General features: G+C 67.1%; 49 protein-coding genes, 1 tRNA gene and 2 pseudogenes (2 of these 52 cut by a window edge). 30 read left to right on the forward strand and 22 right to left on the reverse strand.

The features are described 5' to 3' along the window. From NFU08_RS13295 to NFU08_RS13320, 6 genes and pseudogenes are all read left to right on the forward strand, one after another. A protein-coding gene (locus NFU08_RS13295; RefSeq protein WP_251424024.1) for a heme-degrading domain-containing protein crosses the window boundary here: on the forward strand, positions 1–526 show its 3' portion. It extends 17 nt beyond the left edge of the window; 526 of the gene's 543 nt are visible here — the last part of the coding sequence; its start codon lies beyond the left edge, outside the window; the stop codon is at positions 524–526. A 127-nt stretch (positions 527–653) separates the two neighbouring features. Next, positions 654–863: a hypothetical protein gene (locus NFU08_RS13300; RefSeq protein WP_174176154.1), complete on the forward strand. Its 210-nt coding sequence runs from the start codon at positions 654–656 to the stop codon at positions 861–863. Positions 864–976: 113 nt separating this feature from the next. Beyond that, positions 977–1,480 (forward strand): DUF4383 domain-containing protein, encoded by a 504-nt coding sequence (locus tag NFU08_RS13305; RefSeq protein WP_174176152.1) that lies wholly within the window; start codon positions 977–979, stop codon positions 1,478–1,480. A 67-nt stretch (positions 1,481–1,547) separates the two neighbouring features. Beyond that, positions 1,548–2,602: pseudogene (locus NFU08_RS13310) on the forward strand (iron-containing redox enzyme family protein). A 102-nt stretch (positions 2,603–2,704) separates the two neighbouring features. Then, the gene (locus NFU08_RS13315; protein ID WP_174176148.1) at positions 2,705–2,920 is read left to right on the forward strand and encodes a CDGSH iron-sulfur domain-containing protein; all 216 of its coding nucleotides are present in this window, start codon (positions 2,705–2,707) and stop codon (positions 2,918–2,920) included. 89 nt (positions 2,921–3,009) lie between these two features. Then, complete coding sequence (locus tag NFU08_RS13320) at positions 3,010–3,273, forward strand: DUF4235 domain-containing protein (RefSeq protein ID WP_066279890.1); 264 nt, start codon at positions 3,010–3,012, stop codon at positions 3,271–3,273. A gap of 72 nt (positions 3,274–3,345) precedes the next feature. On the opposite strand, the gene mnhG is transcribed toward NFU08_RS13320, so the two are convergent. Genes mnhG through NFU08_RS13350 form a run of 6 tightly spaced genes read right to left on the reverse strand, consistent with a single transcriptional unit; the run spans position 3,346 to position 9,852 of the window. Then, a complete protein-coding gene (gene mnhG, locus NFU08_RS13325; RefSeq protein WP_104188514.1) occupies positions 3,346–3,747 on the reverse strand; it encodes a monovalent cation/H(+) antiporter subunit G in 402 nt (133 codons plus the stop codon). After that, positions 3,737–4,015 (reverse strand): monovalent cation/H+ antiporter complex subunit F, encoded by a 279-nt coding sequence (locus NFU08_RS13330; RefSeq protein WP_066279895.1) that lies wholly within the window; start codon positions 4,013–4,015, stop codon positions 3,737–3,739. Before NFU08_RS13330 ends, mnhG begins: the two co-directional genes overlap by 11 nt. Then, positions 4,012–4,557, reverse strand: coding sequence for a Na+/H+ antiporter subunit E (locus NFU08_RS13335; protein ID WP_174176146.1), 546 nt, complete (start codon positions 4,555–4,557; stop codon positions 4,012–4,014). Before NFU08_RS13335 ends, NFU08_RS13330 begins: the two co-directional genes overlap by 4 nt. Then, the gene (locus NFU08_RS13340) at positions 4,554–6,158 is read right to left on the reverse strand and encodes a Na+/H+ antiporter subunit D (protein WP_174176144.1); all 1,605 of its coding nucleotides are present in this window, start codon (positions 6,156–6,158) and stop codon (positions 4,554–4,556) included. Before NFU08_RS13340 ends, NFU08_RS13335 begins: the two co-directional genes overlap by 4 nt. Next, entirely contained in the window at positions 6,155–6,784 is a 630-nt protein-coding gene (locus tag NFU08_RS13345) for a Na(+)/H(+) antiporter subunit C (protein WP_251424027.1), read from the reverse strand. The genes NFU08_RS13340 and NFU08_RS13345 overlap by 4 nt, the downstream gene beginning before the upstream one ends. Then, positions 6,781–9,852: a Na+/H+ antiporter subunit A gene (locus tag NFU08_RS13350; protein ID WP_251424030.1), complete on the reverse strand. Its 3,072-nt coding sequence runs from the start codon at positions 9,850–9,852 to the stop codon at positions 6,781–6,783. Before NFU08_RS13350 ends, NFU08_RS13345 begins: the two co-directional genes overlap by 4 nt. 194 nt (positions 9,853–10,046) lie before the next feature. Here NFU08_RS13350 and NFU08_RS13355 point away from each other — a divergent pair, with 194 nt between their 5' ends. The 7 genes from NFU08_RS13355 to NFU08_RS13385 all read left to right on the forward strand — a co-directional run bounded on the left by NFU08_RS13355 (position 10,047) and on the right by NFU08_RS13385 (position 17,118). Continuing rightward, a complete protein-coding gene (locus NFU08_RS13355; protein WP_251424033.1) occupies positions 10,047–11,450 on the forward strand; it encodes an MFS transporter in 1,404 nt (467 codons plus the stop codon). 106 nt (positions 11,451–11,556) lie between these two features. After that, positions 11,557–12,657 (forward strand): Gfo/Idh/MocA family protein, encoded by a 1,101-nt coding sequence (locus tag NFU08_RS13360; RefSeq protein WP_251424034.1) that lies wholly within the window; start codon positions 11,557–11,559, stop codon positions 12,655–12,657. After that, on the forward strand, positions 12,654–13,625 hold the full coding sequence (locus NFU08_RS13365) for a PmoA family protein (protein WP_251424036.1): 972 nt from the start codon (positions 12,654–12,656) through the stop codon (positions 13,623–13,625). The genes NFU08_RS13360 and NFU08_RS13365 overlap by 4 nt, the downstream gene beginning before the upstream one ends. Positions 13,626–13,651: 26 nt before the next feature. Then, a complete protein-coding gene (locus tag NFU08_RS13370) occupies positions 13,652–14,398 on the forward strand; it encodes a cupin domain-containing protein (protein WP_251424039.1) in 747 nt (248 codons plus the stop codon). Next, positions 14,395–15,441, forward strand: a complete 1,047-nt coding sequence (locus NFU08_RS13375) for a LacI family DNA-binding transcriptional regulator (RefSeq protein ID WP_174176130.1) — start codon at positions 14,395–14,397, stop codon at positions 15,439–15,441. Before NFU08_RS13370 ends, NFU08_RS13375 begins: the two co-directional genes overlap by 4 nt. 9 nt (positions 15,442–15,450) lie before the next feature. Then, positions 15,451–15,933, forward strand: coding sequence for a cation:proton antiporter regulatory subunit (locus NFU08_RS13380; RefSeq protein WP_174176128.1), 483 nt, complete (start codon positions 15,451–15,453; stop codon positions 15,931–15,933). A gap of 6 nt (positions 15,934–15,939) precedes the next feature. After that, positions 15,940–17,118 carry a cation:proton antiporter gene (locus NFU08_RS13385; RefSeq protein WP_174176126.1) on the forward strand — a complete coding sequence of 393 codons (1,179 nt, stop codon included), beginning with the start codon at positions 15,940–15,942 and terminating at the stop codon, positions 17,116–17,118. Between the two features lie 36 nt (positions 17,119–17,154). Here the strand turns inward: NFU08_RS13385 and dcd are convergent, their stop codons facing one another. Beyond that, positions 17,155–17,730 carry a dCTP deaminase gene (gene dcd / locus NFU08_RS13390; protein WP_104188486.1) on the reverse strand — a complete coding sequence of 192 codons (576 nt, stop codon included), beginning with the start codon at positions 17,728–17,730 and terminating at the stop codon, positions 17,155–17,157. 248 nt (positions 17,731–17,978) lie between these two features. On the opposite strand from dcd, the gene NFU08_RS13395 reads away from it, so the two are divergent. Beyond that, positions 17,979–19,631 (forward strand): CAP domain-containing protein, encoded by a 1,653-nt coding sequence (locus NFU08_RS13395; RefSeq protein ID WP_309296840.1) that lies wholly within the window; start codon positions 17,979–17,981, stop codon positions 19,629–19,631. An 80-nt stretch (positions 19,632–19,711) separates the two neighbouring features. Here NFU08_RS13395 and NFU08_RS13400 read toward each other — a convergent pair whose 3' ends face one another. Then, positions 19,712–20,191, reverse strand: coding sequence for an SRPBCC family protein (locus NFU08_RS13400; RefSeq protein ID WP_174176122.1), 480 nt, complete (start codon positions 20,189–20,191; stop codon positions 19,712–19,714). Between the two features lie 241 nt (positions 20,192–20,432). Here NFU08_RS13400 and NFU08_RS13405 point away from each other — a divergent pair. The 3 genes from NFU08_RS13405 to NFU08_RS13415 all read left to right on the forward strand — a co-directional run bounded on the left by NFU08_RS13405 (position 20,433) and on the right by NFU08_RS13415 (position 21,901). Next, positions 20,433–20,506 (forward strand) — tRNA-Gly (locus NFU08_RS13405). A 103-nt stretch (positions 20,507–20,609) separates the two neighbouring features. Then, positions 20,610–20,750, forward strand: coding sequence for a hypothetical protein (locus NFU08_RS13410; protein WP_172801468.1), 141 nt, complete (start codon positions 20,610–20,612; stop codon positions 20,748–20,750). Beyond that, positions 20,747–21,901, forward strand: coding sequence for a N(5)-(carboxyethyl)ornithine synthase (locus NFU08_RS13415; protein WP_251424043.1), 1,155 nt, complete (start codon positions 20,747–20,749; stop codon positions 21,899–21,901). Before NFU08_RS13410 ends, NFU08_RS13415 begins: the two co-directional genes overlap by 4 nt. A 6-nt stretch (positions 21,902–21,907) precedes the next feature. Here the strand turns inward: NFU08_RS13415 and NFU08_RS13420 are convergent, their stop codons facing one another. Then, positions 21,908–23,287 (reverse strand): MFS transporter, encoded by a 1,380-nt coding sequence (locus NFU08_RS13420; RefSeq protein ID WP_174176118.1) that lies wholly within the window; start codon positions 23,285–23,287, stop codon positions 21,908–21,910. 142 nt (positions 23,288–23,429) lie between these two features. On the opposite strand from NFU08_RS13420, the gene NFU08_RS13425 reads away from it, so the two are divergent. Both NFU08_RS13425 and NFU08_RS13430 read left to right on the forward strand, forming a co-directional pair. Further along, positions 23,430–24,284, forward strand: a complete 855-nt coding sequence (locus tag NFU08_RS13425; RefSeq protein WP_066279926.1) for a LysR family transcriptional regulator — start codon at positions 23,430–23,432, stop codon at positions 24,282–24,284. A gap of 157 nt (positions 24,285–24,441) precedes the next feature. Then, the gene (locus NFU08_RS13430) at positions 24,442–24,759 is read left to right on the forward strand and encodes a hypothetical protein (protein WP_174176116.1); all 318 of its coding nucleotides are present in this window, start codon (positions 24,442–24,444) and stop codon (positions 24,757–24,759) included. Between the two features lie 120 nt (positions 24,760–24,879). On the opposite strand, the gene NFU08_RS13435 is transcribed toward NFU08_RS13430, so the two are convergent. Both NFU08_RS13435 and NFU08_RS13440 read right to left on the reverse strand, forming a co-directional pair. Continuing rightward, the gene (locus NFU08_RS13435; RefSeq protein ID WP_251424045.1) at positions 24,880–28,386 is read right to left on the reverse strand and encodes a bifunctional proline dehydrogenase/L-glutamate gamma-semialdehyde dehydrogenase; all 3,507 of its coding nucleotides are present in this window, start codon (positions 28,384–28,386) and stop codon (positions 24,880–24,882) included. Positions 28,387–28,677: 291 nt separating this feature from the next. After that, complete coding sequence (locus NFU08_RS13440; protein ID WP_251424047.1) at positions 28,678–30,141, reverse strand: amino acid permease; 1,464 nt, start codon at positions 30,139–30,141, stop codon at positions 28,678–28,680. 153 nt (positions 30,142–30,294) lie between these two features. On the opposite strand from NFU08_RS13440, the gene NFU08_RS13445 reads away from it, so the two are divergent. From NFU08_RS13445 to NFU08_RS13460, 4 genes are all read left to right on the forward strand, one after another. Continuing rightward, complete coding sequence (locus NFU08_RS13445) at positions 30,295–31,209, forward strand: LysR substrate-binding domain-containing protein (RefSeq protein WP_174176111.1); 915 nt, start codon at positions 30,295–30,297, stop codon at positions 31,207–31,209. 147 nt (positions 31,210–31,356) lie between these two features. Further along, positions 31,357–31,782, forward strand: coding sequence for an aspartate 1-decarboxylase (gene panD / locus NFU08_RS13450; protein ID WP_172801470.1), 426 nt, complete (start codon positions 31,357–31,359; stop codon positions 31,780–31,782). Positions 31,783–31,833: 51 nt separating this feature from the next. Further along, entirely contained in the window at positions 31,834–32,760 is a 927-nt protein-coding gene (locus tag NFU08_RS13455) for an AEC family transporter (protein WP_174176109.1), read from the forward strand. A 13-nt stretch (positions 32,761–32,773) separates the two neighbouring features. Beyond that, a complete protein-coding gene (locus NFU08_RS13460; RefSeq protein WP_174176107.1) occupies positions 32,774–33,910 on the forward strand; it encodes an FAD-dependent oxidoreductase in 1,137 nt (378 codons plus the stop codon). 70 nt (positions 33,911–33,980) lie between these two features. Here the strand turns inward: NFU08_RS13460 and NFU08_RS13465 are convergent. The 3 genes and pseudogenes from NFU08_RS13465 to NFU08_RS13475 form a co-directional block, all read right to left on the reverse strand. After that, positions 33,981–35,412, reverse strand: a pseudogene (locus NFU08_RS13465) (MFS transporter). A gap of 62 nt (positions 35,413–35,474) precedes the next feature. Beyond that, positions 35,475–38,105 carry a trehalase-like domain-containing protein gene (locus tag NFU08_RS13470; RefSeq protein ID WP_174176103.1) on the reverse strand — a complete coding sequence of 877 codons (2,631 nt, stop codon included), beginning with the start codon at positions 38,103–38,105 and terminating at the stop codon, positions 35,475–35,477. Positions 38,106–38,320: 215 nt separating this feature from the next. Beyond that, positions 38,321–39,310 carry an LLM class flavin-dependent oxidoreductase gene (locus tag NFU08_RS13475; protein WP_174176101.1) on the reverse strand — a complete coding sequence of 330 codons (990 nt, stop codon included), beginning with the start codon at positions 39,308–39,310 and terminating at the stop codon, positions 38,321–38,323. 142 nt (positions 39,311–39,452) lie between these two features. Here NFU08_RS13475 and NFU08_RS13480 point away from each other — a divergent pair, with 142 nt between their 5' ends. Then, the gene (locus NFU08_RS13480; RefSeq protein ID WP_251424050.1) at positions 39,453–40,325 is read left to right on the forward strand and encodes an aldo/keto reductase; all 873 of its coding nucleotides are present in this window, start codon (positions 39,453–39,455) and stop codon (positions 40,323–40,325) included. Between the two features lie 58 nt (positions 40,326–40,383). Beyond that, positions 40,384–41,082, forward strand: a complete 699-nt coding sequence (locus tag NFU08_RS13485) for a type 1 glutamine amidotransferase domain-containing protein (protein ID WP_251424052.1) — start codon at positions 40,384–40,386, stop codon at positions 41,080–41,082. 68 nt (positions 41,083–41,150) lie between these two features. Here NFU08_RS13485 and NFU08_RS13490 read toward each other — a convergent pair whose 3' ends face one another. Further along, positions 41,151–43,475, reverse strand: a complete 2,325-nt coding sequence (locus tag NFU08_RS13490; protein WP_251424054.1) for a chromosome segregation ATPase — start codon at positions 43,473–43,475, stop codon at positions 41,151–41,153. A 357-nt stretch (positions 43,476–43,832) separates the two neighbouring features. Here NFU08_RS13490 and NFU08_RS13495 point away from each other — a divergent pair, with 357 nt between their 5' ends. The 5 genes from NFU08_RS13495 (at position 43,833) to NFU08_RS13515 (ending at position 50,672) form a co-directional block, all read left to right on the forward strand. Next, positions 43,833–44,783: an ABC transporter substrate-binding protein gene (locus tag NFU08_RS13495; RefSeq protein ID WP_251424079.1), complete on the forward strand. Its 951-nt coding sequence runs from the start codon at positions 43,833–43,835 to the stop codon at positions 44,781–44,783. A 98-nt stretch (positions 44,784–44,881) separates the two neighbouring features. Continuing rightward, positions 44,882–45,478, forward strand: coding sequence for a TetR/AcrR family transcriptional regulator (locus NFU08_RS13500; RefSeq protein WP_174176093.1), 597 nt, complete (start codon positions 44,882–44,884; stop codon positions 45,476–45,478). 362 nt (positions 45,479–45,840) lie between these two features. Next, the gene (locus tag NFU08_RS13505; RefSeq protein WP_251424055.1) at positions 45,841–47,337 is read left to right on the forward strand and encodes an aldehyde dehydrogenase family protein; all 1,497 of its coding nucleotides are present in this window, start codon (positions 45,841–45,843) and stop codon (positions 47,335–47,337) included. Next, positions 47,338–48,993 (forward strand): GMC family oxidoreductase, encoded by a 1,656-nt coding sequence (locus NFU08_RS13510; RefSeq protein ID WP_174176088.1) that lies wholly within the window; start codon positions 47,338–47,340, stop codon positions 48,991–48,993. It abuts the gene before it with no gap. Positions 48,994–49,070: 77 nt separating this feature from the next. Further along, positions 49,071–50,672: an APC family permease gene (locus NFU08_RS13515; protein ID WP_174176086.1), complete on the forward strand. Its 1,602-nt coding sequence runs from the start codon at positions 49,071–49,073 to the stop codon at positions 50,670–50,672. Positions 50,673–50,753: 81 nt separating this feature from the next. Here the strand turns inward: NFU08_RS13515 and NFU08_RS13520 are convergent, their stop codons facing one another. The 7 genes from NFU08_RS13520 to NFU08_RS13550 all read right to left on the reverse strand — a co-directional run. Then, complete coding sequence (locus NFU08_RS13520; protein WP_174176084.1) at positions 50,754–51,806, reverse strand: LLM class flavin-dependent oxidoreductase; 1,053 nt, start codon at positions 51,804–51,806, stop codon at positions 50,754–50,756. Between the two features lie 195 nt (positions 51,807–52,001). Further along, entirely contained in the window at positions 52,002–53,375 is a 1,374-nt protein-coding gene (locus tag NFU08_RS13525; protein WP_251424057.1) for an NtaA/DmoA family FMN-dependent monooxygenase, read from the reverse strand. 9 nt (positions 53,376–53,384) lie between these two features. Then, a complete protein-coding gene (locus tag NFU08_RS13530) occupies positions 53,385–54,497 on the reverse strand; it encodes an LLM class flavin-dependent oxidoreductase (RefSeq protein ID WP_251424059.1) in 1,113 nt (370 codons plus the stop codon). Further along, positions 54,494–55,330, reverse strand: coding sequence for a DUF1684 domain-containing protein (locus NFU08_RS13535; protein ID WP_251424061.1), 837 nt, complete (start codon positions 55,328–55,330; stop codon positions 54,494–54,496). Before NFU08_RS13535 ends, NFU08_RS13530 begins: the two co-directional genes overlap by 4 nt. Then, the gene (locus NFU08_RS13540) at positions 55,327–56,382 is read right to left on the reverse strand and encodes a transporter substrate-binding domain-containing protein (protein ID WP_251424063.1); all 1,056 of its coding nucleotides are present in this window, start codon (positions 56,380–56,382) and stop codon (positions 55,327–55,329) included. Before NFU08_RS13540 ends, NFU08_RS13535 begins: the two co-directional genes overlap by 4 nt. Positions 56,383–56,392: 10 nt before the next feature. Next, a complete protein-coding gene (locus tag NFU08_RS13545) occupies positions 56,393–57,232 on the reverse strand; it encodes an amino acid ABC transporter ATP-binding protein (RefSeq protein ID WP_285835597.1) in 840 nt (279 codons plus the stop codon). Further along, positions 57,229–57,299: the final stretch of an amino acid ABC transporter permease gene (locus tag NFU08_RS13550; protein WP_251424065.1), read on the reverse strand. 1,015 nt of this gene lie beyond the right edge of the window; the window shows 71 of its 1,086 coding nt (coding positions 1,016–1,086); the start codon falls outside the window, past its right edge — the gene reads right to left on this strand; its stop codon occupies positions 57,229–57,231. Before NFU08_RS13550 ends, NFU08_RS13545 begins: the two co-directional genes overlap by 4 nt.

Consider the following 57,299-nt stretch of genomic DNA (forward strand, 5'->3'; position numbering starts at 1 on the left):
AGATGTGACCGGGTATGATCCGGATTCCCGCGAAGCCCAGCCGGAGGGATCCCTGGAGGCCTTGATCGCGCGGATTGAGGCGGAGATCCGGGAACTCCAATTTCCCGGCTTCTCCCTGGACGACTCCCTGAACCTGGGGCTGCTCCTCGTGGAGCTGGGCAAGGAGCGCGGGCTTCCCATCGCCATCGACATCACCAAGGGCGAGCAGCTCCTCTTCCACGTGGCCCTGCCGGGGGCAACACCGGACAACGGGCACTGGATCCGGGCCAAGAAACGGACCGCAGCCCGGTACGAGGTTCCTTCCCTGCTGGTGGGGCTGCGCGCCCGGCTCAGCGGCGGACGTATCGAAGACAATGCCTGGTTCGACCAGGCCCTCTACGCTGCGCACGGCGGCTCCTTCCCCTTGTACGTCACTGGGGTGGGCGCCGTAGCAACCGTCACCGTGTCCGGATTGCCGCAGCTGCAGGACCATGACCTGGTGGTCGAGGCCCTCCGCGACATCCTCCGTTCGGCCGGCGCGGAGTAACGCCCTGCAAGCCAGCGGAGTGGCGCCCCCGGCCGGCCGGCATGGCAGGTCTTCCTGGCATGGACACCCCAGTGAGGCCGGGAGTACATTCGAGCGCAGTGGCGGGTGATCAATCCAGGAGGGCGCCGTGACCGGTCCAGCAACCGAGAACCAGGTCCGGGCGGCGCTGGACAAAGCCTGGGACGAGATGATTTTCATCGGCCCGGACCACCCCTACTATTCCCTGCTGGCGGAACTGGTGTCCGCCGTCGGGAAGTCCTGGCAGCAAGGCTACGACCACGGCCGCCGCGGAGGTCCGCACACCAACCCCTACTTATGGGCCGGCCCGGGAGGCTAGCAGCCTGCGCGCGGAGTGCGGGCGCACAACGCCGGCACAATACAAAGGCTGCTTAGCAATTATTTAGTAATCATGCTTACTATGTTGTCTCCAGCGTTTGAGGAGTACAGCACATGGCAGCCAGCATCCGCCGGGCAGGCGCCCGCACAGGCCTGCAGAAGGCTGCCCTCGCAACGGGCGCCGTGTTCTGCCTGGCCGGCATCCTTGGATTCGTTCCCGGCATCACTTCCAACCATGACGCGCTCCGCCTGGCCGGACACGCCTCAGGAGCATTGCTGCTCGGGATCTTCCAGGTATCCGTCCTCCATAACGCCGTGCACCTGCTCTTCGGCGTCGCCGGCGTCCTGATGTCGCGCACCCACCCGCAGGCACGGAACTTCCTCATCCACGGCGGCGTCATCTACCTGGTCCTCTGGCTGTACGGCCTCCTGGTCGGTGACCCCACCCCTGCCAATTTCATCCCCGCAAACGATGCGGACAACTGGCTCCATCTGGTCCTTGGCCTGGCCATGATTGCCCTGGCCATCATGCTCGCCCGTGGACCCGCCCCCGCCGCAGGCGGCGCCGGCAGCGGCAGCACCGCCACATCCCCAGCGCCCGGCACCCGCGGCCGCTGACACATCCCCGGCCGGGCCCCAGTGCAGGGAGCACGGAACCGGCCCACGCCAGACCTGAAGGAGCACCATGAAAATCCCAGCAGCACGGGGTCCGGTCAGCACCGCACTGTTCAGCGCCCTCACAGCGGCACCGGGCACCGATGAGGGCGCCCTTGACGCGTTACACCGCTCGGTGGCCGGCCATCTCCCGGCAACCCGGGACATCATTGGCGACGACGACCTCCAGCTGGCGCTCTTCTGCCTCTACGAGCTCCACTACTCGGGCCTTGAGGGTGTGAGTGACGAGTGGGAGTGGGCGCCGGAACTGATCCGGGTGCGCCAGATGCTGGAAAAGCCGTTCGAAGCCGCGCTCCGGGACGCAGCCGCGGAGGCTGCCGGTGACCTGGAACTTCCCGCCGGACCCGGTGCCACCAGCGACGCTGTGGCGGACGTCCTGTTCGGCCTGGCCGCACGCGACACCGGCCCCAGCCTCTCCCGCTATGTGGCCCGGAAAGCCAGCCTGGGCCAGCTCAAGGAATTCCTGATCCACAAGTCCATCTACCAGCTGAAGGAAGCCGATCCGCACACCTTCGCCATCCCCCGGCTCTCCGGCCGGCCCAAAGCGGCACTGGTGGAAATCCAGGCGGACGAGTACGGCGGCGGACGGCCCGAGCGGATGCCAGCGCCCTTTTCGCCCGCACCATGCGGGGCCTGGGAATGGAGGACGGGTACGGGGCATACGTGGACGCCGTCCCTGCGGTCTCCCTCGCTGCCGTGAACCTGATGTCCCTTTTCGGCCTTAACCGCCGGCTCCGGGGGGCCATCACGGGACATCTGGCCATCTATGAGATGACGTCCTCCCAGCCCAACCGCCTGTACGGCAGGGGCTTCCGGCGCCACGGATTCACTACAGACGTCACCCACTACTTCGACGAGCATGTGGAGGCCGACGCCGTCCATGAACAGATTGCCGGCCGGGACCTTGCGGGCGGGCTGGTTGAAGCCGAACCCCACCTTCTGGCGGACGTCCTGTTCGGAGCCACGGCCGTCATGGCCGTGGACGGCAGGCTGTCCGCGCACATCCTGCAGTCCTGGGAAAACGGCGGAACCTCGCTGAGGCAGGCACTGCCTGCTGCGGCCTGAGCACCAAGGCATGAACCCCGCTGACCAGATCAGGCCAGGCCCCACGCAGGCATCAACCGAAACCTCCACCAGATTTCCCAGCACCCCAGAGCAGGAGCAGAGATGAACCAGGAACCCACCGAGAGCTCCATTGTGGTCTGCCCCGACGGGCCCCTTATTGTGCGCGGCGATTTCGAGCTGGTCACACCGTCCGGCGATCCGGTTCCCCGTGACCGCAAAACGGTGGCGCTGTGCCGGTGCGGCGCCTCAGCCATCAAGCCCTACTGCGACGGCACCCACAAGATGATCAAGTTCCGCACCGAATCCCCGTCAGCCTGAACAAGCGACGCGTCACGCTGGGCAGGGACCCGGCAAACGCCAGATAGGCTAGGGACAGCCCGTTTTCCGCCCGCAAGGAGTACTCAGGAATGAACCTTTTCATCAAGCTGCTCGGCACCGGCGTGAGCCTCGGCGCCGGCTTCGTCGGCACCAAGCTGGTCAACACCATCTGGGAAAAGTCCACCGGGCGCAAGCCGCCCACCGGCAAGGACGAGGACGTCCCCACGAGCCTGCAGTCCGCGCTGACGTTCGCGCTGATCTCGGCCTCTGTCAGCACCATCATCCAGGTCCTGGCCAACCGAGGCACCCAGCGGGCCATCACCCGGTTCGCCAAGAGCCAGGACATCGTCTAGCGGAGTCCAGCACCCGCAGCCCCGGCCAACAGGGAAGTTTTACCCAGCTCCCGGGGCACTCCAAACCAGCGCTCAGCCGTCGCCGGAACCGTCCTCACGGGCGGCTTTGGCGGCGGCTTTTTGCACCACGGCCTCAAGCTCATCCGAGGTGAGGAGTTCGCGGTGCAGGTGCTTGGTGCGGTAACCGGCGCGCCCCACCATGTGCGCAGAGACCGGCACGGTGAGCAGCTGGAAGATCCAGGCCACCAGCAGCACGGGCCACACCCACCAGGTCCGCATCTGCAGGCCGATGGATGCCAGGAGCAGGAACAGCCCCAAAACCTGGGGTTTGGTGGCGGCATGCATGCGGCTCAGGAGGTCGGGGAAGCGCAGCAGGCCGATGGCCGCCCCCAGGGACATGGTGGCCCCAACAATCATGAACACCGCGGACAGCACGTCCACCCAGGCATCCAGGCCAGTGGAATCAGGACTCATTGGGCTGCTCCCTACGGTCTGCCACAAACCTTGCCACCGTCACGGACCCGATGAAGCCGATGATCGAGATGGCCACCACCAGCATCAGGTTGTTCAGGTGCCGGTTGACGGCCATGTCCACGCACAGGGCACCGCCCAGGATGGCCAACAGGACATCCGTGGCCAGCACCCGGTCCAGCAGCGACGGGCCGCGGGAGATCCTGATGATTGCGCCGACTGCCGCGAGCGAGAAGATCACGGCGGTCACTGCCAGGACGATCTGCATCATGCGGTCGCCTCCGTTCGCAAAATCTCGAGCTCTTCCCTGGTACCCATGATCCTGATCAGCCCCGCTTCGATGGACAGCACCTCGTTCTTCAGGTTTTCGACGTCCTGCGGGGAGCTGATGTTCAGCGCGTGCAGGTAGAGGGTGGAGGTTGACCGGTCCACCTCGACCACCAGGGAACCGGGAATCAGGGAAATCACGTGGCCCGTGGCTGTGACCAGAAGGTCCTGGTGGCTGCGCAGGGTCACCGCCACCACGGCGTTCTTCACCCTGGGGCCCCGCGACACGGCAAGGTAGAGGAGCTGCATGCTGGCCATCACCACCTTGGCCAGGAACGTGAGCGCGAACGGAACGGCGTACAGGATGTTGAAGCGTCCGCTGAGCTCCACCGGCGGAAGGTAGAACAGGCGTGCCACGGCTACTGACAACAGGGCTCCGAAAAGGAGGTTGCCCGGGCTGAAATCCTGCCACAGGGCACCCCAGACAATGACCAGCCACACCAGGAGCGGAAGCTCCTGGCGCAGTGAGATGCGCCGGCGGCTCATTTTCCTCCCCCTGCGGTAAGGACCATGGGAACCTCGGTGTCCTCGCCCAGGACTGCCTGGATGTAGGAGGACCTGTCCAGCATGTCGTGCGCGGCCTGGTCCGAGACCATGAACAGCGGCCCCGCGAAGACAGTCAGCCCGATGCCCAGGACCACCAGCCCGATGGTGGAACCCACCATGGTGCGCGGCAGCAGGGTGACGGTGTTCGGCTTGGCTCCCGGCCCGGTAACGCGGGCGGCAGGCGTTGCCAGCAGCACGGGATCCGGGTGTTCGGCGTCGGAAGGCCTGCGCCAGAACGCGCGGTTCCATACCCTGGCCACCGCAAGCAGGGTCAGCAGGCTGGTCAGCACCCCGCCGATCACCAGGACGTATGCCAGCGGTGTTCCCAGTTCAACGCCGGCCTGCATGAGCCCCACCTTCCCCAGGAATCCGGAGAATGGCGGGATCCCTGCCAGGTTCATGGCGGGCACGAAGAAGAGCAGCGCCAGCAGCGGCGACAGCTTGGCGAGCCCGCCCAGCCGGTCCACGGAGGAACTGCCGCCCCGGCGTTCGATCAAACCTGTCACAAGGAAGAGCGAGGTCTGGATGGTGATGTGGTGCACCACGTAGAAGACGGCCGCGCCGAGCCCCGCCACGGAGGACATGGCCAGGCCGAAAACCATGTAGCCGATGTGGCTGACCAGGGTGAACGAGAGCAGACGTTTGATGTCGCTCTGCGCCAGGGCGCCCAAAATTCCCACCACCATGGTCAGTAACGCGGCAACCATCAGCGGGGTGTTCAGTGAGTCCCCGGGGAACAGGAGCGTCTCGGTGCGCACCATGGCGTAGACACCCACTTTGGTGAGCAGGCCCGCGAACACGGCAGTGACCGGCGCCGGCGCCGTGGGGTAGGAGTCCGGCAGCCAGAAGGACAGCGGAAAAACGGCGGCCTTGATGCCGAACGCCACCAGCAGCATCACGTGCAGCAGCGTCCTGGTGCCCTGGTCCAGCTCACCGAGCTTGATGGCCAGGTCCGCCATGGTGATGGTTCCGGTGGCGCCGTAGACCATGGCGATCGAGATGAGGAAGAGCACCGATGACACCACGGACACCACCACATAGGTGACGCCTGCCCGGATGCGGGGTCCGGTGCCGCCCAGCGTCATCAGCACGTAGCTTGCCGTCAACAGGATCTCGAACCCGACGTAAAGGTTGAAGAGGTCCCCGGAAAGGAACGCATTGGAGACGCCCGCCACCAGGATCAGGTAGGTGGGGTGGAAGATCGAGACGGGCGCATCCTGGTCGCCGTCGGCCATGCCCTGCCCGGTGGCGTACACCAGCACGGCAAGGCTCACCGCCGAGGAGACCACCAGCATCAGCGACGAGAACTGGTCCACCACCAGCACGATGCCCCACGGCGGCAGCCAGCCGCCCAGCGTTACGGCAAACGTGCCGCCGTCCCAGACGGAGGCCAGCAGGAGGCATTCCAGCAGAAGCGTGAGGGAGAGCAGGGCGATACTCACCGCGCGCTGGGCCCGTGAATGGCGGATCAGCATGAAGGTCAGGGCGGCGCCCAGGATGGGAAGTACGACGGCGAGCGGGGCAAGGCTTGCGAGGTTCACTTTCCGCCTCCTTCCGGGCCAGGGGCCACATTGGTGGAGCCGGGTTTTTCTTCGGAGGCTGCCTGCTCGGCCGCCATCTCCCGGCCGCCGGCCAGCAATGTTGTCCCGGCAGCGCCGTCATTGGACGCACCGCCGTCGGAAACACCGTCGGAAACACTGCCGGTGGAGACGCTGTGATTGGAAACGCTGTGGCCGTCGGTGCCCAGCATGGTGAGCGGGAACTCTGAGGTCTCGGCGGGGACCTCGGCGTCGTCCTCTGCGTCGAAGCTTGGAGTCTCGGCAACGCGGAGGTCCTCCACGTCATCCTGGATCTCGTCACGGCGCGCCAGCACCCACGTGCGGTAGATGATGCCGAGCATAAAAGCGGTGACGGCAAAGGAAATGACGATGGAGGTCAGGATCAGGGCCTGCGGAAGGGGATCGTTGTAGTCCCCGGCGGCAATGTCCTTTGAGTACAGGGGCGCGAGCCCTGCGTACCCGCCAGTGGCCAGGATCAGGAGGTTGGTGGAATTGGCCAGGAGCATCAGTCCCAGCAGGACACGCGTGAGGCTGCGCTCCAGCACCAGGTAGATGCCGCAGGCGTACAGGGCCCCCATGACGATCAGGAGGGTCAGGTTGATGCTCATGCTTGGCCCTTTGCGGTGGTCTCGGAGGCGGCGCCTTCAGGCTCCTGCTCCGGTGCGGACGGTGTGGCGGAGTCGTCGCCCGCGAACTCCTGCTCCTCGCCGGGGGTTCGGCCGCCCACAGCGGAACGCTGTTCGAAGTGTTCGTCGATTTCGGCGCCCAGGCTCCGCAGGACGTCCAGCACCAGGCCCACCACCACGATGTACACGCCGATATCGAAAATGGTGGAGGTGACGAACTTGATGTCGCCGAACACCGGGAGCCACAGCTCGATGATGGCTGTCTGGAACACCTGGCCGCCGAGCAGCAGCGGCACTGCGCCGGAGGCTGCAGCCACGGCCAGCCCGATCCCCAGGAGCGCACCGGCGCTGACCGGGGTGGCCTCGCGGAGCTCAAACCGTCCTCCGGCCAGGTACCGGATGGTCAGGGCCAGGCCGGCTGTCAGGCCGCCGGCGAAGCCGCCGCCGGGAAGGTTGTGGCCGGCCAGCAGGAGGTACAGCGAGAACATGATCATGGAGTGGAAGATCAGCCGCGTGACCACCTCGAAGATGATGGACCGGCGTTCAGGGGCCAGTGTCCGGCCGGCCACGATCCACGCATCCCGGGCAGACGCCGCGAATTTCCGGCTGACGGCCAGCGCCGCCGCGTCCCTGCTGCCGGGGTCAACGCCGCGGTGGCGGCCTACGGTTCCCTCCGCTACGGTGGCGGAGTTCAGGATCCGGTCGCCGCGGCCGCGGACGAAGATGAGGCTCGCCACGCCGGTGGCTGCCAGCGCCAGGACGGTGATTTCACCGAAGGTGTCCCAGGCGCGGATGTCCACGAGCGTCACGTTGACGATGTTCAGTCCGCCGCCGCCCTCGTACGCGAGCCGCGGGAACTCAAGGGACACCGGCGTTGCTATCCGTGCTCCCATGGCGTAAATCGCGGCGAACACCATGGTGACGCCGAAGCCCAGGCCGATGATGACGCGAACCACACGGTATTTGCCGCCGGTCCGGTCGCGGAGCTCGGGCGGCAGGCTGCGCATCGCCAGCACGAAGGCCACCAGGATGATCGTTTCCACCAGCATCTGCGTCAGTGCCAGGTCCGGGGCGCCCTGGAGCGCGAACATCAGGGCGATGCCGTAACCGGTGACGGAAACCATCAGGACTGCCAGGAACCGCTTGTTGGCTTTGACGGCCGCCAGGGCACCGATCACGATGCCCGCACCCACCACGAGCTGGAGCGGGGAGCCGGGGTCAACCAGGTAGATCCCGTCCGGAAGCGGCTTGCCCGTCACCAAAATCACTGACAGGGGCAGGACAAAGGCGACGCTGAGGATGACGGCCAGGTAGTAGTACAGCGAACCACGCTGGGTGCGTCCGGTGATCCACACCGCTGCGTCATCCAGGCCGCCGATGGTGTACTGGTAGGCCTTGTCCCCGTCCACCCATGGCGGGACCAGGGACTGTGCCCGCGAGACCGCGTTGCGGCCAAGGTACATTGCCAGGCCCAGCGCGAACGTGATGACCGTCAGGCCCAGCGCCGGCGTGAAGCCGTGCCACAGCGCAAGGTAACCGGCCTGTTCAGCGGCCGTTCCGGCGTCGGGAGCGGTGGAGGCAAACAGGGCGGCGTACGGCTGGATCCACGCGTCAACGGGTGCCGGCCACAGCCCGTAGATGATGGTCAACAGGCTGAGGATGGCCGGCGCGGCGAGGAAGGAGGGCCTGATGGCCTTGAAGGGCGTGGGCTCCACGCCGGGCTTGACGGCGAACGCGCCCCACATGAAGCGGGCGCTGTAGGCGAAGGTGAGGATGGATCCCAGGACCAGTCCGGCCAGGACCACCATGCCCCACGGACCGGCTGCCTCGTCTCCCGCGTGGTGGACGAAGGACTCCAGCACCGATTCCTTGGCCACGAACCCGGCCAGCGGGGGCACTCCGGCCATGGACGCGGCGCCGATGGCGGCGACCACTCCGAGCGCACGGGACGAGCGGAAGACGCCGGACAGCTTGCGGACGTCGCGCGTTCCTGACTGGTGGTCGATGATGCCCACCACCAGGAACAGGGTGGCCTTGAACAGCCCGTGGGCCAGGAGCATGGCGAGCCCTGCGAGCGCCGCGTCCGGTGTGCCCAGGCCCACCACCATGGTGAGGAAGCCCAGCTGGCTGACGGTGCCGTAGGCGAGGATGAGCTTGATGTCGGTCTGGCGCAGCGCCCGGTAGCCGCCCACCAGCATGGTGGCCAGGCCCAGGCCCAGCACCACCGGCTGCCAGTACGCCGTTTCGGAGAACCCGGGCGCCAGCCTGGCCACCAGGTAGATGCCGGCTTTGACCATCGCTGCGGCGTGCAGGTAGGCGCTGACCGGCGTGGGTGCGGCCATGGCGCCGGGGAGCCAGAAGTGGAACGGGACCAGAGCGGACTTGGTAATGGCGCCCACCAGGATCAGTACGACGGCGGCACCCACCATGGCGCCCGTGGCACCGCTTGTGAGGGCGGGCGCCTGCTCCAGGATGCTGGAGATGCGGTAGGTGCCGGCCGCGTGGCCCAGCATGATGAGTCCCACCAGCATGGCCAGCCCGCCGGCAGTGGTGACCATGAGCGCCTGCAAGGCGGACCGCCGCGCAGCCAGCCTGGTGCGGGCGAATCCGATCAGGAGGTAGGACAGGATGGTGGTCAGTTCCCAGAAAATGAACAGCAGCAGCAGGTCATCCGCCGCCACCAGGCCGAACATGGCGCCCGCAAAGGCCAGCAGCTGCGCACCGAAGGCGCCGAGGTCCTGGTCTTTTTTCTTGAAGTACCTGGCGCAATAGACCAGCACCAGCGACCCCACGCCCAGTACCAGCAGGGACATGACCCAAGCCAGCGCGTCCATGCGGAACGCAAGTTCGAGTTGGAGCCCGGGAATCCAGGGGACGGTTTCGCTGATGGACCCCGTTCCGGCGTAGACCGGACCGTGCTGCAGCAGGAGCCAAACGAAGGATGCGGCCGGAACAGCCGCCAGTGCGTAGAACGCGTTGCGGCCCCAGGCCCTGAAGAGGAACGGCGCCAGGACAGCCACCGAAAAGTGCACGGCAAGGACTGTTATCACTGGTATCTCCGCAACGTCAGGGATTCGATTGTCAAAGTTGGAGCAGGCGGTTCATTCGTTAGGTCCGGGAGCTCCAGTTTATCAAGGCTTCGGCGCCCGCCCTGCCCCTCACGACGCCTCGCCCGGTGCGGGGCCCGGTATCCCCGGGGGTTCGCTCCGCCTCCTGTTCGCCACGGGCGGATACGATGCATCCTATGAACAGCGCCAGCGCTCCAGGGGCAACGCAGCCGTCCTCGGAACTTGAGTCCGGGAACCAGCGCACAGGCAAAGGCCGCATCCTGGCATGGGCTTCATGGGACTGGGGATCCGCAGCCTTCAACGCCGTGATGACAACCTTTGTCTTCACCGTCTACCTCACCTCCAATGCTTTCGGCGGCGAAGACCAGGCCTCGGCGGTCCTGGGCGGTGCCCTGGCGGTCGCCGGCCTGGCGATTGCCCTGCTGGCTCCTGTCACCGGCCAGCGTTCGGATGCGGGCGGCCGGCGCAAGCTGTGGCTGGGAGTCAACACGGCCGCCGTCGCCATCCTTACTGCCCTGTGCTTCTTCGTCTTCCCGCGGCCGGAATTCCTGCTGCTCGGAGTGTCGCTGATAGCCCTGGGCAACGTGTTCTTCGAGTTCGCGGGCGTCAATTACAACGCCATGCTCGCCCAGATCTCCACGCCGCGGAACATCGGCAAGGTCAGCGGATTCGGCTGGGGGGCGGGCTACCTTGGCGGCATCGTTGCCCTGCTGATTGTCCTCCAGCTGTTCGTCCAGCCCAGCTTCGACTGGTTCGGCGCGTCCACCGAGGACAGCCTGAACATCCGGCTGGTAGCTGTTTTCTCGGCCCTCTGGTTCTTCATCTTCGCCCTCCCCGTGCTGTTCGCCGTGCCCGAGCTTCCCCGCGCCGCCCAAGCAAAGCGGCTGGGCCTGCCGGCCAGCTACGGGCTGCTTTTCCGCCGGATCAAGGCCATCTACGCCACCAGCCCCCACACCATCTACTTCCTGCTGGCCAGCGCAGTCTTCCGGGACGGACTGGCCGCCGTCTTTACCTTCGGCGGAATCATCGCTGCGGGTACCTTTGGCTTTGAGCTGTCCGAGGTCATTTTCTTCGCCATCTTCGGCAATGTCGTGGCCGCGGTGGGGGCAGTGCTGGGCGGCCTGCTGGATGACCGGATCGGCCCCAAGCGGGTGATCATCGGCTCGCTGGTGGGCCTCCTGGTTGCGGGCAGCGTCATCCTGGTGCTTGGCAACGGCGACTACACCTTCCTGGGCATGGCCTGGGCCGGCAGCACCACCTTCTGGGTATTCGGGCTTTTCCTGTGCCTGTTCGTGGGGCCCGCCCAGGCCTCGTCACGCGCGTACCTGGCCAGGCTGGCGCCGCACGGCGAGTCCGGCGAACTCTTCGGCCTCTATGCCACCACCGGCCGGGCCGTCAGTTTCCTGGCACCCACGCTCTTCACCCTCAGCATCACCCTTGCGGCTCCCCTGGTGGCGCCCGGCGAGGCACAGCGCTGGGGCATCCTGGGCATCATGGTGGTGCTGCTGGCCGGACTGCTCGTCCTGCTGCCCGTCAAGTCGCCGGACGAGGCGCCCATCGCGGTCGTGCCTGCCGCCTGACGCCCGCAGGTTGACGTGGGACTCCCTGGTGACCCCTTGACGCCTCATGTTATCGATCACATAATTGTGATCGATAACATGAATCCTTTCAATGACGAGGAGCACCATGACAAAGGCCCAACATCGTCCCCGCGTGGGGATCGTCGGCACGGGCGGCATTGCCCATGCCCATGCGGAAGCCCTGAAGCTGGCGGGCGCGGAGCTCGTCGTGGCGGTGGATATCGCCCCGCGCAGGGCAACAGAATTTGCGGAAAAGGTGGGTGTCGCCCAGACCGCCCCCACCCTGGCCGCCGCAGCGGAAACGGAACTGGACCTGGTCGCCGTCTGCACGCCGCCGTCGTCGCACGCACCCCTGGCCCTGGAGGCCATGGCGCTGGGCATGGACGTGGTGCTGGAGAAGCCGCCCGCCCTGTCGCTCCGGCAGCTGCGTGAGCTGCAGGAAGCGGAACTCGCCACGGGCAGGCGGGTCAGCTGCATCTTCCAGCACCGCTTCGGCACGGGCGCCCGGAAGCTGGCGGACCTGCAGGAGTCCGGAGTCCTGGGCAGCCCGCTCACCGGGTTCTGCAACACCCTCTGGTTCCGGGACCAGGCGTACTTTGACGTTCCGTGGCGCGGCCAGTGGGACGTTGAGGGCGGCGGACCCACCATGGGGCACGGCATCCACCAGTTCGATCTCCTTCTGCACCTCTGGGGGCCCTGGCAGGAAGTGACGGCATTCGCCGGAAAGCTGGCCCGCCGTACGGAGACGGAGGACGTCTCCACCGCCATCGTGCGGTTCGAGTCAGGTGCGTTGACCACCGTCATCAACTCGGTGATCTCGCCGCGGGAAACCTCCCAGCTGCGGTTCGACTACGAACATGCCACGGTGGAACTGGAACACCTCTACGGCTACGACGACTCGAACTGGCGCTTCACGCCGGCACCCGGCCAGGAGCACCTCGCAGCTGCGTGGACGGACGGCCCGGCCAGCACACCCAGCGGCCATTCGGCACAGTATGCCCGGATCATCGAAGCCGTCAGCACCGGGACCGTTCCGCCGGTCACGCTCGCTGACGCCTGGCCCACCATGGAGCTCGCCGCCGCAACCTACGCATCCGCCATCACCGGCGAGACCGTCCGCCGCGGCGACATCACTGAAGGAAACCCGTTCTTCGACCGTGCCGACGGCCGGCTGGAACCCTGGAAACTGGAAAAGAGCCCCGCATGAGCACCGCCGCCGGAACAACTGCTGCCCCAGCAACCGCACACCAGCTCGGCTGGACGGACGATGGCGCCGCCGTCGAAATCTCACTGGACGGCGTGCCCGTCCTTACCTACACCTATGCCGCAGAGGATCCCCAGGCGGAATCGCCCCGGCCGTACTTCCACCCGGTCCGCACCAGGGGAGGCGACCTGGTGAGCGCTTACCGCCCGCACGACCACGTGTGGCACAAAGGCATCGCCTGGTCCCTGCCGCACCTTGGTCCGGACAACTTCTGGGGCGGCCCCAGCTACCGGCGCGGCCAGGATTACCAGTGGCTGCCCAACAACGGTGCCATGCGGCACCTGGAAACCACCAGGGCAGCGGACGACGACGGCTCGTTCAGTTTTGCGCACCGGCTGCAGTGGATGACCCAGCAGGGCGCGCCCGTGGTCGAGGAGGAGAGGTCCTTCCGGGTGGTGCCGGGGACGGACGCCAGCTACACCCTCGTCTTCGACACCGTCATGACCAACGTGTCCGGAGCGGACATCCATATCGGCTCCCCCACCACGGAGGGCCGTGACAACGCAGGATACGGCGGCCTGTTCTGGCGCGGCCCCCGCTCCTTCGCAGGCGGAACCATCATGGGACCCGGCGGTGCCACCGGCGAGGAACTCCGCGGCCAGCGGGCCCCCTGGCTTTCCTTCGTGGGGCAGCATGACGAAACCTGCCGCTATTCAACGCTGGTGATGGTTGACGATCCCGGCAGCGTGCATCCGGAGTCGGAATGGTTCGCCCGGTCCGAACCGTTTGCCTGCATGGGCCCTGCCCCGTTCTTCAGCCAGGAAGTCCTGTTCCAGGCAGGAGCCACCCTCCGTTTCCGGTACGGGGTTGTGGTTGCGGACGGCGCATCGGACCGGAACAGGGCGGAAGCGCTGGCAACGGCGGCCCGCGGTGTCCTGGCGGCTGCGCCGGCATCCCCGGCAGGGACGTGAACGGCGGAGAGGTGAACAGCGGACCGATGAACAGCGGGAAGGACCAGCCCCCTCCGCCGCCGGGATTTCCAGGCGGCACCGCAGTCAGCAGGCTCCGGGTATATGACTGGGAGTCCGCCGACGGCTTGTGCGGCGGCTCCCCGCACCTCCATACGGTGTCCTCCGAGGCCTACGTGGTCACGGCCGGCACGGGAGCGGTGCACACCATTTCGATGGCAGGCATCCAGCAGCACGGGCTGGCGGCCGGGTCGCTGGTGTGGTTCAGCCCCGGCACCGTCCACCGGCTGGTGAACACGGACGGGCTCACCCTCAACGTGATCATGTCCAACGCCGGCCTGCCTGAGGCCGGAGACGCCGTCCTGACTTTTCCACGCCGCATCCTCCAGGACCCGGACCTGTACGCGGCGCATGCCACCCTCCCCCGGGATGCAAAAGAAAGCGAGGTTGCGGCGGCAGCACGGAGGCGGCGCGACCTCGCCCTGGAAGGATACGCCGAACTGCATACATCGGTGCTGCGGGACGGCACTCCCGCGCTTGCGGAGTTCCACCGCGCGGCCGCCCGCCTGGTCCGCCCGCGCGTCGGGCACTGGAAGGAACTCTGGTCCGCCAAGGTCCAGAGCCAGGTAAAGGCAACGGAGCAGGCCCTCCGCGAGCTGGCAGACGGCTCGGCAGCGTCCCTGGCGGGCGCAGCGGTAGCCAGCGCCGAACAGCGCCCGGGCGAGGGATTTGGCATGTGCGGGCGCCTCACCACCTGGGAGGATTCCAGGCTGTGACACCATCCCCCGCCGCCGCCCGGCCGCCTGCCCGTGCAGCCACGATCTACGAGGTGGCACGGCTGGCCGGCGTCTCGCACCAGACTGTCTCCCGGTTCATGGCCGACCGTTCCAAGCTGAAGGCCTCCACGTCGGAAAAGGTGGAACGGGCCATGGCGGAACTGAACTACTCGCCCAACCTCACCGCCCGGTCGCTGCGGACCAAGGCCGCGTACCGGGTCCTGGCACTGGTGCCCGGATCCTCGCCGTACTTTCCGTCCCGGATGCTCAACGGCGCGGCCGCAGCCGCCCGGGAAGCCGGGTACCACCTGGACGTCGTCGCCCTGGAAGGGGCCGGCCCGGAGCGGACGGAGCGGCTCCGGGGGATCCTGGACGGCGGTCCCTTTGCTGGGGCCCTGTCTTTCGTGCCCATTTCCGGGACGGACCTCCTCCAGGCGCAGGAACGGATCCCCGTGGTGGTGGCCGGAGAGTACGACGACAAGATGCGTGGCCGGGGCCGGATTTCGGACGGCTCCGCGGCGCAGGCCATCGTGGAGCACCTTGCCGCCCTGGGCCACCGGCGGATCGCCCATATCGCTGGCCCGCAGGAATGGCCCGCAGCCCGCAACCGCCTGGCCGTTTACCGCAAGGCCGTGCACGACGCCGGGCTGGAGGATTGCGGGGTGGCCGAAGCGGAGTGGAGCGCCGCCTCCGGATACACCGCTGCGCAAACCCTCCTGGCCAACCCCTCCTTCACCGCCGTCTTCGCCGCAAACGACCACCTGGCCATCGGGGCCATCCGGGCGCTCCACGATCACGGTCTCCGGGTTCCCGCCGATATCAGCGTCGTCGGCTGGGACGACCACCCCGAATCCGCGTTCCTGGTCCCGTCCCTGACCACCGTCCACATGGACCTGGAGGCCCAGGGCAGCCGCGCCATGGAACAGCTGATCGCCGCGTTGAACCCGGGAAACACACCCCCTCCGGAGCCTGGTCCCACGGGCATGCGGCTGGTCCTGCGGGAATCCTCGGGGCCCGCCCCCAAGCATGGCCAGGCAGACTAGTCTGGAACCATGAACGTGGACGAAACCAACCTTCCCGGCCTGGGCCGGCGCAAGGATTTCATGACCGCCTCAGGCCGCCGGATCGGCGTGGTGGAGCGGCGCGAGGGCCAGACCGAGCTCATCGTCTCGGCCTGGGATGATCCGGACACCTGCCAGGCATCCATACCCCTCACCACCGAGGAAGCAGCCACCCTCGGCAATCTCCTGGGCGGGCAGCACCTGGCCATGAAACTGACAGAGGAACACAAGGATGTCCCGGGAATCGTCACCCGGCAGTTCTCCATCGCCCAGGATTCCCCCTTCCAGAACCAGCCCATGGGCAAGGCGTGCATCCGCACCCGGTGCGGCGTCTCCATCGTGGCGATCATGCGCGAAGGCGAGGTGCTCCCGTCGCCGGGACCCGACGTCGTGCTTCACCCCGGTGACCTGCTGGTGGCGGTGGGCACCCAGGAAGGCCTCGACGCGGCGGCCGATATCCTGCGTCACGGATAAGACGGCATGGACCCGCTGGCCCTGACCCTCATTGAACTGGGGGCCGTTGTATTCTGCCTTGGCCTGCTGGCCAGGCTGGCCGGACGGGTCGGAATGTCCCCCATCCCGCTCTATCTCCTCGGCGGACTCGCATTCGGCGCCGGCGGCATCGTCAAGCTCGACGGCATGAAAGAGTTCGCGCACGTCTCCGGCGAGATCGGCGTGATCCTGCTGCTGCTTATGCTCGGCCTGGAATATACGGCGACCGAACTCTTCACCGGCCTGCGCCGCTCCTGGCAGGGCGGCGTGCTGGACCTCGTCCTGAACTTCCTGCCCGGTGCTGCCCTGGCCTACCTGCTGGGCTGGGGCGGGGTGGGCGCCATGGTGCTGGGCGGCGTCACCTACATCTCCTCATCGGGAATTGCCGCCAAGGTCATCACCGACCTGGGCCGGATAGGCAACCGGGAAACACCGGTGGTGCTGTCCATCCTGGTGTTCGAGGACCTGGCCATGGCCGTCTACCTTCCCGTGCTGACCACCATCCTGGCCGGCGTCAGTTTCCTCGGCGGGCTCACCAGCGTGGGCATCGCGCTGGCGGTGGTGAGTGTGGTGCTGATGGTGGCGCTGCGGCACGGGCACCACGTGTCCAAGGCCGTCCACAGCGAGAACTCGGAAGTGTTCCTCCTGAACGTGCTGGGCGCGGCGCTGCTGGTGGCCGGGATAGCCTCGGCCATGCAGGTTTCCGCCGCGGTGGGGGCATTCCTGCTTGGCATCGCAATTTCAGGCGCAACGGCGCACAACGCCACCCGCATCCTCGAGCCGCTGCGGGACCTGTTTGCCGCCATCTTCTTTGTCGCCTTCGGACTCAATACAGATCCCACGTCCATCCCGCCGGTCCTTGGCTGGGCCCTGGTGCTGGCCGTCATCACGGCCGCCACCAAAATGGCGACGGGCATCTGGGCGGCCAAACGCGCCGGCATCGCGCGGCCAGGCCGCCTGCGCGCCGGAGCCACGCTGATCGCACGCGGCGAATTCTCCATCGTCATTGCGGGGCTGGCAGTTGCGTCCGGGGCAGTGCCCGGCGAGCTGGCGGCCCTTGCCACCGCGTATGTCCTGCTGATGGCGGTAGTGGGTCCGCTGGCGGCCCGGTTTGTGGGGCCCGTCAGGGCTGCCCAACCGCCCGCGGGCGTGGCTGCCAGGGCCTGAGGCCCCCTGCCCCAGTGCGGGCGCCAGTGCTGCCTGCTAAATCTCCGTGCGGTGGAAGTTCAGGTGGCTGCGGCTCGCGGTAGGACCGCGCTGGCCCTGGTACCGGTTGCCGTACTCGCCCGAGCCGTAGGGATGCTCCGCGGAGGACGTCAGCCTGAAGAAGCACAGCTGGCCGATCTTCATGCCCGGCCACAGCTTGATGGGCAGGGTGGCCATGTTGGACAGTTCCAGGGTTACGTGGCCTGAGAATCCGGGGTCGATAAACCCGGCCGTGGAGTGGGTCAGGAGGCCCAGCCGGCCCAGCGAGGACTTGCCTTCCAGGCGGGCCGCGATGTCGTCCGGCAGCGTGACGGTCTCGTACGTGGACCCCAGGACGAACTCGCCCGGGTGCAGGATGAACGGCTCGTTCGGCTCCACTTCCACAAGGCGCGTCAGCTCCGGCTGTTCCTCGGCCGGGTCGATGTGGGCGTACTTGTGGTTATCAAACAGGCGGAAGAATTTGTCGATCCGGACATCCACGGACGACGGCTGGACCATCGCCGGATCGTACGGCTCGAGCACGATCCGCTGGGAGTCTATTTCGGCACGAATATCGCGGTCAGAGATCAGCACCGTCCCAAATTACCGTATGGCCGCTCCGGGGCAGTTATCCACAGCAACATTTTTTCGTTGTTGCAGAGCGCTCGTGGGGCTACTGTTACAGAAGTGATTCAGGCGCCGGATGGTCTCCCGGATGGCCCAACAGAGCTGGGGATGTTGTGAATAGATTGGCCGCGCCCTCTTTTATTGGCGTGCTCTTGGCTTTAGCGCTGCTCTCTTCATCGGCGGGCACGCCTCCGGTGCCGGCTGCGGGGCCGCCAGTGGGCGCAACGGGGCCCGGCAGCGTCAGCCTGGGTGCGTCGGCCATAACCGGCCGCACCGGGTCCCCCTCCGGCACGGACTCCGGCGGGCCCCTCCTCGCCCCCGCGGTTGAACCTGACATCCGGCCGGCATCACCTACGGAACCGCTGGCAGCGGAACCAGTACCTGCGGAGCCCCTGGCACCCGCCCCCGCACCCGGCCCGTTCGCCGTTTCGGTTCAGGATTCCCCCGAGCCCGCAGCACCGGCACCTGCTCCTGCTCCGGACTCCGAAGAGCCTGCACCCGGCATTCCGTCCATCCCTCCCCTCTGGGCACCGGACGAGGAACTTGCCTCTCCCCCGGTGTCCCGCCAGGCGGCTCCGGAATCCCTGGCGGCCGCCACTCCTGCACCGGAAGCCCTCATTCCTGACAGCAACGCAGCCGCCATCCTCACGGTGTTCAACCGGATCAACGAGTACCGGGCGTCCAAGGGCCTGAACCCCGTCAAGTACCACGCAACAGTGGCGGCCCTGGCACAGGAGTGGTCGGACAGCATCGCATCCCGCGAGGTCATCGAGCACCGCGCCAGCTTCTGGACGGACCAGCGCGCGCTGAGTCCCAACAATGGCGCCGGTGAGGTCATCGCCATCCGCACGGATCGGGACGCCGCGCTCCTGGTGGAATGGTGGAAAGGCTCCCCCGGCCACAACGCCATGCTGCTCGATCCTCGCTTCAACGTCATGGGTGCCGGGATCAGCTATACGGACCGCACGTACAAGATCTGGGGCGTGGTGAACTTCTTCGGCTACACCACCCTTCCCGTCGGCACTACCGATTCCCCCGGCGGAACCGGGTCGAGCACACCCTTCCCGGCGCCGCCACCCACTATGTGCGACGCCCCGGTCCGGCATATGCCGCCCACGCTTGACCTCGCCGCCGCGGCCATCAAGGGGCCCGGAGACATGGTGACCGTCGACTCCTCCGGCCAGCTCCTGGCACGGGCAGCCACCGGCGCGCGCACCTTTGCCGCGGCCAAGGTCATCGGCTCAGGATTTGCCGGCGCCAAGGAAGTGTTCACCACAGACTGGGACCGGGACGGCGCCTATGACCTCGTCACGCAGTGGAGCAACGGCACGCTGACCCTCCACCGCGGCATTGCCGCCGGCGGATTCCAGCCGCCTGCCACCCTGGGAAGCGGAGGGTGGGAAACCCTTACCCTCGCCGTCGGCGGATGGTGCGCCAACAACAGGCTCCCCCAGATTCTTGCCCTGGACGGGGCGGGGAACCTCTACCTGTATCCGAACAAGGGCATGGGCGACCTCTCCGCACGGACGTTCGTAGGCTCCATCGGCGCCGCCCGGAAACTGTCCATGGTGGATTACGATGCCGACGGGTTCCAGGACCTCCTGGCCCTCCGGGCTGACGGCTCCGTCCAGCTGCACCGAGGCTGGGGCACCACGGCACTGCGGACGGAAGCCAGGGCTACGGTCGCCACCGGCTGGGGAGATGTCACGGGCATCAGGCCACTGCGGGACGTTACAGGCCTGAACTCCACCGGGCTGGCCCTGCGACGGGCGTCCGACGTTGTGCAGTACTGGGACCTGACCTCCGGAAGCCTCGCGTCGCCGTCGAACATTCCCGGACCGTGGACCGGGCAACGGCTGGCGCAGTAGGCGCCCCGGCACCGTAGGAGGGCAGCCGCAGTAGGCGGACTACGCAGGCCTGCCGCTGCCGGAGGGAACGAGAGCACCCTCTACATAGCGGGCTGGAGCTCCAGGACGTCCTTGAGCCGTTCGAGCTGGGCGACCTCGGTGGAGAGGCTGCGTTGAAGCATCCTGTTCAGGAATCCGACCCGGTTAAGGATCCCGAGCCTGTGCAGGATGCCGGCCGCCCCTTCTGCCCGGGCCTCAAGGGCAAACCTGACGCGCGTTCCTGCCGCCTCCGTGCTGAGGTAGTACCCGCCTGAACGGTGGGCCGGCCCGGACATGGCCTGGAACTGGATTTCGGCTCCGGGCCTGGAGTGGGTGATTTCCAGCTCCGCGGGGATGCTCAGCCCGGACCGTCCGGCCACCATCTTGCGGTACACCGCCCCCTTGGAGGCAGATGCGCCCTGCAGCAGCCTGACGCTGCGCACCGAGTCGTTCCACGCAGGCAGGTTGGTGGCATCAAGCAGGTACAGATACACGGCCATGGCGTCCCGCCGGATAAGGACCTCGTGTTCTGCGAATGCCATGGGGGATCTTCCTGTGGTTGAGGTTCAACTGCCGCAGTAGCTGCACTCCCCCCGGCCCCGCAGCTACCCGGTTCAGGTTAGCCAGCGCTCCGCGGGCACACCTAGCCACGGCAGGCGACGTTATTGAAGAGTTACTGGATGACGTGCCCCTCACCGGGACACGGGCGGCGCGCAGCGTGTGTGGGCAGGGCAGGCAAAGTTCTGCGCTAAGCTATGTTCTGCCCCTCCACGGCGGGGCAGCGCGGCTGTAGCTCAATGGTAGAGCGCTAGCTTCCCAAGCTTGATACGCGGGTTCGATTCCCGTCAGCCGCTCCACTGCTTGCAGCGGGACAGAAGACAAGCCACCCCGGGGCCATTAGGTACCGGCGTGTATCGTCAGAAGTCAGGAACCTCTTCGGTTCCGCTACAGGAGCAATTCATGGCTGACAAGTCCCCGCGTCAAACAGCATCCAAAAAATCCGGCAAGTCCATCAAGGAAAAGCGGGCCGACAAGAAGGCCGCTTCCGCCCCCGCCAGCTCCCTGGACATCACCTCCAGCAAGGCCGCCAAAAAGAAGTGACCGGGCAGCAGAAAAGACTGACCCTCGGCGTCCTGGCCTCAACCAGGAAGCCCGATGAGCGCCGGCTCCCCATCCATCCGCTGCATTTCGAGCGCATTGCGCCCGACATCCGCGAGCACATCATCCTGGAAACCGGCTACGGCGAGCGGCTGGGCGTCTCGGACGAACACCTCTCGCCTTTGGTGGGCAGGATGGCCGGCCGGGAGGCGCTGCTGGCGGAGGCCGACGTCGTCCTCCTGCCCAAGCCCCAGCCGGAAGACCTCGCCGACATGCGGGACGGCCAGGTCCTCTGGGGCTGGCCGCACTGCGTCCAGGACCGCGCCATCACCCAGCTGGCCATCGACAAGAAGCTCACGCTGATTGCCTTCGAGGCCATGAACCACTGGGCCAGCGACGGCGGCTTTGGGCTGCACGTGTTCCATAAGAACAACGAACTCGCGGGGTACTGCTCCGTGCTGCACGCCCTGGCGCTGACCGGGTCCACCGGCGACTACGGCCGGAGGCTCAGTGCCACGGTCATCGGCTTCGGCGCGACAGCCCGGGGCGCCGTCACCGCGCTGAACGCGCACGGGATCCATGACGTCCAGGTGCTGACCAACCGGGGCGTGGCCGCCGTCGGGGCACCGATCCACTCAGTGAACATCGTCCAGTTCGACCACGACGACGAAGCCCCCTTCCTGAGCCAGGTCATCAGCGAGCGCGGCAGGGTCCCGCTGGCTCCGTTCCTGGCCGAGAGCGACATCGTGGTCAACTGCACCCTGCAGGACCCCAACAACCCGCTGACGTACCTGCGCACGGAGGACCTGGCGGCGTTCAGTCCCGGAAGCCTGATTGTGGATGTGTCATGCGACGAGGGAATGGGTTTCAGCTGGGCACGGTCCACCACCTTCGCCGACCCCATGTTCACGGTGGGCGACCACATCAACTACTACGCCGTGGACCACAGCCCGTCCTACCTCTGGAACTCCGCCAGCTGGGAAATCAGCCAGGCGCTGCTGCCTATCCTGGAAACCGTCGTCAGTGGCCCCGGCGCGTGGGACGCCAACGAGACCATCGCCCGTGCCATCGAGATCCGCGACGGCGTCATCCGCAACAGGGATGTCCTGGAGTTCCAGAAGCGCGAAGAGGCGTACCCGCACCTGGCCTTATAGTGCGGGTTACGCGGCGGCCCGCCCGACAATCCGCACGGGCTGCCGCCGGTCCTTGAGGTTGACCCTCAGCGACAGCGAGCCCTTGCGCGCCAGGATGACCGCGACCGTCAGTGCCGCGAGGGCAGGCACGCCGCCGGACACCAGCAGCGCCACGTGCGGGTCGGCGTGCTCGGCGATCCAGCCCAGCATTGGCCCGCCGATTGCCTGGCCGCCGATCAGGACCATGATGTACAAGCTCATGACCCTGCCCCGGATGCCCATGTTGGAGCTGACCTGGACCAGCTGGTTGGACCCTGTCAGGAACATCAGGCACCAGAACCCCGAGAGCACCATGACCGCGCCGAACACCGGCATGGACGGCGCCAGCGCGGCAAGGCACAGCATGACCCCGTACATTCCCGCGCAGAACACCACGGAGCGCAGCCGGAGCCGGCGGCGCCGAGTGGATGCCACCGCGCCGGCCAGCGCGCCCAGCGCCACCAGGGCGTTCAGGAGGCCATAGCCCGCGGCACCGGCGTTGAACACGTGGTCCGCGAAGGCGGCGAGCACCACGGGCAGGCTCATGGCGAACACCGCGATGAATCCTGCCATCAGCCACGGCCAGTAAATTGTGGGCTTGCCCAGCGCATACCGCAGTCCCTCGCGCAGCATACCCTTGCTCTTCGGGGCGGGCTCGCTCACGAACAGCTGGTCCTTGCGCAAAAGAAGCAGCATGGCCACGGTGGAACAGCATGCCACGGCATTGCCGGCGAAAGCCCATCCGGCACCCACGGCAGTGAGCATCCACCCCGCCAGCGCGGGACCGATCAGGCCGCCCAGCTGGAAGGTGGTGGAGTTAACGCTGATGGCGTTGCGCAGGTAGGTGGGTCCCACGAGTTCATTGACGAAGACCTGCCGGGCCGGCTGGTCAAGGACCGTCACCAGGCCAAGCACCAGCGCGATGACGTAGACGTGCCACACCTCAACAGCCCCGCTCAGGGCGAGGGCCGCCAGCACAGCCGCCAGGACTGCCGCCATGCCCTGGCACAGAATCAGGATCTTCCGCTTGGCAAACCGGTCGGCCACCATCCCGCCCCACGGTCCCAGGAGCAGGGACGGCAGGAACTGCAGCGCCACGGTGATGCCCACGGCCGTGACGGATCCGGACAGCTCCAGCACCATCCAGTCCTGGGCGATCCGCTGCATCCAGATGGCGACGACGGCGATGAAGTGGCCTATCGCGAAGATGCGGAAGTTGGGGACCCGAAGGGAGATGAAGGTGTGTTTCCAGGGCAGGCGTTCAGTAACGACGGCGAGCGGCTGGGTCTGGTGGTCCGGCGGCGCGGAGCCGGCGGTATCGATGACGGTTTGGGTGACGGTTGCCGATGACGGCGGTGGGGGTGCCACAGGTGTGTCCTCAAGTGCGTGCGGTCCGGGATGCCCTTAACGCTAGGGTGGAACACGGGATTATGGAGACGTATCGTCCCTATAACTCCTATTGCAGACTGCAATACAGCCACGCCCGCACCGACGCCCCCCGGAGTCCATCGTGTTCGAACCAGCCCAGCTGCGCTCCTTCCTCGCCGTCGCAGAAACGCTGAGCTTTACCAAGGCGGCGGAGCGGCTGGGCCTGGCCCAGCCCACCGTCAGCCAGCATGTCCGCAAGCTGGAGGCGGCCGCCAAGAGGGTCCTGGTCAGCCGGGATACCCGCGATGTGCGGCTGACGGACAACGGGGACGCCATGGCGGGCTTCGCCCGGAACATCCTGGCAGCCCACGATTCCGCCTCCCGCTACTTCTCCGGTTCTGCGATGCGCGGACGGCTGCGGTTCGGCACGGCCGATGACCTGGCCATCACGGGCCTGCCGCGGATCCTGCGGGAGTTCCGGCAGATCTATCCGCAGATCAACCTGGAGCTGACGGTGGGCCAAAGCGACCAGCTGTACCGGAAGCTCAACGCGGGGCAGTTGGACCTTGTCTTCGTCAAGTGGGTGGCCGGAGCCAAGGACGGAACCGTGGTCCAGCATGATTCCTTTTCCTGGGTGGGGCTGGAGCAGACCACGCTGGACCCGGCGGCTCCCGTGCCGCTCATCGCCTACCCGTCACCCAGCCTGAGCCGGAAGCTCGCCATTGACGCCCTTGAGTCCCATGGCAGGACCTGGCGGATCACCTGCACCACGCGGCAAATCAGCGGTGTGCTGGCGGCCGTCCGGGCAGGAATCGGCGTGGCCGTCATGCCGTCGTCGCTCGTCCCGGAAGACCTCAAAATCATCACCCGGCGGTTCGACCTGCCGGCAGTGGGCGACGTGGACTTCACCCTGATCCGCAATCCACTGGCCAATGCGGAGGTCATTGATGCACTGACGCAGTCCATTGTGGGCAGGACAATTAATCGGCAAGCATAACGCCGGCGCCGCCCCGGCGGGCGCAGCCATTCCGCAGTTTCCATTGATTGCTGAAGGCAGCATCCCCTATGCTGACTTCCTAGGGTCAAGCAGCTGGCCGGTTCTCAAGCACGGGGGGCTCCTGCATGCCAGGATTTCCACCCGGGACAGGCAGCCAATGACGACAGCCAGGAACACCCATGCCAGCTCGGCCCATGCGCGCCCCATCAACACTGCGCGGCCGCCGGCCACCCGCCGCTCCAACCTCGGCGCCGGGATCGCAACAACCGATACCGGCTACGTAGGCAAACCCACCTGCGACACCTGCCGGACGGACGAATTCGTCTATCTGGAGTCCTACATCCCGCCCACGTACCGGCGTGACGGAACGGTCGCTTCCCTGGGCGAAGTGGCGTACACGTGCACGCGGTGCGAGGATTTCTCCGCTCACAGCGTTCCGGTGACCTGGACGCCGCCCGGGTGGTACCTCGGCTGACAGGCAAATAACACCAACACACTGCAGAAGGCCGGGCGGTCACCGTGAAAGGTGGCCGCCCGGCCTTCTGTATGTGCGGTAATCCTGCAGTGTGCGCGGAAACTCCGCGGGCCTGGGCTGCTAGATCAGGGCGTCCGAGAGGTGGTTCGGGGTGCCGAAGCGGTGCGCCGTGATGCTGACGGCCTGTTCGTGCACGAAGGGCAGCAGCTCAACGCGGCCCGCTTCGGTCACCGGGTGCGCGTAGATTGCCAGGTCGGGACGTCCCCCCGTGGCCTTCGCCAGGGCCGTCGCGGTGCCGCCAATCAGGCGGACGCGGCCATTGGACAGCTTGCCCGCCGCGGCGAGCCTGCCCGCGGAAGCCAGCCAGTCGGCGTCGGACTCCACCGTCACCTCGATGTCCAGGGCCAGCAGCACCGGGCGCAGCTGGGCGGGAAGCTCGACGGCGCTGGAAACGGTCAGCTCCGAGCCCGCCAGTACGCCGGCCGCCACGGTCCGGACCAGGTCCGCCAGCGGCGCACCCTCGGACAGGCGCACCGTCACGGGAAGGCTGCGGTAGCGGAAGATGTTGCGTTCCGCGCTGAGTCCGGAGACGTCCTTGGCGGTACCAAACTCCTCTGCCCAGGCCTGCGCATCGGAGGCCAGCGCACGCTGGACGGACTCGAAGCCGGCCGGGTCCAGGGCGGACCCGGCCGCGTCAAGGATGCGGCGCACGCCCGGGTGGGTGATGTCGGCATCCGCGGTGCTTGTGGCAGGGGCCCAGTCACCCAGGCCTGCCAGGTAGTTGGGTCCACCGGCCTTGGTGCCTGCACCCACTGCGGACTTCTTCCAGCCGCCGAACGGCTGGCGCTGCACAATCGCGCCCGTGATGCCGCGGTTCACGTAGAGGTTTCCGGCCTGGATGCTGTCCAGCCAGATTCCCAGTTCCTCGGAGTTCAGGGAGTGCAGCCCGGCGGTGAGGCCGTACTCGATCTGGTTCTGGAGGTCGATGGCCTCTTCCAGGGTCTCGGCGGTCATCACGCCCAGGACGGGGCCGAAGAATTCAGTGAGGTGGAAGTAGGAGCCGCGCTTGACGCCGTAGCGCACGCCCGGGCTCCAGAGCCGGCCGGTGCCGTCCAGCTTCCTGGGCTCAACGGCCCAGTTTTCTCCGTCGCCCAGGGTGGTGAGGGCGTTGAGGAGCTTGCCGTTGGCGGGCTCGATGATCGGGCCCATCTGGCTGGTGGGGTCCTCCGGGTAGCCCACCTTCAGGGAGGTGACGGCATCGATCAGCTGGTTGTGGAAGCGCCTGGACTTGGCCACCGAACCCACCAGGATCACCAGTGACGCGGCCGAGCACTTCTGGCCGGCGTGGCCGAACGCGGAGTACGCCACGTCCTTGGCTGCCAGGTCCAGGTCCGCGCTGGGGGTGACGATGATGGCGTTCTTGCCGCTGGTCTCGGCCAGCAGCGGCAGGTCCTGGCGGAAGGACCGGAACAGTTCGGCGGTCTCGTAGCCGCCGGTGAGGATCACGCGGTCGACGGCCGGGTGGGAGATCAGCTGCCTGCCGAGTTCCCGCTCGCCCAGCTGCACCATGGTCAGCACATCGCGCGGAACGCCGGCCTCCCACAGGGCTTCCACCATCACGGCACCGCTGCGGGCGGCCTGCTTGGCGGGCTTAATCACGACGGCGGAGCCGGCGGCGAGTGCCGCGAGGGTGGACCCTGCGGGGATGGCGACCGGGAAGTTCCACGGCGGTGTGACCACGGTGAGCTTGGCCGGGACGAACGTGGCGCCGTCGACCTTGTCCAGCTTCCGCGCGGACTCGGCGTAGTAGTGGGCAAAGTCCACCGCTTCGCTGACCTCCGGGTCGCCCTGGTCGATGGTCTTGCCGGTTTCGCTGGCCATGACCTCGAGCAGGTCGGCGCGGCGGGCTTCGAGGATGTCGCCGGCGCGGTGCAGGATCTCGGCGCGCTCGGCGCCTGAGAGCGCGCCCCAGGCCCTGCCCTTGTCGACGGCGGTGGTAATGGCGTCGTTCAGGGTTGCTTCGTCGTTGATGAAGGCGGCTTCCACGGCGGCGTTGCCGAGTGTGGAGGACGGGACGCGTTCCAGGATGGCACGGCCCCAGTCGCGGTTGGCCGGCAGCGAGGGATCGGTGTCCGGGGTGTCCTTGAACGAATCGTGCGGCAGGGGCTGCGGCGGAAGGTTGCGGTTCTGCTGCCGGTTGGCGGGCGGCACGCTGTTGTCCAGGGCTTCAAGGGAGGAGAGGAAGCGCTGCTTTTCCCGCTCGAACAGGGCTTCGTTCTTGTCCAGCTCGAACACGGCGGACATGAAGTTGTCTTGGCTTGCCCCTTCTTCGAGGCGGCGGATCAGGTAGGCGATGGCGACGTCGAACTCGGCCGGGTGCACCACCGGTGTGTAGAGCAGGAGCGAGCCGACGTCCTTCTTGACGGCTTCGGCCTGGCCCTGTGCCATGCCGAGCAGCATCTCAAACTCGATGCTCTGCCGTGCGGTGTCCGCGATGCCGCGCTTTTTGGCCAGCAGCCACGCGAACGCGATGTCGAACAGGTTGTGGCCGGCAACGCCGATCCGGATGTTCTTGATCCGCTCCGGGTGCAGCGAGTAGTTGATGACGCTCTTGTAGCTGGTGTCCGAGTCCTGCTTGGTTCCCCACGTTGCCAGCGGCCAGTCGTGCAGCGAGGCTTCCACCTGCTCCATGGGCAGGTTGGCGCCCTTCACCACGCGGACCTTGATGGCGGCGCCGCCGTTGGCGCGGCGCTCAGCGGCCCAGTCCTGCAGGCGGATCATGGCGGAAAGTGCGTCCGGGAGGTAGGCCTGAAGCACGATGCCGGCCTCGAGGTTCTTGAACTGGGGCTTGTCCAGGATCCTGGTGAAGACCGCGATGGTCATGTCCAGGTCCTTGTACTCCTCCATGTCCAGGTTGATGAATTTGGCCTTGGGAAATGACGCTGCGCGCTCGAACAGCGGGGTGAGCTTCTCGACGACGTGCGCAACGGCCTCGTCGAAGGCCCACGGCGAGTGCGGGGCCACCGTGGAGGAGACCTTGATGGAGACGTAGTCGACGTCGGGGCGCGCCAGCAGCGTGTGCGTGCCCTCGAGCCGGCGGGAGGCCTCGTGCTCGCCCAGGACGGCTTCGCCCAGGAGGTTGACGTTCAGCTTGATGCCGTCCTTGCGGATCTTCGCGATGGCGGGTCCCAGCTTGGCGTCGGTGGCGTCAACAATCAGGTGGCCCACCATCTCGCGCAGGACCTTGCGCGCGACGGGGATGACAACCTGCGGCAGGATCGGGGCCATGGTTCCGCCAAGTGCCACGGCGCTCCGCATGTACCAGGGCAGGAAGGCGGGGACTTTGGGGGCCAGCGCGGCGAGGTTGCGTGCGGCGACGCTCAGGTCCTCGGGGCGGACCACGCCGTCCACGAAGCCAACGGTGAATTCCAGGCCGTTGGGGTCCTTCAGGACGCCGGCGAGCTGCTGGGCGGAAGCATCCACGGGAACCTTGGCTGCCTCGGTCAGCCAGTGGCGGACCAGTGCCACCGCTTCGGTGGCCAACGCCTTGGCCTGGGGCACGTCGACGTCGACAGTCCGGGGCGCAGTTCCGGTGGCGGCTGCCGGTTCCATTGCAATGTGGGTCATGGCTGTTCTCGTTCTTTCCTGGGGTTCAAGGAGGTCTTATCCACCAGTATGAGCTTCCAGTCACATAAGATAAAGCGATCTTTCCTAAGCAATACAGGTTAGAAAAGATGAAGAATTAAGCCCCGCCCGAACTCCCCCTCCCCCAGCGACGCTCTCTCACTTGATGCAACAAATACGGCCACCCTCTCTCACTTAATGCGGGAAAAACGGAAACGCTCTATCACCCCCCAGGAGGGTGATAGAGCGTCCGTGTTTAAGCGGCATTAAGTGAGAGAGCGTCCCCTGGGCGGGTCAGCCGACGGGGCGGTGCATCTCCACAATCTCCTGGTGCCGGGGGCTGTTGGGGTTCATGAGCGAGTGCTTCTTGCCGTAGAAGAAGTAGATCGCCAGGCCAACAAGGAGCCAGACGCCGAAACGAGCCCAGGTCTCCCAGTGCAGCTGGAACATCAGGAACGCGGAGGCCAGCACGCCGAAGGCCGGGATGAACGGCATGAACGGCAGGCGGAAGGTCCGGGGCGCGTCCGGCTTCTTGTAGCGGAACACGATCACCGAGAAGCAGACGACGACGAACGCGGCCAGGATGCCGATATTGGTCAGGTCGGCAACGGCCTTGATAGGGAACACGCCGGCCAGCAGTGCGGAGGCGACGCCGGCAATCCACGTGACGCGCTGCGGGGTGCCGTGGCGGTCTGTCTTGGAGAACCAGCCGGGCAGCAGGCCATCGCGGCTCATGGAGAACCAGACGCGGGTAACACCCAGGAGGAAGGTCAGCATCACGGTGAGGATGGACAGGACGGCGAACACCGAGATGATGGTGGCGATCACAGGCAGGCCAACACCCGTGAAGGCCGAGGCAAAACCGGCCGTGGGGTCAATGTCCTTGTAGTTCTGCATGCCGGTAAGCACCAGGGTGGCTGCCACGTAGAGCAGCATCGCAATGATCAGCGACAGGATGATGGCCTTGGGCATGTGCTTCTTGCCCTCCTTGGCCTCTTCCGCCGCGGTGCTCATGGCGTCGTAGCCGAAGACGGCGAAGAAGACCGTGGCCGCGCCGGCCAGGACGGGGCCGAAGCCGCTGGGCATGAACGGGTTGTAGTTGTTGGTGTCGATGTAGAAGACGCCCAGTCCGATGATGAAAAGGATCAGGATGACCTTGATGGCAACGGCCACGAGTTCAAACCGGCCGAAGGCCTTGGTGCCGCGGGACAGGATCCAGGTCACGATCAGGCAGACCACGATGGCCGGAATGTTGACGATGCCGCCGCGGCCCTCGTCAGCGGTGGAGGTCATCCAGATGGGCATGTTGATGCCGATTCCCGAGAGGAAGGCGTCGAAGTAGCCGGAGATACCGATGGCAACCACCGCCACGATGGCGATGTACTCCAGCAGGAGGTCCCAGCCGATGAACCAGCCGATGATCTCGCCGAGCGCCACGTATCCGTAGGTGTAGGCGGACCCGGCGCGGGGGATCATGCCCGCGAATTCCGCGTAGGACAAAGCAGCGGCGGCAGACGCGAGGCCTGCCACCAGGAAGGAGATCAGCACCGCGGGCCCCACCCCGGGTGTGCTCTCGCTGCCGGCGGCCACCAGTCCCGCGAGGGAGAAGATGCCGACGCCGATGATGCCGCCTACGCCGATCGCCGTAAGCTGCCAAAGCCCGAGTGACTTAAAGAGGCCACTGTGTTTGTTCTCTTCTTCTATGTCGTCAATGGGCTTGCGCCGCATGATCGACTGGGTCATATCTCTAGTGCTCATCAGGAACTCCTGCTTGGGGTGCGACCCCGTCACGGCGCGAGAAGAATCGCTTGTGACGGGGGTAACTCGGTCCCAACAGTATGCAAGCGGGCTTGCGTTAGATAAAGTGACTACTTCTAACCTATATTCGTTAGTTTAGGTAAGGATTTCCCCATGCTTGATGTGCGCCGGCTCCGCCTGCTCCGGGAACTCAGCATCCGGGGGACCCTCGCGGAGGTGGCGGAGGCACTGCAGTACAGCCCGTCGTCGGTCTCGCAGCAGCTTGCCCTGCTGGAAAAGGAAGTAGGGGTCCAGCTGCTCCGCAAGACGGGGCGGCGGGTGCAGCTCACACCCCAGGCCGAAGTCCTCGTGGCGCACACCGCGAGCCTGCTGGAAACCATGGAGCAGGCCGAGGCGGACCTGGCCGCATCGTTGACCACGGTCACCGGCACCGTCCGGATCGCCGTTTTCCAGTCGGCAGCCCTTGCCCTTATGCCGGAAACGCTCACGCGCATGTCCCGCACGTACCCCGAAGTCCGGATCGAGATGATCCAGCGCGAGCCCGAGACCGCCCTGCACGAAACCTGGGCCCGCGATTTTGACCTTGTCATTGCCGAGCAGTATCCGGGCCATGCCGCCCCCCGTTATCCCGAGCTGGACAGGGTCAGGCTGACCACCGATGCCATTCGGCTCGCCGTCCCGCCGGCGTCCGACGGCGGCCCCGCCATCTCCTCGATCGAGGACACCGCGGAACTTGCCTGGGTGATGGAGCCGCGGGGTGCCGCCTCGAGGCACTGGGCCGAGCAGGCCTGCCGGAGTGCGGGATTCGAACCCGACGTGCGCTATGAGACCGCTGACCTCCAGGCGCAGATCCGGCTGATCGAGTCGGGCAACGCCGTGGCGCTGATGCCGGACCTGGTGTGGACCGGCAGGGACACCACGGCCCGGCTCCTGGACCTGCCGGGGAAACCGCGGCGCACCGTCTTCACCTCGGTCCGCCGCTCCAGCGCCAAGCGCCCGGCCATCCTGGCAGCCCGGGAAACCCTTGCTGCCACGGCAGGAGCAGTGGCGGCTGACGTCGCCGGGTGACCGGCCGCCGTCGGACGCGTCCTTGCACCTGGGGGAACTGCACCCCCTGCGCCATGACGCGGGACGTCACTGCGCCGGGACCGTCCCTGCGCAAGTGTTTCCTGCGTCACTGCGCGGCAGGGCCCCCGCCGCTAGACTGAAGCCGTTATGAATCGAACAATGTTCAAGTCCAAAATCCACCGGGCCACCGTCACGCACGCTGACCTGCACTACGTAGGTTCGGTCACTGTTGACCTGGACCTGCTTGAGGCCGCCGACATCCTGCCGGGTGAGCTGGTGTCCATCGTGGACGTGACCAACGGCTCCCGTCTGGAGACCTACACCATTGCCGGCGAGCGCGGCTCCGGCGTCATCGGCATCAACGGGGCGGCGGCCCACCTGATGCAGGAAAACGACATTGTCATCCTGATTACCTACGCGCAGATGACCACCGAGGAAGCGAAGAGCTATGAGCCCAGGGTGGTCCACGTGGACGAAAACAACCGCGTGATCCAACTGGGCAACGACCCCGCCGAGGGTCTGACCCCGGGCCTGCTGCGCCCCCCTTTCGCGCTTAACAACGCCGCACTGTAACCGGAGCGTGAGCCCCGGTCCCCTGCTCCGCCGCGACCTGCGGGCTGTCCCATGCTAGGCGTGCTGGCCGGCTTCTTCGTGGTGTGGTGCATCATCCTGGTGGGCTGGTTCGTGGGCCGGCAGAAAATCCTGGGTGACAACGCCCGGCAGGTGCTGAGCTCCCTCACGTTTTTCGTGGCCAGCCCTGCACTGCTCTTCGAAACCCTCAGCAAGGCGCGCCTCGCCGAAGTCTTCGCTGCTCCGCTGCTGGTGGCGGCGGTCTCTGCCGTGGCCACGGCCATGATCTTCTTCGCCATTGCCAGGTTCTGGCTCAAACGTTCGCTTCCCGAGTCGCTGATGTCCTCCATGGCGGCGTCGCTGGTCAACTCGGCAAACCTGGGCATTCCCATCGCGGTTTACGTGCTGGGTGACGCCAGCTATGTGGCGCCCCTCCTGATCTTCCAGCTCGCCTTCTTTACGCCGCTGTTCCTGATGCTCCTGGATTCGAGCACCAGCAGCCACCGCACCACGCCGCTGACCTTCCTCGTGATGATCGTGCGGAACCCCATGATCGTCGGCTCGGCACTGGGCCTGCTGGTGGCAGGCACCGGCTGGCAGGTCCCGGAACTGGTCATGGAGCCGATCCACCTGATCGGCGGCGCGGCGATTCCCGCCATGCTGATCGCGTTCGGCATGAGCCTGAACGGCACCCGCCCGCTGCAGGCGTCCGCGGGCCGCCGCGTGGACACGCTCCTTGCCAGCGCCTTCAAACTCGGCGTCCAGCCGGTGCTTGCCTATCTCTTTGCCCGCTTCCTGCTGGGCCTGGAGGGCCACCTCCTGTTCGCCGTCGTGGTGACCGCCGCGCTGCCAACCGCTCAGAATGTCTTCGTGGCCGCCAGCCGCTACAAGACCGGCCTCACCGTGGCCAAGGACACCGTTTTGATAACCACCGTGGTGGCAGTGCCGGCCATGATCGGCGTGGCGCTGCTGCTGACCTGACCCTGGAGGGCTGATGGAAACTGTTGTGGACACCGTGGTGATCGGCGGCGGGGCGATGGGCTCGGCGGCCGCGTGGGCGCTGTCGCGCCGCGGCCGGCAGGTGACGCTAGTGGAGCAGTTCGGGCCCGGGCACCGGATCGGGGCCTCCCACGGCACCACCCGCAACCTGAACCCGGGCTACCACCGGCCCGAGTACGTGGCCATGCTGGCCGAGGGGCTTGCCCTCTGGGACGAGCTCGAGGAGGAAAGCGGCGAACAGCTGCTGGCGCGCACGGGGGTGGTCAACCACGGGCCGGAGCCGCTGTTCGCCGACGTTGCAGCCGCCCTGGAGCAGGCCGGGATCCGCGCCGAATTCCTACACCCCGAAGAAGCGGCGGAACGCTGGCGCGGCATCCGCTTCGACCAGCAGGTGCTCCACCTGCCCGACGGCGGCCAGCTCAACCCTGACGCCGCCCTCCCCGCCATGCAGCGGCTCGCCGTGGCCCGTGGTGCCGAGATGCGGCACCACACCAAGGTGGTGGACTTCAAGGTCATGGACGACGGCGTCCGGCTGGTTGTGGAGTCCGCTGCGGGAACGGAGGTGCTCACCGCGGCGCAGGTGGTGGTGACTGCCGGCGGCTGGACGGAAAAACTCCTGGGCCGGGCGTTGGCCAACGGCTCCGGGCTGAGGATTCCGCAGCTGCGCGTCACCCAGGAGCAGCCGGCGCACTTCCGGGTTACGGACCCGGGAGCAGCGTGGCCTGGCTTCAACCACTACCCGGGCACCGGGACGGAGTACAGGAGCTGGTACTCCCCGGTGTACGGGATGCAGACCCCGGGTGAGGGAATCAAGGCCGGCTGGCACGGAGTGGGCCCTTTGGTGGATCCGGACCGGCGGTCCTTCCTTCCGGAGCCGGTGCAGCTCGCCGCCCTGCAGGAGTACGCGCGGACATGGCTGCCCGGGGTGGACGCGGACTCCTTCGAGGCGGTCAGCTGCACCTACACCACCACCCCGGACGAGGACTTCGTCCTGGACCGGATCGGCCCCGTGGTGATCGGCGCCGGCTTCTCGGGCCACGGGTTCAAATTCACCCCGGTCATCGGCCGGATCCTTGCGGACCTGGCCACCGGCACCCGGCCCGCTCCGGAGATCTTCCGGGCCGGCCGCTGATTGCCGGCTACTGGTTGCCTGCTGGCTACTGGCTGCTGGCTGCTGGCTGCTGGCCGTAAGCCCAAGGCGGTCATCGGGAGCTGTCCTCCGCGTCGGTGAGGACCGGCTCCCCGCTGCCCCCACTTCCTTCACCGCCGGCGTCCTTGGTGGCCGCCCGGACGGCAGGCATCGCCAGGACTGCCGCCACCGTGAGGACCCCGGCTGCCAGGGCGGCCACGAAGACCGCACCGGAGGCGGCCACCACCGCCGGGCCGTTGCTGTCGCCTCCGGCCGTTCCCCCATAGATGGCGTTGGCCACGGCACCGAAGACGGCCACGCCCAGTGCGCTCCCGATGGACCGGGCGAACATGTTGGTGCTGGTGACCACGCCCCGCTCATTCCAGGAAACGCTGGACTGGGCGGCTGGCGGCGACCAGCGCCACGCTGGGAGCAGCGGCGGTGAATGCAAGGACCGCGAGGCCTGCCACGGTGATGGAGATGCCGATGAGCGCTGTGGCCTTGAACCCGATCCGCAGGTAGAAGCGTCCTGCCTGCGAGGCGCTGATCGGCCAGCCCAGGGTGAGTGCCGCCAGGGCCAGCCCGGCGACCAGTGGCGAGCTGGCCAGCGCGCCTTCCAGGAACGTGGGCACGTAGGACGTCAGTCCGATCATCACGGCACCTACGCCGAAGGACACGAGGGCTGTGGTGCCAAGGAGCCTGCGCGAGACCACCCAGGACGGCAGCACCGGTTCCACCGCGCGCCGTTCCACCACGAGGAACAGGGCCAGCAGGATCCCGCCCACGGCAAAGATGCCAAGACTCACCGGTGAATTCCAGGCCCAGCCGTGGCCGCCCTCAAGGGCTCCGAGGATGAGCAGGCCAAGCGAAGCAGCCAACAGGGCTGCCCCGGCGTAGTCCACGCGGTGTTTGGCCCTTTCCACGTTCTCGTGCAGGGTCCGGACGAGCATCCATCCCGCCAGCAGGCACAGCGGGATGTTGACCAGGAAGATTCCGCGCCAGAAGCCCACTGCGGCAAATATGCCGCCCAGGCTTGGTCCCACCACGGAGGAAACCGCCCACACGCTCGCAAGGTAGCCCTGGACCTTGGCCCGTTCCTCCAGCGAGTAGATGTCCCCTGCGATGGTGATGGAGACAGGTAGCACTGCGCCGGCTCCGAGTCCCTGCAGGGCACGGAAGGCGATCAGGGCGGGCATGCTCCAGGCGATGCCGCAGAGTACCGACCCAAGGAGGAACAGCCCGATGCCCGCAAGGATGATCGGTTTGCGGCCCACCATGTCCGAGAGTTTTCCGTAGATGGGCACGGAGACCGCCTGTGCCAGCAGGTACGCCGAAAAGAGCCAGGGAAACGACTCGAACCCGCCGATGTCCCGCACAATCGACGGAACGGCCGTGGCCACGATGGTGGAATCGATGGCCACCAACCCGGTGGCGAGCATCAGGGCAATGAGGATGGGCCCCCGTTCAGAACGGAAGCCCACTCCCTGGGCGCGGGTGGCGGACATGGGTCTCGTTTCCGTTTCGGGGTGGTGTCACCTCCACTCTAGGTACCCAGGAAGAGAGCCGGCTACCGTTTGTCCTGGTGTTCGTCCAGGATCCGGGCGCAGCGGATGAAGCCGAGGTGGGAGTAGGCCTGGGGGTGGTTCCCCAGGTGGGTTTCGGTGCCGGGATCGTACTCCTCCGGCAGCAGCCCGGTGGGCCCGAAAAGGTTCACCAGCTGGTCGAAGAGGTCCCAGGCTTCCTCGATCCGGCCCGTGGCAACGTACGCCTCGATCAGCCAGGTGGTGCAGATGTGGAAGCCGCCCTCCAGCCCCGGCAGGCCGTCGTCGTACCTGTACCTGAACACGGTGGGCCCCACCCGGAGTTCCCGCTCCACGGCGGTGACGGTATCCAGGAACCGCTGGTCCGTGACGTCCAGCAGCCCGGAGAGCCCGATGTGCAGGACGGCGGCATCCAGGTCCGGGCTGTCATAGGCCACCGTGTAGGACTTCGCGGACTCGTCCCAGCCCTCCCGCAGGACTTCGTCCCTGATGGTGGCGGCCACCGGCGCCCAGGATGGCTCGGGAACGCGGCCGTGGCGGGACGCCGTGCGGAGTGCGCGGTCAAGGGTCACCCAGCACATCACCTTCGTGTAGATGTGGTGGCGCGGTGCCCGGCGGGCCTCCCAGATTCCATGGTCGGGTTCGTGCCAGCGGGCCAGGACGGCTGACGCCATCTGGACCATCAGCTCCCAATGTTCGTCGGCGAGCGTCCCCTCCCGTTCACTCAGGGCAAGGATCAGCTCGGCGATGGGGCCAAAGACATCCAGCTGGACCTGGTGGTCAGCGGCGTTGCCGATCCTCACGGGACGGGACCCGGCGTAACCGGGCAGGCTGTCGATGACGGCTTCCGTGGACAGGGGTGCGCCCGTCACGGAATACAGGGGGTGCAGCCACTCGGGCCCGGGGGCGTGCTCCAGGATCCGTCCCAGCCAGGACAGGAAGCCCGTGGCCTCCCGGGTGGAGCCCAGGTCCACCAGCGCGTTGACGGTCATGGAACCGTCCCGCAGCCAGCAGTACCGGTAATCCCAGTTCCTCGTCCCGCCGATCCCTTCGGGCAGGGAGGTTGTGGGTGCCGCCAGGACCGCGCCCGTGGGTTCATGCACCAGGGCACGCAGGACCAGGGCCGACCGCCGGACCAGGGATGGTTTGACGCCCGGCAGGACGAGCCCCTGCACCCACTGCCGGGCATGCAGCGCCACCGCGGAGCGCCGGTCCGCCTCACTTTCGGGTACCGCGGGCTGGTGCTCCGTGTCTCCGCAGCGCAGGTTCAGCACCACCGGGCCGTCCTGCAGGTTGACGGCGGCGGTGGCCGTGGCGTGGCGCCCGTCCGAGGTGATGCTGAAGGTCACGCCGGGCGCCAGCAGGATGAACGGCTCCGACGTCCCCACCACGTGCAGTTCCTCGCCGCGGGCCTCCATGCTGAACGGGGCGTTGGCGTAGTCCGGCCGGGGGGCGAAGGTGATCCTGGCGGCGCCATTGCCGGAGAGCACCCGCACCAGGCTGGTGATCCCCTCGGGGGCCGGCTCAAGATAGTCCGTTACCGTAACGTCCGCCCAGCGGGTTTCAACGATCATGGTGCTGTCCACGTAGCGCTGCCCGAGCACCTGGGAGGCCTTGACCGGCTCCACCGAAAAATGGCCTGCGGCGTCTCCGCCCAGGATGTGCGCGAACAGCGATCCGGAGTCAGGCAGGGGGTGGCTCATCCAGCAGATTTTCGCGTCCGGTGTCACCAGGGCGGTTGAGGATCCGTTGCCGATCAGGCTGTGCCGTTCCAGGCCTACGGCATCCTCGCCGAACAGCCAGGCACGCCGCAGCTCGAACAGGATCGCCAGCACCCGGGCGAAGGATTCCGGGTCGCGGAGCCGGTAGGAGGCGGAGGTCTCCCCCGGCCCCACCCGCAATCCCATGTCCGGCCCGCGCAGGGTTGCCATGGCCAGTTCATCGCTCTCAGCGTCGCCCGCATACATGGCCGCACTGGCTCCCAGCCGGGACCGCAGGCTCTCCAGGGCCTCCGCCTTGGACGGCTCCACCACGGACAGGTCCAGCACGGAGCCGTCCACAATGAAGTGCAGTCCGTGGGCGCGGGCCACCTCCCGCGCAGTGTCAGTTACCGCCGCCACGACGTCCGGAGCTGCCGGCCGGGTGTGCACCGAAACGGCCACGGGTTTGCGCTCTAGCCAGATGCCCTTCTGGAACCCCACCGCCTCGTTGAGGGCGGCGTGGACTTTCTGCAGGACGGACTCGGTGGCGAGGGTCTGCTGGTGCGCGAACCCCATGTCGAACTCGGCGCCGTGCGAGCCCACCAGGTGCACCTCCGCCGGCAGGCGCGATACTGCGGCGAGGTCACGCAGCGACCGCCCGGAAATGACGGCGGCGTGGGTGTTGGGGAGTGCTGCCAGGGCACGCAGCGCGATGGCGGCACTCCCCAACGGGAGCGTCTCGGTGGAGATGCCTTCGGCGTCGCACAGGGTTCCGCCGTAATTGCAGGCCACAATGAGCCCGGGCACCCGGGCCAGGACCTTCAGTTCCGCCAGCAGCGCAGGCGTGAGCCCTTCGTCGGCGGCGTCGGACTGGACGAACGTCCGGAGCATGCCCAGCGGCAGGGACCTGGTGAGCAGTGCGGAATCCGCGACGCTTTGGTTCAACGGCGTTGGCATCCATGGACCCCTTTGAGGCAGGACCGGGCCGGGACTACAGCCGCTGGATCTCCTGCGGGCTACCGGTTGGTGCCCCTCCCCGGGGTTCCCGGAACTCCGGAGGGGGCACTCCCATGGTCAGCCTCCGCCGTTACCCCCGAAAGTCCCTTGTATTGCGTATGTGTAAAAGTCTGCGGTCCCTGCGGCTGCACGCACGGCGGGCTTTAACTGCCGGCTCAGACCCGGGCCAGTCCGGCGGCTTCGGCAAGCAGCTCCACGGACCGCAGCCGGGCGTCCGTGCCGGTGCTCTGGTGCGCCACGATGAGCTCGTCGGCGTCGGCGTGCCTGCCGAAGCTGTCCAGGTAGTCCAGGACGACGTCGGGCGTCCCCACCGCGGAATACGTCATCATCTGGGAGACGTGCTGACCCTGCGGCGAATCGAGGATCATGTCCGCCTCGTCGTCCGTGAACTCGCGGCCGCCGCCGAAGAACAGCGACACCCGGGCACGCTTGGTGGCCTGCATCATGGCCTGCGCCTCGGAAGCCGAATCGGCGGCAATGACGTTCACACCGGCGATGACATGCGGGGCGTCCAGCTGCGCCGAGGGTTTGAACTCGCGGCGGTAGAGGGCCACCGCGTCCTGCAGGGCGTTCGGGGCAAAGTGCGAGGCGAACGCGTACGGCAGCCCCAGCTGGGCGGCGAGGCGCGCGCCGAACAGCGACGAGCCCAGGATGTACAGCGGCACGTTCGTGCCCTTGCCGGGAGTGGCTTCCACGCCCTGGATGCGGGTGGGGCCGGTGAGGTAGCCCTGGAGTTCCAGGACGTCCTGCGGGAAACTGTCGGCGGACATGGGATCCCGCCGCAGCGCGCGCATGGTGTTCTGGTCACTTCCCGGCGCGCGGCCCAGGCCAAGGTCGATGCGGCCCGGGTGCAGGGTCTCCAGCGTGCCGAACTGCTCGGCGATGGTCAGCGGTGAGTGGTTGGGCAGCATGACGCCGCCGGCGCCCAGGCGGATGCTTTCGGTGTGGGCGGCCACGTGGGCTATGAGGACGCTGGTGGCGGAGGAGGCGATGGAGGACATGTTGTGGTGCTCGGCGTACCAGACGCGGCGGTACCCCAGCTTTTCCGCGCTCTGTGCCATGGCCACGCTGCCCGCGAAGCTCTCCGCCGCCGTCTGGCCCTTCCCGATGGTTGCCAGGTCAAGGATGGAGAGGGGAAGAGTCACGTCGGGTGCCGGCCTTTCAAAGCTGTTCTGTGGGTTGGTACCCGCCGGATCGCGGCAGGCACTTGATGCATAACGACGGCGGGGGCCGGCTTATTTCAGCCCGCCCAGGAATACTCAGCAAACTTATGATGTTGCCGCCCCTATGAGCCTGAATACGTCGAACCAGCTGGAACTGTCCGCAACGATTGACCTGAAAGACCTGGGAACCGTGCACCGGCTTGGCTTTGGTGCCATGCGCATTGTCGGTGACGGTGTGTGGGGTGAGCCCGCTGACCGCAGCACCGCGGTCCAGGTGGTGCGCCGCGCCGTCGAACTCGGGGTGGACTTCATCGACACCGCCGACTCCTACGGCCCCAACATCAGTGAGGAGATCCTGGCGGAGGCGCTGCACCCCTATAAGGACGGGCTGAAGATCGCCACGAAGGTGGGCTTTACACGCACCGGCCCCAACCAGTGGATTCCCGTAGGCCGGCCGGAGTACCTGCGCCAGCAGACGGAACTCAGCCTGCGGAAGCTCAAGGTGGACACCCTGGACCTGCTGCAGCTGCACCGGATTGACCCCAAGGTGGACGCCGAGGAGCAGTTCGGAGTGCTCCGCGAACTGCAGGACGAGGGCAAGGTCCGGGCGCTGGGCCTCTCGCAGGTCAGCGTTGCGGAACTCGAGGCCGCCGGGAAGCACTTCACCGTGTCCACGGTCCAGAACCGGTACAACCTCACGGACCGCAGCTCCGAGGATGTCCTGCGCTACTCGGAGGACAACGGCATCGGCTTCATCCCGTGGGCCCCGATCTCCGCGGGCGAGCTGGCCCAGCCGGGCGGGCCGCTGGATGAGGCCGCGAAGCGCCTTGGGGCCACCACCTCGCAGGTGGCGCTGGCGTGGCTGCTGCGCCGCTCCCCCGTGATGATGCCCATCCCTGGCACCGGGTCCGTGAAGCACCTGGAAGAAAACCTGGCCGCAGCCGGTGTCACGCTGGACGAGGACACCTACGCTGAACTTGAAGCAGCGGCCGGATAACCGCGGCGCAGTGGAGAAGCAGCACGGCAAAACAGTCCCCAACGACAGGAGCAACACCATGGCAAACATTCTGATGGTTGTATCCGCAGCCGATTCCCTCACCATGAAGGACGGCAGCGAACACCCCACCGGTTTCTGGGCCGAAGAGCTGGTGGTGGCGCACCAGACGCTGCTCGACGCCGGACACACGGTCCACATCGCCACCCCCGCCGGGGCGAAACCCACGGTGGACCAGGTCAGCCTGGCTGCGGAATCCGCAGGCGGCGAGGACCGCGCGAAAGGCTTCCGGGACTACCTGGCGTCCATCGACGGCGAGCTCTCGAACCCGCTGGTGCTTGCCGGCGTCGACCCCTCCGCCTATGACGCCATCGTGATGCCTGGCGGGCACGGCCCCATGGCCGACCTGTACAAGGACGCCGACCTGGGCCGTCTGCTGGCGGCGGCGGACAAGGCCGGCAAGGTCATCGCCCCCTTCTGCCACGGTCCCGCGGGGCTGCTCAGCGCAACGGACGACGACGGCACTTTCGTTTTCGCCGGACGCCGCCTCACAGTCTTCACCAACGAGGAAGAGCTGGGCGGCGGCACGGGCGAGAACACGCCGTGGCTGGTGGAGGACGCGCTGAAGGAGAAGGGCGCGGTAATTAAAAACGGCGCTGCCTGGACCTCCAACGTGGTCCGCGACGGCAACCTCATCACCGGGCAGAACCCGCAGTCCAGCGAGGACGTCGCCAAGGAAGTCCTCAAGGCACTGGGCTGATTCCGCTTCACGCTGCTGACACCCAGAAGGGCCAGGTCATGAATGACCTGGCCCTTCTGGGTGTCCCGTCAGACGGCGCAGCCTCCGAGCGCGATGGTCCCGTCGATGGCCTTTATCTGCAGCTGGACCTCGCCCAGTTTGGCTGTCAAGGCCGTGACCGTCGACTTCTGCGCAGTGATCACGTCCTTGTTCTGCTTCTTTTGGGCCTCCAGCCCACGCAGCGTTTCCTGGGCCGCGGTCAACTTTCCGTCGAGGGCGGTCAGTTGGGACTGCAGGTCCTTGAGGGCTGCTTCGGTAGTGCTGATTTCATCATTCAGCTGGTTGAGCTGCTCCAGGAGAGGCGCCACCCTGGTCTGGAGGGAAACGATGTCAGCCTCCGTGGCCTTGATGTCCGCGTTCAGCACGCCCAGCCGGGCGACGAAACCATCCATGATCAGGTGGAGGGCGACGATCTGGCTGGTCTTTCCCGCAACCGCCTCGTTGGCTGCATCGACGTTGGCCTGCAGGGCGGGAAGCTGGCCCTGCAGGGTGGAAAGTTCAGCTTTCTTGTCCTCCACCGCGGCGGCGGCCAACACCTCCGCCGCCTGGGCGCTCTCCAGGGTTGTCCTCTTCCGCTCCAGGTCGGCCCGCTGCTCTGTGACAGCCTGCTGCGCATCTTCGACACCCTGTGTAAGCCCGGGCAACTCCGCCTCAAGGCCGGCTACAACTGTCACCTGGGCAGCGACGTCGGCCGCAGCCCCGGCAGCTGCCTCCCGGGCTGCCGTCAGTTCCTGCTGCAGCCCATCCAGGACCGCCTGCTGGCCGGCCACGGCACTGTTGGCCTCGGTGAGGGCATCCCCAAGTGCCGGGAGTTCGGCCTTCAGGGCTGCAATCTCGGCCTCCTTCAAGGCAACCGCTGTATTCGCCGCGGTGAGTGTCGCCTGCAGGGGTGCCGCCTGCTGCTGCAGCGAGCTGCTTTCCTGTTGCTTCGCCAGCAGTTGGGTGTTCAAAGCCGAGACCTGGTTGTTCAGGGCCGCCAGGTCACCCTGGAGCGCCGAGATCACCACATTTTGGTCGGTAATCTGCGTATCGACGGCAGCGAGCAGTGCTTGCTTCTCATTCCGCTGGGTAATGAGGCCGTTGGCAGCGCCATTGTTCTTCTCAATCTTCGCTGTCAGCACCGCGATCTCCCCTTCGAGGGCCGTTTTGTTGGCTTGAAGAGTAGTCAGTTGGTTCCGTGCCGTGGTCAGCTCGCCCTGCTTGGCAGCGATGGCAGCGTTGGCGGCAGTGATCTGCCCTGTGATCGTCGTGATCTGCCCGGCGACAACGGCGGCGGCGTCGATGTTGGCCGTCACGGCCCCAGCTGCCATCAGCGCGTCGGCCCGGAGGCCTTCGAGGCTCTCCTCCGCAGATGCAATTTCAGCGTTCTTGGCGGTAAGAGCAGCGGCCGCTGTGCCGGCCGCCGTCTGGAGCACCTCCAGCTGGTCCTGGGCCGCGGCCACCTCAGTTGCCTTTGCCGTGGCAGCCTCTGCTGCCCCCGCGGAGATGTCTTGGAGCCCATCAAGGATAAGATTTTCAGCATTCACGAGGTCCTGCTGCTTCTGCAGGGCGTCCCCGGCTGTCACACCCGCCGCTTCGAGGCGGTCGAGCTCCACCTCCGCTGCTTCGACGGCTTCCCGGGCGGCATCCACGTCGTCTGCAGCTTCTGCGGCCGCCGTTTCGAGGGCGGTGAGCTGGTCTTGGGCAACTGCAATCCCGGCCTCTTTGTCCGCGAGCGCGGCGGCGGCCCCGGCTGCCGCCTGCTCCAGCGCAAGGAGCTCGGTCTTCGCTGCGTCAATGCTGTCCTGGGTGGCAGCGATGTCTTGTGCAACGGCGGCGGCCTCGACCCTGAGGTCCTCGGCTGCCGCCTCTGCGGCAGCTTTTTCCTCCTGCAGCGGCGTGAGTTTGGCGACGAGGTTCGCCTTGTCTTCCTGCAGCTTGGCGAGGGTTGCTTCAGTCGCGGTTTCTGCCGCTGACGTGGCCTCATATGCGGCAGTGAGCCTTGTGATGTCCGACTCGGCCACCTTCACGGCCCCCTCGAGCGTAACTAACTCCGCCGCCAGCCTGGCAGACTCCCCCTCCAGGGCGGCGATCTCAGCGCTCAGCCTGTCCTTCTCCTCCTGGAGCGGTGCCCGCTCTGCCAGGAGCCTGGCGATGACGTCAGCATTCTTCTTCGCGGCTGCCTTCAGGAGGTTCTCCTGGACGGTGCCGCGGTGCGCCAACTGGTTTACCACCCCGTTGCAGATCCCGGCGTTGGCTCCGGTACCTGCGGCAGCCGGCGGGATGAGCACAAGGCTGCTGGTGAGCAGACCCGGCAGGACTACGGCCGCCGCGAGCCGGCGTGAGAGGACAGACGTGGACGGGGAAGTGCGCATGCGAGCTCCTGTTGAGACCTTCGGGCGGCCCACTCTGGCCGCTGCCTGGACTAACCGTAGGTGGAGGCAGGGGCGGAGCACACGCGTAGTCCCCCACCCGTCTTTCCGCTTAAGTACTCGTTTTCCCAAGCCGGCCAAAACCGCCACTACTTGGTGTACCTGGCCGGCCGGATTCCGGAATGTGACCGCTCCGGTCGCCCGGTTAACCGCCATTACTCCCTGTATCTCCCGGTGTCGCGGCCTTTGATTCCCTCGCCGCGGCTGCCGGATAGTGGCTGCAACGAGACTCTCCGTTGCATCCGCTACCAACTTCCAGGAGGAAAATTGGCCCCCACCAAGGCAACTGCGGCAGCCGCCATGGCCTTCACCATCACGGCACTCATGGGACTTTCTGCGTGCGCGGATCCCGGCGCGACGGCGGCGGCAGCACCGTCGTCGGAATCTTCCACAACGGCGGCCGGCAAGTCCTTCAACCTGTCCCCCGGGCAGGACCGGTTCAAGGTCTCCGAGGACCCGGCCGCGGCGGCGCTGGTCCCCGAATCCGTCAAGGCGGACGGCAAACTGACGGTGGTGACCACTGGCGGCACCGCCCCGCTCAGCCTTTTCGCCACCGACAACAAGACCCTGATCGGCAGCGAAGTGGACATCGCCTACGCTGTGGGCGGGACCCTGGGGCTGGAGGTGGAAGTCCTTCCGGTCGCGTGGGCCGACTGGCCGCTGGGCATCGAATCCGCAAAGTACGAGGCCGTCCTCTCCAACGTGACCGTCACCGAGGCACGGAAGGAAAAGTTCGACTTCGCCACCTACCGCAACGACCTGTTGGGCTTCTATGCCAAGAGCGATTCGGAGATCGGAGAGATCAAGGAGGCCAGGGACGTCGCAGGAAAGCGGATCATCGTGGGCTCCGGCACCAACCAGGAGGCCATCCTGGTGCGTTGGGACGAGGAGAACAGGAAGAACGGCCTGCAGCCGGTCGAGTTCCAGTATTACGACGACGATTCCGCCTCCACGCTGGCCCTGCAGTCCGGACGTGCGGACCTGACGTTCGGGCCCAACGCCGCCGCTGCCTACAAGGCCGCGAAAGACGGAAAGACCAAGGAGGTGGGCACCCTCAACGGCGGCTGGCCGCTGACCGCCGAAATCGCGTTCACCACCAAGAAGGGCAACGGCCTGGCCGTCGCCGCACAGGCCGCCCTGAACGGGCTGATCGAAGACGGCACGTACGCCAGGATCCTGGACCGCTGGGGGCTGTCATCCGAAGCCATCCCGAAGTCCGAACTGAACCCGGCGGGGCTGCCCAGCAAGTAGCTGCTCCTGCCGACGAAGGAATCCCCGCCCCGCTCCCGCAGGGCGGGGATTCTCCTGCGTAAAGTGCACTCCTCCGGCTTTGGCAATAGTGTGGCCGGATGGGGATAAATACCGTGAACTCCGGCGAACAGGTCGACAGGCAGTCGCGCATTCTCGAAGCGGCGCTGGACCTGCTCTCGCGCCACGGTATCTCGGGCGTCAGCATGCGGGCCGTGGCCCGTGAAGCCGGCGTCGCTCTGGGCCTCGTCAATTACTATTTCGACGACAAGATGAGCCTGATCCGGGCGGCACTGCACAGCGTGGACGAGCACGACCTGGGGCTGGTGGCACCGGACCCGTCGCTGACCCCGGAGGAGCAGCTCCGCAAAGCACTGCACCGGGTGGCCGGCGCGGATCTGCTGACCACCCGGTACCTGTCCCTCCGCCTGCACCTCTGGGCCCTCGCACAGGCCCACGAGGACTTTGCCCGGATCAACGCCGCAGCCTTCGACCGGTACCTCGACGGGCTGGCGGCGCTGGTGTCCACTGCCCACCCCGCGCTGCCCCTGAAGGAATGCAGGGACCGTGCGGCGGACATCGTCGTGGTCCAAAACGGCATGTGGCTGACAGCCCTTCTTGGGATAGACAAGGCCGCCATCCAACGGAGCATCGCCCGCACCGAGCAGATAGCCTTCGCCCCGCCGCGGGACAACTGACTTCAGGCCGGACCCCCAGCGCCAGGCACCACACGTCAGGGCCAGCCGGGCGCATCCGGCGGTTCACATTGAACACTTGTTCAAGAAATGTGTTGAACGTCCGTTCAACCTCGGTTACTCTCCTTCGTATGACATACGCCACACCACGCCACGGCGTCGCTCGCAGCCCTTGGGCTCCCGCTCCCCTCACCGGTCCCCGATAAAGCGTCCGGACAGTACGGCGGCCCCCCGTGCCGCCTCTTCCTGCCCACACCAAGCGCTTTCCCCCGCGCCGCTGTGCGGCAGCACAACCTGCAGCACAGCGGCCGCAGCGGTCCCGGCCCTGCCCGAAGCCGCCACAGTCCTACACCCCAGGAGACAGCATGACCGAAACAGCCTCCACCCTTTTCATCAACGGCGCATGGGAGCCGGCGGCATCCGGCGCCGTACGCCACATCCGCAACCCGGCCGACGGCGAGCTGGCGGCCACAGTGTCCGAGGCCGGCCGTGAAGATGCCGGGCGGGCCATCGCCGCAGCCCGCGCGGCCTTCGACTCCGGCACCTGGTCCTCGGTCCCGGCGCCCGAACGGGGAACCTTCCTGCTCAAGGTCGCAGCGGAACTGCGCGAACGCCGCGAAAAGTTTGCCCGCGCCGAGTCGCTGGACACCGGAAAGCGCATGGTGGAAAGCCGCATCGACATGGACGACGTCGCCGCCTGCTTTGAATATTTCGGCAGGCTCGCCGGGCAGCAGTCCGGCCGCGTGGTGGACGCCGGGGACCCCGCCGTCGTGAGCAAAATCGTCTACGAGCCCTTGGGGGTCTGCGGCCTGATCACACCCTGGAACTATCCCCTGCTCCAGGCCGCGTGGAAGATCGCCCCGGCGCTGGCCGCCGGCTGCACCTTCGTCCTCAAGCCGTCCGAGCTGACGCCGTCCACCGCCATCCTGGCCATGCAGCTGCTCCAGGATCTCGGCCTGCCGGCGGGCGTGGCCAACCTGGTGACCGGACCGGGATCGGAGGCGGGTGCACCGCTCTCGGAACACCCCGCCGTCGACCTCGTCTCCTTCACCGGCGGGCTCGAAACCGGCAAGCGCATTGCCGCGGCCGCCGCAGGCACCGTCAAGAAGGTGGCGCTGGAACTGGGCGGCAAGAACCCCAACGTGGTGTTCGCCGACGCCGACTTCGATGCCGCGGTGGACAACGCCCTGAACGGCGCGTTCGTGCACTCCGGGCAGGTCTGCTCCGCCGGGGCGCGGCTGGTGGTGGAGGAATCGATCGCCGAACGATTCGTGGACGAGCTGGTCCGCCGTGCACAGGACATCCGCCTCGGCGGCCCCTTCGATGACGACGCCGAAACCGGGCCACTGATTTCAGCGGCCCACCGCGACAAGGTCCACGCCTACGTCCAGCGCGGCATCCAGGAGGGTGCCCGGCTGCGGACCGGCGGTGCGGCACCTTCCGGGGAGAAGTACGACGGCGGGTTCTACTACCAGCCCACCATCCTGGACCACGTCCAGCGGGGCATGTCCGTGGTGGTGGACGAAGCCTTCGGCCCGGTGGTCACCGTGGAAACCTTCACCACCGAAGACGAGGCCGTGGCCACGGCCAACGACACCGTCTACGGCCTGGCCGGCGCGGTCTGGACCCAGGACGCCGGCAAGGCGCAGCGTGTGGCCGGCCGGCTGCGGCACGGCACCATCTGGATCAACGACTACCACCCCTACCTCCCCCAGGCTGAATGGGGCGGCTTCGGCCAGTCCGGCGTGGGCCGTGAACTCGGCACCACCGGCCTGGCGGAGTACCAGGAAGCCAAGCACATCTACCAGAACACCAGCCCGCAGGTAACCGGCTGGTTCGCTGACCACAGCAAGGAGAACTAGATGCACGTCGACAACATCGAGGACCTCACCGGGCACGCATTCGACTACATCGTGATCGGCGGCGGATCCGCCGGCGCCGCGGTGGCCGCCCGCCTGAGCGAGGACCCGGACGTGACCGTGGCCCTGGTTGAAGCCGGCCCGGATGACCGGAACCTTCCCGAGATCCTGCAGCTGGACCGCTGGATGGAGCTGCTCGAATCCGGCTACGACTGGGACTACCCGGTGGAACCGCAGGAAAACGGCAACTCCTTCATGCGCCACGCCCGGGCCAGGGTCATGGGCGGCTGCTCCAGCCACAACTCCTGCATCGCCTTTTGGGCGCCGCGCGAGGACCTGGACGAGTGGGAATCCAAGTACGGCGCCACCGGCTGGAATGCCGATGCCGCCTGGCCGCTCTACCAGCGGCTGGAGACCAACGAGGACGCCGGTCCGGACGCGCCGCACCACGGGGACTCAGGCCCCGTGCACCTGATGAACGTTCCCCCGGCGGATCCTGCCGGCGTCGCACTCCTGGACGCCTGCGAACAGGCCGGCATCCCCCGTGCCAAGTTCAACAGCGGAACCACCGTGGTCAACGGTGCCAACTTCTTCCAGATCAACCGCCGCGCGGACGGCACCCGGTCCTCCAGCTCGGTCTCCTACATCCACCCGATCATCGACCGCCCCAACTTCACCCTGCTGACCGGGCTGCGCGCCCGCCAGCTGGTGTTCGACGCGGACAAGCGCTGCACCGGCGTGGACGTGGTGGACGGCGCGTTCGGCCGGACCCACCGGCTTTCCGCGCACCGCGAGGTGATCCTGTCCACCGGCGCCATCGACTCGCCCAAGCTGCTGATGCTCTCCGGCATCGGCCCGGCGGCGCACCTCGCCGCGCACGGCATCGAGGTGCTGGTGGACTCCCCCGGCGTGGGCGAGAACCTGCAGGACCACCCGGAAGGAGTGGTCCAGTTCGAGGCCAAACAGCCCATGGTGCAAACGTCCACCCAGTGGTGGGAAATCGGCATTTTCACCCCCACCGAGGACGGCCTGGACCGCCCTGACCTGATGATGCACTACGGCTCCGTCCCGTTCGACATGAACACCCTGCGGCACGGGTACCCCACCACGGAGAACGGCTTCAGCCTCACCCCGAACGTCACGCACGCACGCTCCCGCGGCACCGTCCGGCTGCGCAGCCGCGACTTCCGCGACAAGCCCATGGTGGACCCGCGCTACTTCACTGATCCTGAAGGCCACGACATGCGCGTTATGGTGGCCGGCATCCGCAAGGTCCGGGAAATCGCGGCCCAGCCGGCCCTGGCCGAATGGACCGGCCGCGAGCTATCACCCGGCGTCGAGGCGCAGACGGACGAGGAACTGCGGGAGTACATCCGCAAGACCCACAACACCGTGTACCACCCGGTGGGCACCGTCCGGATGGGGCCGGCCGACGACGTCATGTCGCCGCTGGATCCCCAGCTGCGGGTCAAGGGCGTCACCGGCCTGCGCGTCGCGGATGCGTCCGTGATGCCGGAACACGTCACCGTCAACCCCAACATCACCGTGATGATGATCGGCGAGCGCTGTGCTGATTTGGTCCGGGCGGACCTCATCCGCGCCGGCGGAAACAGCGAAACCCTGGCGGCGGACCTGGAGCTCAGCGCCTCCCTTGCCTGACTTTCAGGCAACCGACCTTCCGTGCGCCGCAGTGCGGACGGTCATCACTTTCGTGCTTTTTTGATTGAGGAGTCCACATGGCGGAACCCAGCAAGAGTATTGATTCAAGCGGCATGGACGAGTTTGGCTACGCGCAGACCCTGGACCGGAGCATCGGCAAGTTCGCCAGCTTCGCGGCAGGTGTCAGCTACATCTCCATCCTCACCGGTGTTTTCCAACTGTTCTACTTTGGTTTTTCCATGGCCGGCCCCGCCTACGCGTGGTCCTGGCCCCTTGTCTTCGCCGGCCAGCTGATGGTGGCCCTGTGCTTTGCCGAACTGGCGGGCCGCTACCCCGTGGCGGGATCGGTGTACAACTGGGCCAAACGGCTCGCGTCGGGCACCTCGGCCTGGCTGGCCGGATGGCTGCTGATGCTCTCCTCCATCGTGGCACTGGGCTCCGTGGCACTGGCCCTGCAGCTCACCCTGCCCCAGCTCTGGTCCGGCTTCCAGTTCGTCGGTGACGGCACCGGCCCCTACGATTTCGCCATGAACGGCGTGGTGCTGGCCAGCATCATGATCACCATCTCCACACTCATTAATGCGTTCGGCGTGAAGCTCATGACCCGGATCAACAGCATCGGCGTTTTCGTGGAGCTGAGCGCAGCCGTGCTCCTCATCCTCGCGCTGGGCTGGCACGTGGTGCGCGGGCCCGAGGTCCTCTTTGATACCGCCGGTTTCGGCGAAGGCCATGACCTCGGCTTCTTCGGCGTTTTCCTTATCGGCGCCATGGCATCGGGCTACGTCATGTACGGCTTTGACACCGCCAGCTCGCTCGGGGAGGAAACGAAAGACCCCAAGCGCACGGCACCCAAGGCCATCCTGCGGGCCATCACGGCTTCGTTCGTGCTGGGTGGGCTGATCCTGCTGTTCGGCATCCTGGCCGCACCGGACCTGGCGGACCCCAAGGTGGGATCGGCCGACGGCGGGCTGCAGTACATCGTGCTGTCCGTCCTGGGCGGACCGTTCGGCAAGGCCTTCCTTGCGTGCATCGTTGTGGCCGTGGTGGTCTGCACCCTGGCCGTCCATGCCGCCGCCATCCGCATGATGTTCGCCATGGCCCGGGACAACAACCTGCCGTTCAGCCGGCAGCTCAGCAAAGTGGACCCGGTCCGCAGGACCCCGACTGTTGCGGCGATCGTGATCGGCATCCTGGCCGTGATGCCACTGCTCATCAACGTTACGCAGCCCGCAATTTTCACGATCATGTCCAGCATCAGCATCGTCCTGATCTACCTCTCCTACCTCCTGGTCACCGTGCCCATGCTGCGCAACCGCCTCCTGAAGAAGTGGCCGCTAGCCGCAGACGGCTCCGAGCCCGGCTTTTCCCTGGGCAGGTGGGGGCTGCCGGTGAACATCCTGGCAGTCCTGTGGGGCGGTGCCATGACGCTGAACCTGGTGTGGCCGCGCCAGGAGATCTACAACTCGGTGCCGCCATTCGAGTGGTACCTGCAATGGGGCGGCGTGATCTTCGTTGCCGCCGTCACCGTTGGCGGGGCCCTGCTCTACCGGCTGAAGATCCGCCACCAGACGGGCGTGCTCGCCGAACATGCCGCGGCCGTCGCGGCCCATCCGTCCTCGGGCGGCGCCCCGCAGGCCGCCCCCGCTGAGCAGGACGTGGTGGACGCCAAGGTGTCCTAGGAACGCCCGCAAGAAGGGCCGACGACGGAAGTTTCCACGCCGTCGTCGGCCCTTCTGCGTTAACCGGCAGGTCCCTTGCGACTACGATGCCGGCTTGCCGGCTTCCGCCGGAGTCCAGCCCAGGGCGGGGCCAAGTTTGCCTGCGATGTCCGTAAGGATCTGGACGTAGTCCTCGTGGTCGAAGCTGAAGGGCAGTGCGAACGCCACCTCGTCCACCTCCTGGAACCCTGCGTGTGCGTACAGCTGCCCAGCGATCTGCTCGCTGCTGCCGATCAGGTCCCGGGCGAACATCATGCCCCTCGGCCCCTGCGGCGCCGTGGTGCGTGGCGTGCGTTCGTCGACGTACCGCTGGTATTTCTCCCGCTGGGCCGGCGTCGCCGAATCGGTGGGGATCACCACCAGGCCCTGCGAAACCCGCGCCCGGGAGTGTCCTGACGCTGCTGCCGCTTCGCGGAAGGCCCGGATCTGCGACTGCTGGACGAGGGCAAAATCCGGGTCCTGGTCCTCGCCAGGGAAGACCACGCTGCTGGAGAGCAGGTTGAACCCGTTGGCCCCCGCCCAGACAGCTGACGCCGTGCTGCCGGCCCCGTACCAAAGGCGCCCGCGCAACCCGGGAGAGTGCGGCTCGACGCGGTTGGAGAACTCCTCCACCACCCCTTGCCTGCCGGAAAATTCGCGCACCGGCTCCCCTGCAACCAAGTGCGCAAACCGCTCCACCCGGCCGTAGCTGAAGTCCTCCTGCTCCCCGGAATCCGGGTACAGCTCATGCTTCACAGTGTCGTAGTGCATCGGCTCGCCCACACTGACGCCGGGATTGATGCGTCCTCCGGCAAGCAGGTCCACGGTGGCCAGGTCCTCTGCCAGGCGCAGCGGGTTCTCCCAACCCAGCGGCGTCACGGCCGTCCCAAGCTCAATGCGCGAGGTGCGCTGGCTCGCGGCGGCCAGCACCGCCACCGGGGAAGAGATGCCGAACTGCAGATGCCGGTGGCGCAGCCAGGCGCTGTCGAATCCCAGCCGTTCGCCCAGTTCGATAATCCGCAAGGTGGATTCGTGTCCCGCGGCAGGATCCGCAGGATCAAACAGCCCAATGGTGAGGAATCCAAGTTTCCGCAGGGGACGGGTGGGGTGGGGCATCGGCTTCCTTAGATCGGGATGCGGTTACGTCCTACGAGTATGCGCCGGGGAGATGGCGGTTCTCCTACAGCCACTGCTCCCACACCGTCAGTTGCAGCGTGACGGTCCCCAGCGAAGCAGCCCCGCCGGAATGGTCGACGACGGCACCCACCCCGCCGCCGTCGTCGGCCTTTCCAGCCATCTCAGCCGGGTGCATCAGGCCCGTACCGCCTGGGCGGCGTCATCCGCGGTCCGTACCGGCGTTGCCAGCCCAAGGTTCCCGCGGAGCGTGCTGCTGCGGTATCCGGTGGGGTACACCCCGCGTTCCTGGAGCTCCGGAACCAGGTGGTTCACAATGTCGTCCAGGCCGGTGGGAACCAGCCACGGCGAGATGTTGAACCCGTCCACGGCGCCCACCCGCGCATACTCAGCCAGCCGGTCCGCCACATCGGCGTACGAGCCGGTAAAGGTGGCGTCCACGCGTGCGGTGCGGGACGTGACGAACTGCCGGATGGACAGGCCCTTGTCCTTGGCCTCGGCCCGCCACTGGTCCGCCAACTGCCGGGCCTTCGCTCCGTGGAAGCCGCTGCCGCGGGTCTCGGAGGTCTCGTCCACCACCGGGTCGATTCCAGGCAGCGGCCCGTCAGGATCGTAGGCGGACAGCTCGCGGCCCCAGAACTGCTCCAGGTAGGCGATGGCCTGCTGCGGGCCGATCTGCAGGCTGCGCACCCACTCCTTCTTTTCAGCTGCTTCCGCGGCGGTGGGCGCAAGGATGAATTCGCTGGCCGGCATGATCTGCACCGCGTTCGCACCGCGGCCGGCGGCCACGGACCGCGCCACGAGGTCCTTGCGGAACTCCACGGCGGCATCGAACTTCGGGTGGGCGGAGAAGATCACGTCCGCCTGGCGGGCGGCAAAGTTGCGGCCCTCCGGGGAGTCGCCGGCCTGGAAGAGCACGGGCCGGTATTGGGCGCTGCGCGGCAGCCGCGGCGTGACATCCACCGTGTAGTGCTGGCCCTCGTGGAGCACCCGGCGTGCCGGCCCCTCACGTGTTTCCCACGAATCCCAGATCCGCTTGGCCGTCTCCACGAACGCTTCGGCGTGCTTGTAGCGGTCCGCGTGGTCCAGGTAGCCGCCGCGCCGGAAATTCGCCCCGGTCCAGGCGTTGTCCGTGGTTACGATGTTCCACGCGGCCCGCCCGCCGGAGACCAGGTCCAGGGACGCGAGCCGGTGCGCCAGGTCCGCGGGATCGTTGTAGGTAGTGTTCTGGGTGGCCACCAGGCCGATGTTCTTGGTCACCGACGCCAGTGCGGCCAGCATGGTCTGCGCGTCGGGGCGGCCCACCACATCCAGGGCGTGCGGGCGGCCCAGGTGCTCCCGCAGGCGGAGTCCCTCGCCCAGGAAGAACGCCGCGAACAGTCCCCGCTCGGCGGTCTGCGCGATGCGGCGGAAGGACTCGAAGTCAGTCTGGGAGCCGGATTCGGCCGCCTTCCAGATGGTGCCGGAGTTCACGCCCTGGAAGAAGACCCCGAACTGGATCTGTCCGGTGGGAGTGAACACGTCGGATTTAGCACGCGTGTGCTGCGTCATGGTTTTCCCTTACTTTCCTGCGCCGGCGGGAGCAACGGCGTTGGATTCGGCCGCGGCGTTGGATGCGGCGGTGGCGTCGGATGCGGCGGCGTAGCGGCTCACCGGGCGTGAAAGCCCCAGCAGGTCGCGGAAGGTGCCATCCTGCACCACCGGGCGAAGGACTCCACGGCGGCGCAGTTCCGGCAGGACCAGGCGGCCCAGTTCCTCCAGGTCTACAAAGAGCGACGCCGGGTGCAGGCGCACGCCGTCGGCCTCCTTCAGGAGTTCCGCAAGGAAGTCCGTGAGACCGGCAGCGGAACCGGCGTAGGCAGCACGGCCGGAGCCAAAGCCAGCCACCCGCCCCGCCGCAGCCTGCCCGCGGGAGTCCAGGACGACGTCGAGCTCGGCGATCACCGCCACGGACGCACCCAGCCGGGCACGGACATCGCGCACCTCGGCGGCGAGCAGTTCGGGCGTGGGGGCAGACACCAGGACGGCGTCAACAGCGCCGGCCGGCACCTGCCCCTCGCCCACCAGGGACGCTGCGGCCAGCACCGGCAGCTGGCCCTGCAGCGGCCGCGGAATGATGGACGGGCCCTTGACCGAGTACCCGGGTCCGGCAAACCTGGCCGGAGTTTCGAAATCGGCATAGTGGAGCTTGTCCACGTCGATGTACCGGCCGGTGGCGACGTCACGGATCACGGCGTCGTCCTCCCACGAATCCCACAGGCGCCGGGACACCTCAACGGACGCGGCGGCTTCCTGGGCCAGGGCGGCGCCACTCACGGAGGAACGGCCGACGGCGGCTGCCGCCTCGGGCGCTTCGGCCGCCGTGGCGATCCATCCGGCCCGGCCGCCGCAGACGTAGTCGAGGCTCGCCAGCTGGGTGGAGACGTGGAACGGCTCGGTGTACACGGTGTCCACCTCAGGGACCAGGGCGATGGTGCGCGTCACCGGTCCCGCGAAGGCCGCGCGCTGCAGGGCATGGGCGCGGCCGGGCGCCGGCGCATCGGTGAACGTGGCCACATGGAACCCGGCGGATTCGGCGGCCAGCACGGCCCGGGAAAGGTCCACGCCGTCCCAGCCGGCGCCGTCGAGTTCGATGGCAAGGAATCCCGCCTGGGGCGTCTTAGAGGTGCTCACTGCTTGTCCTGACGTTCGTAGGGGATCTTCTCGCCGGCTTCAATAGCCACCGGCAGCCGGTTTTCGGCCGGCGGCAGCGGGCAGGTGGCAAGGTCGGTGTAGGCGCAGGGCAGGTTGACGGCCCGGTTGAAGTCGAGCTCCACGGCGCCATCCGGGGCAGGCACAACGGAGAGCGAGCGGTTGGCCGGGTAGGTTGTCCTGCCGGAGGTCTGGTCCGTGAACAGCACGGACAGCGATCCTGGCGCGTGGCCGTTGAACGCGGTCAGCGCCAGGTCCTCCCCCGCCAGGCGGAAGCGGATCTCGCCCGGCGCCTCGTAGACGTGCTGGATTCCTTCGACGGCGGCCCCCACCGTGGTGGGCCGCGGCGCCTCGAACGGGACGTAGGTCCCGCGGACGGCGTAGGCGGCGTCCGGTGAGTATGCCGGCGTGCCCTGGTAATTCCGCAGCAATCCGTTCTCCGGATTCCGGGGCCGCACAATGTACTCGCCGCCGCGCTTGGCCACCTCAATGACCGTGTTGCCGGAGAGCAGGTTGATGCCGCCGCGCTCCTCGATGGGGCCGAACGTAACAGTCGTGCCCGCTTCGGTGTTCAGTTCCCTGCCGTCCCGCTGCAGGCTTTCGCCCGGCTCCAAAACCACGCGGACGACGTCGGCCTCCACCCTCCAGATTCCCGGCGCACCTTCCAGCCGGGCGGCTTCGCTGCCCAGCCAGTGCAGGTGGGTCACGGCCAGGAAACCGTGCGGGTGCGCCCGCTGCTTTTCGTGTGCGGCGTGCCATTCCTGCCAGTCTGCGTCAAAGGACTCCAGGGCTGTTCCGGTGGACAGTGCGTTCATGATGCCTTCCCTGAAGGGGCCGTGCTGGCCGATGCCTGCGTGGCCGCGAAGTTCTCTTCCGTGATGGTCCTGGATTCGGGCAGGGCTTCCTCGGACAGGCCCCAGCGCTCCAGCACCTTGCCGTAGGACCCGTCGTCGATCGCGGAGTTAAGGGCCTCGGAAATGACCGGGGCCAGGCCGTTGCCCCGCAGTGTGGTGGCGGCCACCAGGGTTTCGGACGGCCAGCCGGCGTTGACCTTGCCCACCACCTTCAGGTCGTCGCGGGTGTTCTCCCGGTACACCGTGGACGGGTAGGGCGCGATGTTCAGGTCGGTGCGGCCGGAGGACAGCGCCAGGATGGTGTCTGCGTCGGAGGAGTAGTACTGGAGGGTGGCCGGCGCCTTGCCCTTGCTTTCGAGTTCCTTGTTCCACGCCAGCAGGATCTTTTCCTGGTTGGTTCCGGAGCCCACGGACACCTTCAGGCCGGAGATGTCGTCTGCGCCCTTGATGTCATAGCTGGCGGATTTCTTGGCTTCGAAGCCCATGAAGGCCGCGCGGTAGCTGGCGAAGTCGAACAGCTTCACCCGGTCCTTGTTGACTCCCACGTTGGAGAACACGGCCTCGAAGTCGCCGGACTGGGTTTTCAGCGGCCAGTTCTCCCAGGACGTCACCTGGACGTCCAGCTCCAGGCCCAGCTTGTCCGCCACGAGCTGCGCGATGTCCAGCTCGGAACCGATGGCCGTCTGGTCATCCGTGGCGTGGAAGGACAGCGGGATGGACCCGGCCGTGGTGGCGACGGTCAGCTTGCCGTCCCTGCCGATCAGTTCGGGGACCTTGGCGGCGAGCGCCGCCTCTTTCTCCGCACGGATGCGCTGCTGGTCCGGCGCGGTGTTGTACACGACGCCGTTGCGGGCCGCCGTTGTCTGCGCCCCGCCCGTGGAGGTGCCGGCAGCCGAGGCGCCGGGATCAGCGCAGCCGGCCAGGGCGGCAGTTCCAAGAAGTACGACGGCGGGCAGCGCAGCGAGTGCGCGGCTGCGGCGTGGGCCGCGGGAAAGGCCAGTGGGAGGTGTCATGGGGAAGTCCTTAGATGTTGAAAGCCGGTTCGAGCACCTTGGAGAAGAAGCTCCGGGTGCGCGGTTCCTGGGGGTTGGTGAAAATGTGTTCCGGGCTGCCTTGTTCCACGATCTGCCCCTGGTCCATGAACACCACGGTGTCCGCCACGTCGCGGGCGAAGCCCATCTCGTGGGTGACGATGAGCAGCGTGGTGCCGGATTTCGCGAGTTCGCGGATGACGTCCAGCACTTCGTTGACGAGTTCCGGGTCCAGTGCGGACGTGGGCTCGTCGAACAGCAGGATTTTGGGGTCCAGGGCCAGGGCGCGGGCGATGGCCACCCGCTGCTGCTGGCCGCCGGAGAGCTGGCGCGGGTAGGCGTCCGCACGGTCCTTCAGTCCCACCCGGTCCAGGAGTTCCAGGCCGCGGCGCCGCGCCTCGTCTTTGGAGCATCCCTGTGCGACGACGGGGGCTTCGCTCACATTTTCCAGGGCCGTGAGGTGCGGGAACAGGTTGAAGTTCTGGAACACCATTCCGATTTCGGTCCGCTGCTTGAGGATTTCCTTCCCGCGCAGCTCGTGCAGCCGGTTGCCCCGGACTTCATATCCCACCAGGTTGCCGTCAATGGAGATGAAGCCCCCGTCCACCTTTTCCAGGTGGTTGATGGTGCGCAGCAGTGTGGACTTGCCGGATCCGGAGGGGCCCACGATGACAGCCACCCCGCCCGGTTCCACCGTGAGGCTGACCCCTTTGAGGACCTCGGTGGCCCCGAAGGACTTGCGGACCTTGGTGATTTCCACCAGGCCGCGGGTGGATGGCGTGGTGACTGGGTCGGTGGCAGTTGCCGGGGCAGAGGTAGTTGCGGTGCTCATCGGGCGTTCCTTGCGGTGTTGGCCACAGCCTGGGTGGCGAAGAATTTGCGGGCCTTCTGCAGGGGCG

Source organism: Pseudarthrobacter sp. NCCP-2145, assembly GCF_023708005.1.
Lineage (GTDB): Bacteria > Actinomycetota > Actinomycetes > Actinomycetales > Micrococcaceae > Arthrobacter > Arthrobacter oxydans.

Excerpts from the sequence above, each read along its gene's own strand:
- NFU08_RS13305 (WP_174176152.1), top strand. The coding sequence starts at position 977 with ATGGCAGCCAGCATCCGCCGGGCAGGCGCCCGCACAGGCCTGCAGAAG.
- NFU08_RS13315 (WP_174176148.1), top strand. The coding sequence starts at position 2,705 with ATGAACCAGGAACCCACCGAGAGCTCCATTGTGGTCTGCCCCGACGGG.
- NFU08_RS13320 (WP_066279890.1), top strand. The coding sequence starts at position 3,010 with ATGAACCTTTTCATCAAGCTGCTCGGCACCGGCGTGAGCCTCGGCGCC.
- mnhG (WP_104188514.1), bottom strand. The coding sequence starts at position 3,747 with ATGAGTCCTGATTCCACTGGCCTGGATGCCTGGGTGGACGTGCTGTCC.
- NFU08_RS13330 (WP_066279895.1), bottom strand. The coding sequence starts at position 4,015 with ATGATGCAGATCGTCCTGGCAGTGACCGCCGTGATCTTCTCGCTCGCG.
- NFU08_RS13335 (WP_174176146.1), bottom strand. The coding sequence starts at position 4,557 with ATGAGCCGCCGGCGCATCTCACTGCGCCAGGAGCTTCCGCTCCTGGTG.
- NFU08_RS13345 (WP_251424027.1), bottom strand. The coding sequence starts at position 6,784 with ATGAGCATCAACCTGACCCTCCTGATCGTCATGGGGGCCCTGTACGCC.
- NFU08_RS13355 (WP_251424033.1), top strand. The coding sequence starts at position 10,047 with ATGAACAGCGCCAGCGCTCCAGGGGCAACGCAGCCGTCCTCGGAACTT.
- NFU08_RS13360 (WP_251424034.1), top strand. The coding sequence starts at position 11,557 with ATGACAAAGGCCCAACATCGTCCCCGCGTGGGGATCGTCGGCACGGGC.
- NFU08_RS13365 (WP_251424036.1), top strand. The coding sequence starts at position 12,654 with ATGAGCACCGCCGCCGGAACAACTGCTGCCCCAGCAACCGCACACCAG.
- NFU08_RS13370 (WP_251424039.1), top strand. The coding sequence starts at position 13,652 with ATGAACAGCGGGAAGGACCAGCCCCCTCCGCCGCCGGGATTTCCAGGC.
- NFU08_RS13380 (WP_174176128.1), top strand. The coding sequence starts at position 15,451 with ATGAACGTGGACGAAACCAACCTTCCCGGCCTGGGCCGGCGCAAGGAT.
- NFU08_RS13385 (WP_174176126.1), top strand. The coding sequence starts at position 15,940 with ATGGACCCGCTGGCCCTGACCCTCATTGAACTGGGGGCCGTTGTATTC.
- NFU08_RS13400 (WP_174176122.1), bottom strand. The coding sequence starts at position 20,191 with ATGGCATTCGCAGAACACGAGGTCCTTATCCGGCGGGACGCCATGGCC.
- NFU08_RS13410 (WP_172801468.1), top strand. The coding sequence starts at position 20,610 with ATGGCTGACAAGTCCCCGCGTCAAACAGCATCCAAAAAATCCGGCAAG.
- NFU08_RS13430 (WP_174176116.1), top strand. The coding sequence starts at position 24,442 with ATGACGACAGCCAGGAACACCCATGCCAGCTCGGCCCATGCGCGCCCC.
- NFU08_RS13435 (WP_251424045.1), bottom strand. The coding sequence starts at position 28,386 with ATGACCCACATTGCAATGGAACCGGCAGCCGCCACCGGAACTGCGCCC.
- NFU08_RS13440 (WP_251424047.1), bottom strand. The coding sequence starts at position 30,141 with ATGAGCACTAGAGATATGACCCAGTCGATCATGCGGCGCAAGCCCATT.
- NFU08_RS13445 (WP_174176111.1), top strand. The coding sequence starts at position 30,295 with ATGCTTGATGTGCGCCGGCTCCGCCTGCTCCGGGAACTCAGCATCCGG.
- panD (WP_172801470.1), top strand. The coding sequence starts at position 31,357 with ATGAATCGAACAATGTTCAAGTCCAAAATCCACCGGGCCACCGTCACG.
- NFU08_RS13455 (WP_174176109.1), top strand. The coding sequence starts at position 31,834 with ATGCTAGGCGTGCTGGCCGGCTTCTTCGTGGTGTGGTGCATCATCCTG.
- NFU08_RS13460 (WP_174176107.1), top strand. The coding sequence starts at position 32,774 with ATGGAAACTGTTGTGGACACCGTGGTGATCGGCGGCGGGGCGATGGGC.
- NFU08_RS13470 (WP_174176103.1), bottom strand. The coding sequence starts at position 38,105 with ATGCCAACGCCGTTGAACCAAAGCGTCGCGGATTCCGCACTGCTCACC.
- NFU08_RS13480 (WP_251424050.1), top strand. The coding sequence starts at position 39,453 with ATGAGCCTGAATACGTCGAACCAGCTGGAACTGTCCGCAACGATTGAC.
- NFU08_RS13485 (WP_251424052.1), top strand. The coding sequence starts at position 40,384 with ATGGCAAACATTCTGATGGTTGTATCCGCAGCCGATTCCCTCACCATG.
- NFU08_RS13490 (WP_251424054.1), bottom strand. The coding sequence starts at position 43,475 with ATGCGCACTTCCCCGTCCACGTCTGTCCTCTCACGCCGGCTCGCGGCG.
- NFU08_RS13495 (WP_251424079.1), top strand. The coding sequence starts at position 43,833 with ATGGCCTTCACCATCACGGCACTCATGGGACTTTCTGCGTGCGCGGAT.
- NFU08_RS13500 (WP_174176093.1), top strand. The coding sequence starts at position 44,882 with ATGGGGATAAATACCGTGAACTCCGGCGAACAGGTCGACAGGCAGTCG.
- NFU08_RS13505 (WP_251424055.1), top strand. The coding sequence starts at position 45,841 with ATGACCGAAACAGCCTCCACCCTTTTCATCAACGGCGCATGGGAGCCG.
- NFU08_RS13510 (WP_174176088.1), top strand. The coding sequence starts at position 47,338 with ATGCACGTCGACAACATCGAGGACCTCACCGGGCACGCATTCGACTAC.
- NFU08_RS13515 (WP_174176086.1), top strand. The coding sequence starts at position 49,071 with ATGGCGGAACCCAGCAAGAGTATTGATTCAAGCGGCATGGACGAGTTT.
- NFU08_RS13520 (WP_174176084.1), bottom strand. The coding sequence starts at position 51,806 with ATGCCCCACCCCACCCGTCCCCTGCGGAAACTTGGATTCCTCACCATT.
- NFU08_RS13525 (WP_251424057.1), bottom strand. The coding sequence starts at position 53,375 with ATGACGCAGCACACGCGTGCTAAATCCGACGTGTTCACTCCCACCGGA.
- NFU08_RS13535 (WP_251424061.1), bottom strand. The coding sequence starts at position 55,330 with ATGAACGCACTGTCCACCGGAACAGCCCTGGAGTCCTTTGACGCAGAC.
- NFU08_RS13540 (WP_251424063.1), bottom strand. The coding sequence starts at position 56,382 with ATGACACCTCCCACTGGCCTTTCCCGCGGCCCACGCCGCAGCCGCGCA.
- NFU08_RS13545 (WP_285835597.1), bottom strand. The coding sequence starts at position 57,232 with ATGAGCACCGCAACTACCTCTGCCCCGGCAACTGCCACCGACCCAGTC.